Source organism: Bombiscardovia coagulans (assembly GCF_002259585.1).
Lineage (GTDB): Bacteria > Actinomycetota > Actinomycetes > Actinomycetales > Bifidobacteriaceae > Bombiscardovia > Bombiscardovia coagulans.
The window spans coordinates 1-57,671 of the sequence record NZ_MWWS01000004.1; the positions used below are offsets into that span (position 1 = coordinate 1).

59 protein-coding genes (1 of these 59 running past the window's edge) are annotated in these 57,671 nt (G+C 44.7%); 40 read left to right on the forward strand and 19 right to left on the reverse strand.

Annotated elements, in window-relative coordinates:
* A partial coding sequence (locus tag BOCO_RS01615) for a hypothetical protein (RefSeq protein ID WP_148140029.1) occupies positions 1 to 190 on the reverse strand: 190 nt, incomplete at its 3' end.
* A 362-nt stretch (positions 191 to 552) separates the two neighbouring features.
* Between BOCO_RS01615 and BOCO_RS01625 the strand changes: the two genes are divergently transcribed.
* The 4 genes from BOCO_RS01625 (at position 553) to BOCO_RS01640 (ending at position 3,570) form a co-directional block, all read left to right on the forward strand.
* The gene (locus BOCO_RS01625; protein WP_094722373.1) at positions 553 to 1,782 is read left to right on the forward strand and encodes a tyrosine-type recombinase/integrase; all 1,230 of its coding nucleotides are present in this window, start codon (positions 553 to 555) and stop codon (positions 1,780 to 1,782) included.
* Positions 1,783 to 2,024: 242 nt separating this feature from the next.
* Positions 2,025 to 2,618 (forward strand): hypothetical protein, encoded by a 594-nt coding sequence (locus BOCO_RS01630; protein ID WP_094722374.1) that lies wholly within the window; start codon positions 2,025 to 2,027, stop codon positions 2,616 to 2,618.
* Between the two features lie 78 nt (positions 2,619 to 2,696).
* A complete protein-coding gene (locus tag BOCO_RS01635; protein WP_094722375.1) occupies positions 2,697 to 3,194 on the forward strand; it encodes a helix-turn-helix domain-containing protein in 498 nt (165 codons plus the stop codon).
* Positions 3,184 to 3,570, forward strand: a complete 387-nt coding sequence (locus BOCO_RS01640; RefSeq protein WP_094722376.1) for a hypothetical protein — start codon at positions 3,184 to 3,186, stop codon at positions 3,568 to 3,570. Before BOCO_RS01635 ends, BOCO_RS01640 begins: the two co-directional genes overlap by 11 nt.
* A 222-nt stretch (positions 3,571 to 3,792) precedes the next feature.
* Here the strand turns inward: BOCO_RS01640 and BOCO_RS01645 are convergent, their stop codons facing one another.
* The gene (locus BOCO_RS01645; protein WP_094722377.1) at positions 3,793 to 4,620 is read right to left on the reverse strand and encodes a TIR domain-containing protein; all 828 of its coding nucleotides are present in this window, start codon (positions 4,618 to 4,620) and stop codon (positions 3,793 to 3,795) included.
* An 824-nt stretch (positions 4,621 to 5,444) separates the two neighbouring features.
* Between BOCO_RS01645 and BOCO_RS07445 the strand changes: the two genes are divergently transcribed.
* Complete coding sequence (locus tag BOCO_RS07445; RefSeq protein WP_158520385.1) at positions 5,445 to 5,618, forward strand: hypothetical protein; 174 nt, start codon at positions 5,445 to 5,447, stop codon at positions 5,616 to 5,618.
* Between the two features lie 269 nt (positions 5,619 to 5,887).
* On the opposite strand, the gene BOCO_RS01650 is transcribed toward BOCO_RS07445, so the two are convergent.
* The 7 genes from BOCO_RS01650 to BOCO_RS01685 all read right to left on the reverse strand — a co-directional run bounded on the left by BOCO_RS01650 (position 5,888) and on the right by BOCO_RS01685 (position 10,803).
* Complete coding sequence (locus BOCO_RS01650; protein ID WP_094722378.1) at positions 5,888 to 6,745, reverse strand: tyrosine-type recombinase/integrase; 858 nt, start codon at positions 6,743 to 6,745, stop codon at positions 5,888 to 5,890.
* Positions 6,733 to 7,587 (reverse strand): hypothetical protein, encoded by an 855-nt coding sequence (locus BOCO_RS01655; protein ID WP_094722379.1) that lies wholly within the window; start codon positions 7,585 to 7,587, stop codon positions 6,733 to 6,735. Before BOCO_RS01655 ends, BOCO_RS01650 begins: the two co-directional genes overlap by 13 nt.
* Positions 7,571 to 7,933: a helix-turn-helix domain-containing protein gene (locus tag BOCO_RS01660; RefSeq protein ID WP_094722380.1), complete on the reverse strand. Its 363-nt coding sequence runs from the start codon at positions 7,931 to 7,933 to the stop codon at positions 7,571 to 7,573. Before BOCO_RS01660 ends, BOCO_RS01655 begins: the two co-directional genes overlap by 17 nt.
* Before the next feature lie 55 nt (positions 7,934 to 7,988).
* Positions 7,989 to 8,204: a hypothetical protein gene (locus BOCO_RS01665; protein WP_094722381.1), complete on the reverse strand. Its 216-nt coding sequence runs from the start codon at positions 8,202 to 8,204 to the stop codon at positions 7,989 to 7,991.
* A gap of 662 nt (positions 8,205 to 8,866) precedes the next feature.
* Positions 8,867 to 9,853, reverse strand: a complete 987-nt coding sequence (locus tag BOCO_RS01675; RefSeq protein WP_094722383.1) for a hypothetical protein — start codon at positions 9,851 to 9,853, stop codon at positions 8,867 to 8,869.
* A gap of 12 nt (positions 9,854 to 9,865) precedes the next feature.
* Positions 9,866 to 10,105: a hypothetical protein gene (locus tag BOCO_RS01680; protein ID WP_148140031.1), complete on the reverse strand. Its 240-nt coding sequence runs from the start codon at positions 10,103 to 10,105 to the stop codon at positions 9,866 to 9,868.
* 86 nt (positions 10,106 to 10,191) lie between these two features.
* Positions 10,192 to 10,803: a hypothetical protein gene (locus tag BOCO_RS01685; RefSeq protein ID WP_094722385.1), complete on the reverse strand. Its 612-nt coding sequence runs from the start codon at positions 10,801 to 10,803 to the stop codon at positions 10,192 to 10,194.
* A 606-nt stretch (positions 10,804 to 11,409) separates the two neighbouring features.
* Here BOCO_RS01685 and BOCO_RS01690 point away from each other — a divergent pair.
* From BOCO_RS01690 to BOCO_RS01755, 15 genes are all read left to right on the forward strand, one after another.
* Positions 11,410 to 11,616, forward strand: a complete 207-nt coding sequence (locus BOCO_RS01690; RefSeq protein ID WP_094722386.1) for a hypothetical protein — start codon at positions 11,410 to 11,412, stop codon at positions 11,614 to 11,616.
* Between the two features lie 577 nt (positions 11,617 to 12,193).
* Complete coding sequence (locus tag BOCO_RS01695; RefSeq protein ID WP_094722387.1) at positions 12,194 to 12,778, forward strand: ImmA/IrrE family metallo-endopeptidase; 585 nt, start codon at positions 12,194 to 12,196, stop codon at positions 12,776 to 12,778.
* A 168-nt stretch (positions 12,779 to 12,946) separates the two neighbouring features.
* Entirely contained in the window at positions 12,947 to 13,225 is a 279-nt protein-coding gene (locus BOCO_RS01700) for a hypothetical protein (RefSeq protein ID WP_148140032.1), read from the forward strand.
* Between the two features lie 255 nt (positions 13,226 to 13,480).
* A complete protein-coding gene (locus BOCO_RS07360) occupies positions 13,481 to 13,687 on the forward strand; it encodes a hypothetical protein (RefSeq protein ID WP_148140033.1) in 207 nt (68 codons plus the stop codon).
* An 89-nt stretch (positions 13,688 to 13,776) separates the two neighbouring features.
* Positions 13,777 to 14,325: a hypothetical protein gene (locus BOCO_RS01705; protein WP_158520386.1), complete on the forward strand. Its 549-nt coding sequence runs from the start codon at positions 13,777 to 13,779 to the stop codon at positions 14,323 to 14,325.
* A gap of 790 nt (positions 14,326 to 15,115) precedes the next feature.
* Positions 15,116 to 15,667 (forward strand): ImmA/IrrE family metallo-endopeptidase, encoded by a 552-nt coding sequence (locus BOCO_RS01710; RefSeq protein WP_094722390.1) that lies wholly within the window; start codon positions 15,116 to 15,118, stop codon positions 15,665 to 15,667.
* A complete protein-coding gene (locus tag BOCO_RS01715; protein WP_094722391.1) occupies positions 15,655 to 16,119 on the forward strand; it encodes a hypothetical protein in 465 nt (154 codons plus the stop codon). Before BOCO_RS01710 ends, BOCO_RS01715 begins: the two co-directional genes overlap by 13 nt.
* A 45-nt stretch (positions 16,120 to 16,164) precedes the next feature.
* Entirely contained in the window at positions 16,165 to 16,959 is a 795-nt protein-coding gene (locus tag BOCO_RS01720; protein WP_094722392.1) for a hypothetical protein, read from the forward strand.
* Positions 16,953 to 17,807 carry a hypothetical protein gene (locus tag BOCO_RS01725; RefSeq protein ID WP_148140034.1) on the forward strand — a complete coding sequence of 285 codons (855 nt, stop codon included), beginning with the start codon at positions 16,953 to 16,955 and terminating at the stop codon, positions 17,805 to 17,807. Before BOCO_RS01720 ends, BOCO_RS01725 begins: the two co-directional genes overlap by 7 nt.
* Positions 17,791 to 18,192 carry a hypothetical protein gene (locus BOCO_RS01730; protein ID WP_094722394.1) on the forward strand — a complete coding sequence of 134 codons (402 nt, stop codon included), beginning with the start codon at positions 17,791 to 17,793 and terminating at the stop codon, positions 18,190 to 18,192. The genes BOCO_RS01725 and BOCO_RS01730 overlap by 17 nt, the downstream gene beginning before the upstream one ends.
* Before the next feature lie 417 nt (positions 18,193 to 18,609).
* On the forward strand, positions 18,610 to 19,167 hold the full coding sequence (locus BOCO_RS01735) for a Panacea domain-containing protein (protein ID WP_094722395.1): 558 nt from the start codon (positions 18,610 to 18,612) through the stop codon (positions 19,165 to 19,167).
* A gap of 536 nt (positions 19,168 to 19,703) precedes the next feature.
* Positions 19,704 to 20,735, forward strand: coding sequence for a hypothetical protein (locus tag BOCO_RS01740; RefSeq protein WP_094722396.1), 1,032 nt, complete (start codon positions 19,704 to 19,706; stop codon positions 20,733 to 20,735).
* A 96-nt stretch (positions 20,736 to 20,831) separates the two neighbouring features.
* Positions 20,832 to 26,345: a hypothetical protein gene (locus tag BOCO_RS01745; protein WP_094722397.1), complete on the forward strand. Its 5,514-nt coding sequence runs from the start codon at positions 20,832 to 20,834 to the stop codon at positions 26,343 to 26,345.
* 259 nt (positions 26,346 to 26,604) lie between these two features.
* Positions 26,605 to 26,835, forward strand: coding sequence for a helix-turn-helix domain-containing protein (locus tag BOCO_RS07365; RefSeq protein WP_148140035.1), 231 nt, complete (start codon positions 26,605 to 26,607; stop codon positions 26,833 to 26,835).
* A gap of 289 nt (positions 26,836 to 27,124) precedes the next feature.
* A complete protein-coding gene (locus BOCO_RS01755; protein ID WP_148140036.1) occupies positions 27,125 to 27,367 on the forward strand; it encodes a helix-turn-helix domain-containing protein in 243 nt (80 codons plus the stop codon).
* Between the two features lie 793 nt (positions 27,368 to 28,160).
* On the opposite strand, the gene BOCO_RS01760 is transcribed toward BOCO_RS01755, so the two are convergent.
* The gene (locus tag BOCO_RS01760) at positions 28,161 to 30,284 is read right to left on the reverse strand and encodes an ATP-binding protein (RefSeq protein WP_211278674.1); all 2,124 of its coding nucleotides are present in this window, start codon (positions 30,282 to 30,284) and stop codon (positions 28,161 to 28,163) included.
* A 184-nt stretch (positions 30,285 to 30,468) separates the two neighbouring features.
* Positions 30,469 to 30,834 (reverse strand): hypothetical protein, encoded by a 366-nt coding sequence (locus tag BOCO_RS01765; RefSeq protein WP_094722400.1) that lies wholly within the window; start codon positions 30,832 to 30,834, stop codon positions 30,469 to 30,471.
* Positions 30,835 to 31,181: 347 nt separating this feature from the next.
* Between BOCO_RS01765 and cas5e the strand changes: the two genes are divergently transcribed.
* The 4 genes from cas5e to BOCO_RS01790 are packed head-to-tail and all read left to right on the forward strand — an operon-like array spanning position 31,182 to position 33,511.
* On the forward strand, positions 31,182 to 31,898 hold the full coding sequence (gene cas5e / locus BOCO_RS01775) for a type I-E CRISPR-associated protein Cas5/CasD (protein WP_338023398.1): 717 nt from the start codon (positions 31,182 to 31,184) through the stop codon (positions 31,896 to 31,898).
* Positions 31,898 to 32,587, forward strand: a complete 690-nt coding sequence (gene cas6e, locus BOCO_RS01780) for a type I-E CRISPR-associated protein Cas6/Cse3/CasE (RefSeq protein ID WP_094722402.1) — start codon at positions 31,898 to 31,900, stop codon at positions 32,585 to 32,587. The genes cas5e and cas6e overlap by 1 nt, the downstream gene beginning before the upstream one ends.
* Positions 32,588 to 32,623: 36 nt before the next feature.
* Positions 32,624 to 32,833, forward strand: coding sequence for a hypothetical protein (locus BOCO_RS01785; protein ID WP_094722403.1), 210 nt, complete (start codon positions 32,624 to 32,626; stop codon positions 32,831 to 32,833).
* 18 nt (positions 32,834 to 32,851) lie between these two features.
* On the forward strand, positions 32,852 to 33,511 hold the full coding sequence (locus tag BOCO_RS01790; RefSeq protein WP_094722404.1) for a hypothetical protein: 660 nt from the start codon (positions 32,852 to 32,854) through the stop codon (positions 33,509 to 33,511).
* A 67-nt stretch (positions 33,512 to 33,578) separates the two neighbouring features.
* Here BOCO_RS01790 and BOCO_RS01795 read toward each other — a convergent pair whose 3' ends face one another.
* Positions 33,579 to 35,456 (reverse strand): hypothetical protein, encoded by a 1,878-nt coding sequence (locus BOCO_RS01795; RefSeq protein WP_094722405.1) that lies wholly within the window; start codon positions 35,454 to 35,456, stop codon positions 33,579 to 33,581.
* A 216-nt stretch (positions 35,457 to 35,672) separates the two neighbouring features.
* Positions 35,673 to 36,350 carry a hypothetical protein gene (locus tag BOCO_RS01800; RefSeq protein WP_094722406.1) on the reverse strand — a complete coding sequence of 226 codons (678 nt, stop codon included), beginning with the start codon at positions 36,348 to 36,350 and terminating at the stop codon, positions 35,673 to 35,675.
* A 62-nt stretch (positions 36,351 to 36,412) separates the two neighbouring features.
* Between BOCO_RS01800 and BOCO_RS01805 the strand changes: the two genes are divergently transcribed.
* From BOCO_RS01805 to BOCO_RS01815, 3 genes are all read left to right on the forward strand, one after another.
* On the forward strand, positions 36,413 to 36,715 hold the full coding sequence (locus tag BOCO_RS01805) for a hypothetical protein (RefSeq protein ID WP_094722407.1): 303 nt from the start codon (positions 36,413 to 36,415) through the stop codon (positions 36,713 to 36,715).
* Positions 36,712 to 37,638, forward strand: a complete 927-nt coding sequence (locus BOCO_RS01810) for an HNH endonuclease family protein (protein ID WP_094722408.1) — start codon at positions 36,712 to 36,714, stop codon at positions 37,636 to 37,638. Before BOCO_RS01805 ends, BOCO_RS01810 begins: the two co-directional genes overlap by 4 nt.
* Positions 37,639 to 37,749: 111 nt before the next feature.
* The gene (locus BOCO_RS01815) at positions 37,750 to 38,322 is read left to right on the forward strand and encodes a DUF805 domain-containing protein (RefSeq protein ID WP_094722409.1); all 573 of its coding nucleotides are present in this window, start codon (positions 37,750 to 37,752) and stop codon (positions 38,320 to 38,322) included.
* 57 nt (positions 38,323 to 38,379) lie between these two features.
* On the opposite strand, the gene BOCO_RS01820 is transcribed toward BOCO_RS01815, so the two are convergent.
* Together BOCO_RS01820 and BOCO_RS01825 are read right to left on the reverse strand one after the other, a co-directional pair.
* Positions 38,380 to 38,685, reverse strand: a complete 306-nt coding sequence (locus tag BOCO_RS01820) for a hypothetical protein (RefSeq protein WP_094722410.1) — start codon at positions 38,683 to 38,685, stop codon at positions 38,380 to 38,382.
* Positions 38,682 to 39,647 carry a hypothetical protein gene (locus BOCO_RS01825; protein WP_094722411.1) on the reverse strand — a complete coding sequence of 322 codons (966 nt, stop codon included), beginning with the start codon at positions 39,645 to 39,647 and terminating at the stop codon, positions 38,682 to 38,684. Before BOCO_RS01825 ends, BOCO_RS01820 begins: the two co-directional genes overlap by 4 nt.
* A gap of 68 nt (positions 39,648 to 39,715) precedes the next feature.
* Here BOCO_RS01825 and BOCO_RS01830 point away from each other — a divergent pair, with 68 nt between their 5' ends.
* From BOCO_RS01830 to BOCO_RS01860, 7 genes are all read left to right on the forward strand, one after another.
* On the forward strand, positions 39,716 to 40,078 hold the full coding sequence (locus BOCO_RS01830) for a hypothetical protein (RefSeq protein WP_094722412.1): 363 nt from the start codon (positions 39,716 to 39,718) through the stop codon (positions 40,076 to 40,078).
* Between the two features lie 2 nt (positions 40,079 to 40,080).
* Positions 40,081 to 40,482, forward strand: a complete 402-nt coding sequence (locus tag BOCO_RS01835; RefSeq protein WP_094722413.1) for a hypothetical protein — start codon at positions 40,081 to 40,083, stop codon at positions 40,480 to 40,482.
* 30 nt (positions 40,483 to 40,512) lie between these two features.
* Positions 40,513 to 43,584: an MFS transporter gene (locus BOCO_RS01840; protein ID WP_148140037.1), complete on the forward strand. Its 3,072-nt coding sequence runs from the start codon at positions 40,513 to 40,515 to the stop codon at positions 43,582 to 43,584.
* Positions 43,585 to 43,692: 108 nt separating this feature from the next.
* Complete coding sequence (locus tag BOCO_RS01845; protein ID WP_148140038.1) at positions 43,693 to 44,493, forward strand: hypothetical protein; 801 nt, start codon at positions 43,693 to 43,695, stop codon at positions 44,491 to 44,493.
* A gap of 135 nt (positions 44,494 to 44,628) precedes the next feature.
* Positions 44,629 to 45,324, forward strand: coding sequence for an HNH endonuclease (locus tag BOCO_RS01850; RefSeq protein ID WP_094722416.1), 696 nt, complete (start codon positions 44,629 to 44,631; stop codon positions 45,322 to 45,324).
* An 85-nt stretch (positions 45,325 to 45,409) separates the two neighbouring features.
* On the forward strand, positions 45,410 to 45,826 hold the full coding sequence (locus BOCO_RS01855; protein ID WP_094722417.1) for a hypothetical protein: 417 nt from the start codon (positions 45,410 to 45,412) through the stop codon (positions 45,824 to 45,826).
* Between the two features lie 60 nt (positions 45,827 to 45,886).
* Positions 45,887 to 47,254: a hypothetical protein gene (locus BOCO_RS01860; protein ID WP_094722418.1), complete on the forward strand. Its 1,368-nt coding sequence runs from the start codon at positions 45,887 to 45,889 to the stop codon at positions 47,252 to 47,254.
* 108 nt (positions 47,255 to 47,362) lie between these two features.
* Here BOCO_RS01860 and BOCO_RS01865 read toward each other — a convergent pair whose 3' ends face one another.
* Complete coding sequence (locus BOCO_RS01865) at positions 47,363 to 48,442, reverse strand: DNA polymerase III subunit beta (RefSeq protein WP_158520387.1); 1,080 nt, start codon at positions 48,440 to 48,442, stop codon at positions 47,363 to 47,365.
* A gap of 72 nt (positions 48,443 to 48,514) precedes the next feature.
* Here BOCO_RS01865 and BOCO_RS01870 point away from each other — a divergent pair, with 72 nt between their 5' ends.
* Both BOCO_RS01870 and BOCO_RS01875 read left to right on the forward strand, forming a co-directional pair.
* The gene (locus BOCO_RS01870) at positions 48,515 to 50,842 is read left to right on the forward strand and encodes a type IV secretory system conjugative DNA transfer family protein (RefSeq protein ID WP_158520388.1); all 2,328 of its coding nucleotides are present in this window, start codon (positions 48,515 to 48,517) and stop codon (positions 50,840 to 50,842) included.
* A 24-nt stretch (positions 50,843 to 50,866) separates the two neighbouring features.
* Positions 50,867 to 51,739: a hypothetical protein gene (locus BOCO_RS01875; RefSeq protein WP_094722421.1), complete on the forward strand. Its 873-nt coding sequence runs from the start codon at positions 50,867 to 50,869 to the stop codon at positions 51,737 to 51,739.
* On the opposite strand, the gene BOCO_RS01880 is transcribed toward BOCO_RS01875, so the two are convergent.
* The gene (locus BOCO_RS01880) at positions 51,736 to 52,119 is read right to left on the reverse strand and encodes a hypothetical protein (RefSeq protein WP_094722422.1); all 384 of its coding nucleotides are present in this window, start codon (positions 52,117 to 52,119) and stop codon (positions 51,736 to 51,738) included. The genes BOCO_RS01875 and BOCO_RS01880 overlap by 4 nt on opposite strands.
* Positions 52,104 to 52,886, reverse strand: a complete 783-nt coding sequence (locus BOCO_RS01885) for a nucleotide-binding protein (protein ID WP_094722423.1) — start codon at positions 52,884 to 52,886, stop codon at positions 52,104 to 52,106. Before BOCO_RS01885 ends, BOCO_RS01880 begins: the two co-directional genes overlap by 16 nt.
* 76 nt (positions 52,887 to 52,962) lie before the next feature.
* Between BOCO_RS01885 and BOCO_RS01890 the strand changes: the two genes are divergently transcribed.
* The 3 genes from BOCO_RS01890 (at position 52,963) to BOCO_RS01900 (ending at position 54,382) form a co-directional block, all read left to right on the forward strand.
* Positions 52,963 to 53,490, forward strand: a complete 528-nt coding sequence (locus tag BOCO_RS01890; protein ID WP_094722424.1) for a hypothetical protein — start codon at positions 52,963 to 52,965, stop codon at positions 53,488 to 53,490.
* A complete protein-coding gene (locus BOCO_RS01895; protein WP_094722425.1) occupies positions 53,487 to 53,813 on the forward strand; it encodes a hypothetical protein in 327 nt (108 codons plus the stop codon). Before BOCO_RS01890 ends, BOCO_RS01895 begins: the two co-directional genes overlap by 4 nt.
* A gap of 269 nt (positions 53,814 to 54,082) precedes the next feature.
* Positions 54,083 to 54,382, forward strand: a complete 300-nt coding sequence (locus BOCO_RS01900; protein ID WP_094722426.1) for a hypothetical protein — start codon at positions 54,083 to 54,085, stop codon at positions 54,380 to 54,382.
* Positions 54,383 to 54,485: 103 nt separating this feature from the next.
* Here BOCO_RS01900 and BOCO_RS01905 read toward each other — a convergent pair whose 3' ends face one another.
* Positions 54,486 to 55,748: a hypothetical protein gene (locus BOCO_RS01905; protein WP_094722427.1), complete on the reverse strand. Its 1,263-nt coding sequence runs from the start codon at positions 55,746 to 55,748 to the stop codon at positions 54,486 to 54,488.
* Between the two features lie 63 nt (positions 55,749 to 55,811).
* On the opposite strand from BOCO_RS01905, the gene BOCO_RS01910 reads away from it, so the two are divergent.
* Positions 55,812 to 57,671: the 5' portion of a type IV secretory system conjugative DNA transfer family protein gene (locus BOCO_RS01910; protein WP_094722428.1), read on the forward strand. It continues 1,452 nt past the right edge of the window; the window shows 1,860 of its 3,312 coding nt (coding positions 1-1,860); its start codon is at positions 55,812 to 55,814; the stop codon falls past the right edge of the window.

A 57,671-nucleotide genomic window follows, 5' to 3' on the forward strand; every position in this document is an offset into this window, starting at 1 on the left:
GATTGATGATTGTTTCAAAATCAGGAGCGTACTTAGTTTTAGCATTAGCGTCTCTCTGGTTTGTGTTTGTTGGTGTTTGAGTAGCTTCTGCTAGAGATGGTAAGTCTTGTCCTTTTCCACCAGGTTTAGTATCGTATTGTCCTCCTGTGGAACCAGGAGAGTTTTTTGGTTTACGCGCATCATTGCTCATGCGTTTTATCCTTTCAGCACTAGATTATATGGTACAAGCACACCTATGCGCTTATCGTCAACCGTTTTCCATACACCATCATCTGGTAAAAGACACTCGTATTCACCGTTGAATACTTGCTGCTTATTTTTGGACGCATATAGATAAGTGAGGGGTTGTACAGGAATGACTAGTAGAAAGGTGACTCGCATGAATGAACTCACCAGAAGACAAAACAAGGATTGCAGTATTACTGTCATGTCCTTAATGAGAGTGTTAAGGGATAGACAGGATATTCGTAATCGTATTATTGGCTTTCCCGCGAGAAAACGTGACCGTTACACGTTTAAAAACATTGTCAGTTCACTGTGAGGACGGACATCATGCAATATTATCGTAAGTCTAAAACTCTGGTAAATGACACTGTGATTAAACGGTTACTACTGTTTGAACAAATAAAACCATGGTCTAAACCTAATACGACGACAGAACGCTACTATTTCACGTTTGATGCTGTCGTAAAACTGTTAGATATTGATGTGGCTTACTACAAGAGCGGTAATTGTCGTAAATGTTATCTCGGTGAGGAGCGCATTGCCAATGGGAGAGCCATTTACCCGGGCATGAAATTCTTTATTGAACATCATAAGGTGTTCAGTGCATGGAATCCTTATGAATACAATACTGCCGAAATGATAGCCACAGCCTTACAAGTAAAAGAGAATACGATGAAAGAATCATTACCCCAGTCACTGATTGACGACTTCTTCGCAGCCGGTTATGCTCCTAGAACAGTGAAACGCTATACTAGTGCTATCACTCTTTGGCAAGCTTGGTGCCAGCAGGAGCAATTACAGCCGTTATCCGCGCAAAGAACCGATATTGAACATTTCAGTGTTTGGTTGAAAGACACGAATCATAGTGTTAATTCGATTCGATCTACTTTAGCTGCTATCGCTAGCTTATACCGGTTCGCTTATCAAGAGCATTATATAGATGCTAATCCTGCTGCTCATTTACGCCGACCTAAGCGTGAGACACATTCACAAGGCAGCTGGTTAAATAAAGAAGAAGCCGAGCAAGTAGGACAGCAAGCTCAACGTGAAAATGATCCGAGAATCGCTGCCTTGTATTGGTTGTTGTTAACCACGGGCATACGAATAAGCGAAGCACTTAATGCTGATACTAGTAGTATAGAAACCACGGATGCTGGTACGGTACTACGAGTAACACGTAAAACCACATCACACGGTAAACTCTCACAACAAATACTCCTACATCCTACAACCGTAGAATGTATTCACAGAATGCTTGGGACCCGAAATGAAGGCCCCTTGTTCATATCGTCTACTGGTAAAAGACTAGATGATGATGCAGCTAACAGAATGCTCATGTATGTAACATATCGAGCTGGCATACACAAGCATATAACTGCTCACAGTTTACGTCGCACATTCGCAACCCTTTGTCGTGATGCGGGTATCCCTGATCGTGACATCATGGCAAGCGGCGCTTGGAGCAGCCCCACTATGATCGACTATTACGACATGGAACGGATAAGCACCGATCGGCATGCTGGCATACGGTTAACAGACTGGTTAATTCAATCATAAGATACGTGAATTGAAACACAATACCACGATCCGTATGATGCAGTCGCGTTACATAAACATAAGATTTTTCCTGCTGGCGCGATAACTGGACAACTCTCTGCCAGCAGGAAACCAGTTCTCATACTCATTCAATCCATCCATCCGTAATCACACTCAGTTCATGAGTATGCACTATACTGGAGATCTGATAGACGAAGGGTTGAATGTAAAAAACATGGGAAATAACTATAATGAGCACTACTATGAGATCACGATGCACGCAAGGCAACACAGTGCATTATCAGTGGTTCGGACAACCAATCAATGTAAACAACAATGAACAATTTATTCACGTACTAGCACGCACGTACGCGCAAGAAGTAGCAAACGATGCACTACATGAAAGACAATTAAACTCACGCACATTCAATAAATTCGTAGCACGACTAACCGCTGACACAGAACAATTTCTCGAACGCATCAGCCTCGGTAAAATAAAACCAGGAAGTGAAGTCACACAAGTCGCCAGATGGAAAGACAAACAGTGCCCTCTGACAGAACTACGCTGGCATCATTTTGACAATCTTTTACAAGGTAACAATAAAACCATAGAAACACGCCATTATGTCGCAGAACCAGCCATTCATCAAACCTGCGTCTACGGTCTCGTACTACACCGCAAACAAGTACATATTAATAACAACACTACGAATAACGAGACTCATGACGCGATCATCAATAACCTACAAAACCAGCAAATCGACCGAGCAATAACCTTATGCAAACTCGGAATCGACTGCAAATGGAACATAGACCTATTTAAAGCAAAACTCCAAACACAGCCTAATATTCCATAGGGGAATACTCATGTGGTAATCTAATAATGCATATGCATTATTATAAAACGCATTAAAGGGCAAAATAAAGGGGAAAGAATGCGATCACCATACTCATATGAAGAACTCGCATACGACTTATATAAAGCCGAAAATGATGTCCTCAACAAACTCGTAACCATGCGCAAACAACGCAAAATGTCACAACAAGACCTGGCAGACGAAATGGGAGTCAGCCAATCATACATCTCAAAAATAGAAAACGGTCAAATCAAACTCACTTCACTGCTAACCGAATACGCATTAGAAGTAGGCGCTCGCATTGAATATGAAGTGGAAGATGCTGAACAGAAATCAGAAGGTAAACGATATTACTCACAGTACAGTATTGAACGTAATGGTACCGCTCTGCGATCGTGGTCAGATAACAGTATGAGCTGTGATCGCATATCCTGGAGATTCATGGCTTCTTTGCCTAAATCAAAACAACCAGCTACAAGCACTATTATTATTGACGCTATACCGCACCAAGATCAAGATAAAACAGAATTTCAAAGACCTGTTGTTGATAAGGAAGAGCTAATCCATGCACGTTGAACAGATAATGTTGTATAGTGATGCAGCAGAAAGTAAACTCGAATACGACGACACTGGCGTAAAAGATAATAATCTTCAGTTCTCGCTACAAATCGATCCATCTGATAATAAGCCCTGGCCATATGAGATAACTTTTTATACTCAGTATAAGAGTAAAGACACAGATACGGTTCTTTTTGACTCGACACTCGAATATGCTGTTAGTTTTTCTGAACCACTCCCAGATCCGTCTAATGCTCTTGTTTTAATACCAGTAGTGTGGCCGTTTGTTAGACCTGATTTAATCAGTCAAATGCGTAGATACGGTGTAGGAGCTAACTCAGTACTTCCACTGTATTTACCTTCAGATGTTGTGGAAAAACGGTTAGACAGTTGAACAGACGAACAATACACACAATTAATTGTACAAACTGCGAATCTAATACATGCATACTCATCTAAGAACTCATAGGGAGTATCGCATGGTAAACACTAATTATGATTCCGGTAATCCGATATTAGCCTTCTAATGATACCTGCTTCTAAAACGTTGTGAACACATAAAAATGCTTGTATTAGCGACAGTCAATAGCTTATCACAGTGGTAGAAGTAATGAAGTTACCGTGCTTGTAGTGACTGTAATGCATATACAACACTGGTGAAAAGCTTTTTCCTTCCTTGTTTGTTGTTCAAATAAGAGAAATATCTTATATGACGTATGTCAAAAGGCACTGGTGTATCGGATGTGCTCGTTACTAGAATCGTTGGTTTTTGAACACCAGCCGCATAACCAGCTTCAAATAGCACGTTAGCATTCAACTCACTAATATCAGCGATGACATAAGCAGAACTGTTTATCAGTTCAATAATTTGCTCGGGTATGCTCGTTGGATCATAAAATTCATCAACTCGTTTAGCCTCATAACCTTCCTGAGAGCAAGCTTGTTTTATAGTCTCATAGGTGTCATCATATTCTGCTTTGAACGACATCATAACAGCAACACGGTTTGAAACTATCTGTTCAATAGGAAACTGGTTGATACGATTTTTACAATCTGGTCGCGACTCGAAAATATTGCCAAGTATTTGGAATAAATCACCTTCCTTAACTGCCCAATGAGTATGAGTATTTTCCCATTCAACCATAGAGAAAGCTGATAAATTATCTTGCAAAATCTCAGCTGTGAAAGAAGGAATGAAAAGTGATTGTTTAACATCATCTGAGAAGGGCGCTGTAAAATATCCAACTCGTACTGGAACCTTTACATCATCCTTAAACTCTTCCACTAAAAGAACAGGAAGTGTTTCAAGTTTCCTTCTATCAATATCACCATCCGCAGTGACAAATTGTCGTCGAATATGATCTTTCGTATAAAGGCGTTCCAGTATCCGATCTTTTGTAACTGAAGTAACATCACCCTTTGCACTAACAATGAGGTTAAACATACCCAGGCCTCCCATTTATTCTTACATGAGCCTACTTGAAAGTGTAACCCAAATTGTATTTCAAATTGTTACCGAGTGTAATGTTTTACGTGTAGTACTACACTTTTAAAACTCAAAATGCCCTGGTGCAAACAGTAATGGAATGAGAACATCAGTTTCATCTCCACTGCTGCTGGCATTCTAGCAGCGGGTTTTGGTGTAGATCATAACCCAATCAGAATGACAAGCGAGTCAACTTGTCACGGATCTGCGGCAATACATATCGCCTTCCCACTGCTTCGGCAGGGGAGGGCGATATGTATTGATTGCATCATGGTGCTGAGAAGTGGTTTCTAAGACCTAGAGATTCAGGTAGACTGGAGAAGTGAAAAAAGTTGGACTTCGTCCAGCTCGCTTGAAGGCCATCATAAGTATTATGGTGGCCTTCGGTGCTTTTCAGACGATAGATCAGCAATTGGAGATTTTGCGTTCGAGAAAATTGGCAGTTGATGTTGACTCGAAACACTTCCTATGCCGCGAAAGGAACTACGACATCATCAACAGATATAATATTGGAATCAAACCTTGGAGGACTCTATGGCGGAGACAATGACGGAGCTTCCTACGCTCCTTGGAAAGAGGTTAGATACTTCTTGGCAGGAACAGGAAAATATGGCTTTGGAAGCAAGGAATCTTGGAGCAAACTAAGCGAGGGGAAGCCGATCAGCTCCCAGAAGACTATTGGAAGGGTCTCCTTGTAGAAACTAGGGCACTTCTTTCAGGTCGGTATGAACGCCAGAAATCTAATAGCGGTTGTAGATCAAATTACGAAGGGAAGATGACTGTTGAGCGGATCGGTAAATGCTGATTTGAAAAGTTCTTATGTTGCTGCATTGAAATCAGCAATGGGTGAAAGTGATCCTCTAGTACGGGATGGTTTGCTGGAATCATTACAAATGTCAACTCAAGGAAACCATGAACTTGATTCAATATTCCAACAGGCTACGTCACCTGCGTAATTGCCCTAGCCTCCGGGAGACTTGAGAGCGGTGGCAATTTTTGCGTTTAGTGGATAGCTTACCGAGAATTGCTTTAATAAAGTCTCCCAGAGACTACACGCATGATATAGTTCTTGCATGCAAAATATGCATAACTGCAAAAAAGATGCAGATATTGTCTTAGTAGACAGCGCGTGTGGTGATATCCCCACCAGATAAAAGATCAGTCTTGTAGTCTTATGAGGGTGAGTCCGAGGGACTCTGAGCTGTGTCGCGTCGGATGACAGCCATCAGGACAGGTAAGCAGAAAGTGTGGTCGTGGCCGTGCCATTGAGTGCTCGACTGTGCATATCGTAGTAGTCGAGCATGTCAGAGCTGGTCCATCCTCCCGCTGCCATGATGTCTTTGTCGTCGACTCCGGCATCTCGTGACAGTGTCGCGAATGTACGACGTAGACTGTGCGGTGTGATGTGATCTAATCCTATACTCATACACAGTTTGACTACTAAACGGCGAGCAGCACCGACCGGTAATTGCTCTCCATCACGCCTGAAAATGGGGGCTGTGTCTGGTGCAATCGATATTCGATCGAGAGCTTGACTAGTTTCTGCTGTGATAGCTACTTGCTGATGCCATTGACCTTTACGAGGTAGTCGCAGCCAAGGAGCATGTCCGGTGTGATGGTCACCGGTGGTAAGACTGATTGCCTCAGTGATACGGCACCCGTTGAGGAGTAGTAGTCGTATGAGTGCATCTAGGCGCAGGTCCGGGCTGTGTTGTGCAGCTTGCAGTAAGTCTCTAGCTTGCTCACGGGTGAGATAACTGCCTTCGGAATGTAAGCTGACTCGAGGTCGTCTCACATACGGGCTTGGGTCTTGTCTTACTAGTCCTGCAATGGTGAGCTGTTTGTACAAATTGCAGATCACCGAGAGACTGACACTACGGTAGCGAGTAGAGTAGTCGAGATGCTCTTGGATATATCTGCCATACACCTCTATATGACTGGCAGTGGCCATTAACGGATTTATAGCATTGTCATTACACCACACCAACCACGTATTGATAATACTTTTATATGATGAGCGAGTGGTGTGAGTGTGTGGCGCTAAATATCTTGCAATCACATCATCTAGAGTCACCTGCGCCATATACGGACTGTCTCCTTATGGATTAGTGGCAAGTTTGCAGGGCCTTTCACAAAGGGTGGTATCCATTGTTTACGCCTTAAACTGTGGTCAGGCCCGAATGCCTGATTACGCCAAAAGCCTCTGACAATCCACCTATGGGTCCATACTCTCGGCTCGTTGGTATCTGAGTGCGATAAAGGATTACGGAGATTCTCACGCAATACCAACATTTTCACGTGATGCTGCTGTGGATCGTGGGCTACGGGCACTCGGTCTAGTGGCGATGATTGAGCTTGTCGAGTTTGACAGACACGTGGCTCTTGGCTTAACGCCCATACCGCTATCAAAATATCACCCAGCACTTGTGTTACAGCCGGGTGAAGAGCTTGTGGTATCTCAGCTAAGGGTAGCCCACCATGAGCTGTTCGTATATCCGGATCAGTGGTGTATAAGTGTGGTCGTATGATCCACACGCGACCATGATTGCTAGGCTCACTACCATCAATGATCCAATAGATAGCGTTAATGCTGGGCACAGCTATCGGCATATCTGAGAAGTCAAGCGGTAAACCACCATCAAAGACCATAAAGCCTGTAAGTGACGGCGGTTCTACGTCTGGCAAACCACCAGCTTGAGCGGTATCGACTGATAATGTAGTCATATCACGACTCACCCACCACAAAGGAGCTACACGCAAAGCATCAGCCTCACTCCAAGCTTGAGCTAAGATACCCTCATACGATACTGATTGCAATACCTGTGATTGCTGAACAAGCCTGTCCTGCTGATATTGAGCGAGATGAGCGCGTATCCATGGTAGCCAAACTGGAGTCAAACGCGGTTTACTACGCTTGCGGCTCATGATCTACACGCACATCATCGCTATAATAAACAATCATCGCGTCTGTATCCTCGCGGACTCGATGAGCAATCGCTCTCCACCAAGCAGCAGGCTTACCTTCTAACGCTTCATCGTCAGTGCGCGGCACTAGAATCACATCAGCTCGTCGCTCAATCTCTCGCGCCACAATTTGATTAAACTCAACCTCTAAATCCGCTAAATCTTGTGCTAACGAGTCAGGTAATATACGGTTCCGTTCCCACCGTTGTACTGAGTAATCAGTCACTCCCCACCGGGCTGCTAGCCATTTAGCAGATAATCCCATATACTCACACAAACATCTCATCTCTGCTGGAGACACAATCATCCCCTCCTCAATAAAAGAAACTGGCCTATGCAATCACAGGCCAGTTAAAACGTACTTACCAGACCGGGTTAGCTTTATCTAACTCCCATGTTTCACCGAATGTCTCTTCATGTGCTTTAGCGTAAGCCGAGAAGAATTCTTGCTCAGAACAAGGAGCAAGCTTATCAGCTAGCTTCTCGCGAATAGCCGCATCCATAGTATTTGTAATAGCATCCCACTGCTTGACATCAAACTCAGTACCTGCGGAGTTGATTATAGTATTAGTAGTCATGTTAGAGCCTTTCTGCTCATCTCGGGCTTGCCTTGTGCTTCCCGCTGATACCTATTACTATGGCACAAACGGTTTGATATGCAACATGAGATTATCACAGCGTGTCGCACTGTATGGTAAATCATATGCTCATTTATGCTGGTATTCTATGGTCATATGTACATCGATGATCCCTCAGACGTAAGCCTGCGCCCTACACGGCGAGAAAGCTATGACCAGACCACAGATAGACATGTACAAGTCAAAACACTTTTATACAAGCGACTCGATAGAGTCCTCGATCAGCTTCAGGACCCACATCTCACTGTCTCACAGCAAAACCAACTTTTCCGAGAGAAAGAAGAGATTAAGGCTGATATAGCATCTATACGTGTCGACGGTAGCGAGCAGGACTATCAAAGACTCCGTGATAAATACAGACACAAATAGTGGTGTGTGTATACTCACACCCCGCGGCAGGCAGAAGGTATATTGGTCGAGCTTACTTGTGCGTGTAGGTATAGTAAAGGCAAGCTTTCATGGAATATGAAGAAAATGTGAAGTTTGTCTCTGTATCATAGACCGTGCGCTCTTTGTGTACTATTGTAAGAATTAAACATGGTATTGCTCCTTTAAGGAGAATAGCTTAGGTTCGCATATCATATGCGGACCTAAGCTTCTTTTTATATGCTTTCTCTTTTATCTTTTGTCTGTGTAATTGCTACCTCGGCCCGTAAAAGTGGATATAGGGACATTACTCGCTCTACTGATAGTCGCGAACTGATCGTCCATCGACGATCAAAGCAAGCTGCATCATCACCGCCACCCGCACCAGCATAACTGTGGATCAGGGTATAATATTTCGTGTGAGTGAAGGATCCTTTAGTTCTTTTGGCCATGACGCACCATGCGTGCATCCGGTCCTCATATATTCCATCAAAGATAGCGTATAAGCTGTCGCAAATCCGCCATACTTTCTCAATTGTGTATGTGACTCCGTCAGATGCTGGGAGCTCAGCTAGTATCTCTTGCTCAGACGGCATCTTCTCCGTCTGAGGCAGACTAGCGGCTCTCTCAAGCGCACGCTCGGCTTCAGAGACTAGTGATGTAGTCCTGTCGTCACTCATGTGATACCCACCTATCGTGAGCTGTAAGTACATCCTCATATCGTAGGTGTCATCCGCTCCACAGTCAGCATAGACCTTGTAGGAGTGATGCTCTTGTGGGTACGCGATGAGGTCTGGCAGTCCAAGAGCTACAAGAGAGATGCACGTAAATTCCATGTCACGCACTCCTGCATACTGATATGTGCCATCGAGTAGGGCAGTGATGATTTTTTGAATAGCTCCCTCTGGCCCGTATGCTCCTAGACTGTCTGGCGCACAGACCGTCTGAGCATCATGCTTGATTGTAAACACTGTTTTTGGTGACTCTCCTTGTATGGGTAGGAGGGTGACCGTCACATCAGCTGGGTACAGTGGCACACCGGGCACATGCTCTATCGGCTCTTTGTCATGTCCGAGCTTGTCAGCATCCTCCACCGTGATATATGGGTACTCATCGTCGCGTAGTGTCATAGGGAAAGAGACGACTCGATCCCTGATATCCTGCATATCATACAAGAGACGCAAAAATTCGTTAGTATTTACTGTGTCTTCTGTGGTAGTCATTGTGTCTTACTCCTATGTGAGATAGTGGAGCTTAGCTCCAGTGCTTGCCGCGATCTGTTTTGCGATCATGCGATGCCATGCCGCGGGCATACCGTCAGTATCCCATGCTGCATCAGTGCGAGGCACAAAAAGATCACTATCAGCTGTAGCGATACCCTCCTCGATGATGAGGTGTGCCTGCGCTTCAAGGGCTTGGAGGTCTTGGGCGATAGCGTCTGGTATGGTCCTATCGCCCTTTTCCCATCTTTGCACGCTTTGTCTATGTACTTTCCACCTGCTTGCTAGCCAGTCAAGGGAGAGGTGGAGCGATTCTCGTGTCGCTTTGAAATCTGCTGGAGTCATGCCATCCTTTCTTCTGCTGTTACATATGGCTTGCGACGATACTGCCTTCTTACGTATGGTGGTCGATCAATTTTTGTGAAGCTGATAGCAGCCTCATCTATAGCTTCTCCGCCTACGATGCGACCAGAATCATCTTTTATCTCTTGGTCGAAGATGTCGGGGTAGTCTTGCATGGGCTTAGGTCCTCCCCAGTAAAGGGTGCCTTTTACCAGTGTGTACCGGTGGCCCTTTTGCACGCAGGGATCACTGCCGGTACTCCACACATCCACCGCTGTGACACCGTCAGCGCAAGTCTTTCCGTCAGCACTCCATACCACCGTCCTTCCGACACGGGCAGACTTATCGGCGTCTTTCATATCTACCAGCGTGCGATATGAGTAAGCATCCATCGTAAAGTGATATACATCCTCGATCAGCGCGAAAACTTTATCTTGATCGCTGATATCAAAGGACCAGTACCCACTGCTTCCGGTGAAGTAATCTTTAGGTGACCATGTACCTTTTAGCTTTTTTGCTTCTTTTACAAATGTCTCGTCATAATCGGACATGACCCTGATCTTGCCATTGAATGCGATTGCTTTTACTGGACTATAATCATGTGTCATCATTTTTGAGCCTTACGCTACTCTGTGGGCTGCCATGTGCTTCCCGCTGATATCTATCACTATATACCGATCGGATATAAAGTGCATCCGGATTAAATGCGGGCGTGTCGCACTCTCTCTTCACACTATCTGATGGTTACACCCCTCTCTATGTGAAGAAATTGTGGATAGGCTACACATAGGCTACTGTAATTTTACTGAGGCCATGCATATCAATATCTATAGCAGCAGAAGCCTCAGTCTTCCAAACTGATTACGCGGGTTCGATTCCCGTCATCCGCTCCACATATATAATCTTGTTCGTCTCAGCCATACTGTTTTTATTGTTGGACGGAGTATGTAATAGCAGTTATGGGTAGTCTTCTGTGTTTTTGCGCGGTAATAAGCACCCTTGTGTTGATATGAGATTGAGAATTTCATATATTCTTCTACATCTACCTACTGTCTCAACAGGTATTATGGTTGGTTGTACTGATAGGATACATTTTAGTAAACTGATGGTTGAATATTAGGCGTGAACAACCAACGTACTGGTTCTGAGTAGCTAATGTTTTCATGATGGGTTATACCGAGTGAACGTTGATATGAGAAAAGGAGGCGACTGCCAGGATGACAATGAACACTCTTCAATCAATCTTCCGGGGGGTCTCACGAGGGGCAAAGATAGCGCAAACTCAACAGCCAACAACGCGCAGTATCCTAGCTCCTTTGACAGCCAGCCAGTTGCAGACCCAAGCTTGGAACAACGTAGGCAAAGCGATTCGACAGGCGATGGACACTCATCCTGCTGAGTACACTAACTACTCAGAAGATTGAATATTAGGTTTCACGTTCTTACCCTGGGTTAGATTTTCTTCTCTCATTGTTTGTAGGATAATGTGAGAACATGCCGGAACTGTCACATCCACGTTGATTGGAGCCGTGCCTGCGGGGCCGCACATTATCGATTCAATAATACGAAAACGCAAATAGGCACTAACGTCAGATGACTTTTTACGATACCTTACATACAACTACAAGAAAGTCGTGCCGAAGCCGGGCTATCATTTGTTACGTTAAGACAATTTGAACGCGAACACTATCGGACCACAGATAGAACGAGCGCAAGCAGGCCATGCTTAAACTCGACTCAGCACTCGGCATCGAATAAGCGGCCGGCTTGAATTGGGTAATGCGTCGCTGCTATTTTGCTTGCGAGTCAAGTTATTCATGCGGTTACCATAATGTGGATAAATCGGAATTATTGCCATTGTTTATGGGTTTTGCAACATTTACCTGTGTTTTCAAGCAAATGTGAACCGTTGTAGCGATGTTATAGTTTAATTGTCAGCAAAGAGGGCAGTGGAGGCTACATAATGCTATCTTGCTGAGAATCTAAGAGGCGGGAGGCGAGATGACAGATACGTTGAGGAATGCTACCAAAGAATCAGTGGATGCTGTCGCCGGGGGGACTGTGATTCCTGTCAGTGATTCGACACAACCGGAGGATGCGGCGATCAAGACCTTGCTCGCGACGGTCACAGATAGCCAAAGGCACGTCAAGCTCCCTATCCGTGTGGGGGATATAGCCCATTCGCTTGGATTGATTGTGCAGTCGCTCCCACTTCCGACTGAGTTGGATGGCATGCTTATCAAGGATAAGCCCCAACAGCCATTCAAGGCGGTTTCGAACTGTTATCAGGCTGAAGTGCGCCAACGCTTCACCCTTGCCCATGAGTTGGGTCACTACATCAGACAATACCAGGAGTGGCCTTCGGATGAGATTACGGTGGAGCCTGAGCATCGTGACCGAAACTCGTCCAAGGGTTTCGACCCTAATGAGATTTGGTCTAATCGTTTCGCCGCGGCGCTGCTGATGCCCGCTGCCATTGTGCGGAAGTACTGGTCTGAAGGCAAGACCGATGAGCAGATGGCCAGAATATTCGATGTGTCGGAGAGTGACATGTCCTTCCGGCGCGTCAACCTCGGTTTGCGTTAACGGGTATTGATCGGCGCTGAAGGATATAAAAATCAGCGAGGTGGATCAGACCGTCATTGAAAAGGGCAAACAGGAAGTGCAGGCGTTGCTCTTGGATATGAGTCAGCGCAAAGAGAGGCTGCTGGGACTGGTTCTGTCGCCGGTGAGTTGTGGTCTGAACAATGTGCGGTGGGGGAGAGATCGGACACTACCGATACTGCCTCTTTGGATGACAGCGGTGAAGGTGCTGAAGAGCAAGGCGAGAAGACCGATGAGCAGAGGCGGGCACAGGAGCAGCGTAAAGAGGACGAAAAGATAAAGAGGCTTGAGCTGGAGAATGAGAGCCTACGCCAGCAGAACAATCTGAGAACCATATTGGGGTATGTTCTCGAACATTACCGGACCGCTGGACTAGACGAGCGCAAGCAGGCCATGCTTAAACTCGACTCAGCACACGGCATCGAGTAAGGGTTCTCAGATACGAATATTTTCATGTGAAAGAGATACTGGGGAATAGATTGTGGTTTGCGTGTCTAAAAATTTATGCCACTGTGCACAGAAAGAATCAGAAATGCAATATGGCTACGACTGAGTGGTGACCGTTTCTGCTGTTAAAAAATCACGTTACGATTGTCGCTGGTTCCTGTAGTATAAGAGATACCAGTTTATTATCAGATAAACGGCGTTAGGGAATATTAAAGAAAAGGGTGGCGCCGCGTGGATATGAATTGGTATCGAAAGGAAGAAAACAAAATGGCGTTGCGTTCATTGACCCAACACTATGTTATCGATCCGGCCAAGGTGTCAGAGATTGATTTGGACGAGTCAAGAAGGAAGACCCAGGAGTTCATGTCAGGTTTTGTCTCCCATTACATTGGAGATGACGAGGAGCTGCGTCGTGAGGCCGGGTTTACTGCAAACAAGAAATAGTTAACACGCCTGTTGAATATTATGTGGTCGGGGTGAGCGAGTTGGATACTCACCCCGACCAAAACTTTGTTAAGTCCATCAAAGAGCAGATGGCGAATTTCACCCCCCATAAGGCAAGCAAGACAATCGTGGACTTTATGGCCACTGGTGAGGTGTACTGGAATGAGGATTGTGGCGAGTCCCGTACCTATCTCGTACTCGAGAAGGGCAGCAATGATCTCCTTGGATTCTTCACTCTTGGTATCACAAGCCTCGAATGGACATCGGTCAAAAACAGTGAATTCTGGCAGGGGCTGTCTGGAAAGAAGCAAAAACATCTGTCTCGACATATGCATAATAAAGATGGCTTCATTGGTGTATACACGATCGGAGAACTTGCCCGCAGGAATGATGTGGGGCGTGAAAGACTTCCCGGGGAGACGCTGCTGCAGGAGGCCTTGGCGAGAATCTTGGAGGCTAGGCAGATAGCAGGCGGACGGTTCGTGCTGGTGGACTCCAGGAAAAAACTGTATGAAAGGCTGTACAGTAAAGCCGGCTTCCAGAAGGTGGCCGAAAAAGAGTCGCCGAATGGTCCTGATGATGGGATCTTTTTCATCAGCATGCTGCCTATAGAGAATCTTTTGAAGTCGTCCGACTGACATCGGCAAGCGGGATGGATCATCTGTGTCTGTCCGAACCAGGTGGGGGGGGTGGCCCCCACCATCCCGTTTTGAACTATTGCGTTTTTGAAACAGTTGTCCGCTTATGCGAAGACCCCGCCGAAGCGGGGCCAAGTGAGTGGTTCTTACTGCTTCTTCAGTCGGATGTTGGTCGTCGTGCCCATGGCGCTGGACTGATACGTTATCTCGCCGTTAGAATACTTGAAGTTCTTTGCTGGGTCTTGGGATCCCAGGAGGCTTGCCTTCATCTTCTCAGTGTCTCCGGTGCTGGTCCACGAAAAAGCACAGGCTTTTGTTGGAGCGGTGTAGCTGCCTGACCAATATAGGCTTTTAGTGTCCGGTGCTATCCTATTGATTTCGATGCTATCAGCAGTAATGGTGGCTTCCTGATAGTGGTCTTTTTCGCCATTGACTTGTTTCCACGTTCCTGTAAGGTCTGCTGGTTGTTCTCATTTTTGTTCCTTTAGGATTCACAGAACATCAATAAAAACTAGATGTACACCACGCAAAAGAAACAGTCAGTAAAAATAAAGAAAATAAGGGACGCGCAGTGAATATGTTCCATACGGACAACATTATTCCCTAACGTTTTCGCCTTAAGAATTGACTAATCCAAGAATTACGACACGTAGCTAAGTTTTTACAAGGCTATGTAAAAAATTGTGGTATAGGCGCCGTTATTGTATTATTAATATTGCTATTAATAATTTAACAATTATGAGTAGCAATCAGTAGTCAAAATTGAAAAGATAGGAGGTGCTGCGAGAATATGAATGAAAATAAAGTAATGACATACGGTGATGCCAGAAAAATAGCTAGGGAGCTCGCAGAGGACACGCTCCGTAATTATTGGACACCCGGCAAATTTCCCGTCGACCCTATCAAGATTGCAACAGCGGCAGGTGTCGAAGTGTATGATTCGCAGCTTGGTACAGATCTCTGGGGAATGCTCGTCGGTGGAGACAACTCAGCGACCATGTATTTGGATATAGACCAGCCATCGAGCAGAAAGCGGTTCTCCGCAGCACATGAGCTTGGGCATTACATGACGCACGCGTCCGCAGACAGCTTCGATGGGTTCACGGTCAAACCTATCGGATCTGGTGAGGGGTACATCGACGCGAGGTCTGACGAGAACCGTGGGAACGTATTCGAGGTTATAGCTAACGAATTCGCGGGAAGCCTCCTCATGCCAGAGAAGAAGTTCCGTGAGTTGAAAGAGAGTGGTAACTCGGATATCGACATAGCTAATTTTTTCAAGGTTTCCGTGGATGCGGTCTCCTATAGGTCGAAACTCCTAGGATTGACATGTACGCCATAACCGACAGCAACGGAAATGAAATCCTCGACAGCGACGGAAATGTGCTATTCGGAGATGATCAGCCCGTCACGGGTGCTGAGCTTAAGGATTCCGTGAAGGAAGTAGGATTTCGACAACCAGTAGATGGTAGTCAGCGGCTTGAAATGGTTGAGGATATGAGTCCAGAAAAAGGACCTTTTGGAGGATCTTCTGAGGCTGCACCATTACTGGCGGCATCAGGATGGCATCCATTCTTGCATTTTTTTGTAAAAGTGGCAAACATGGTGCATGGGGAAGCTAATCCATGTGACAGGGTGAGAATGCTCAGTGCTGAACATCCCAAGTTCTTTTTGTTTTCATGGATCGCTGATGAGTTCTTAGAAACAATTGTAGTAGCTGGATCGGTTATGTTCATATGTATGGTAGTGGAAAAGACCATAGGTGTGAGCTTCCCGATTCCCTTTTCATGGTAGTTCACATGCTCACATGTTGAGTGATGTACGGATGAGAGAAGATCAATGGTTGCATATTGGATTCAAGGGCTAAGAAGTGATGTCGATAAGTATTCCGATTCATGGATTCCATTGACATATGGCAGAATTCTAGGAACTACGAACAGTTTGCCATCTGGTACAAAAACGTCGCAAAGCGAGTCATTGCTAAACATAGGAGCTAATTCCTATTATTATGTCGGGTTCGAACATCCTTCCTTTGGTAGACAAGTATTTGCTTTCGAACCCGATTTTTCAGATATGGGGAGGACGCTTTTCAAGGTATCTCCCTTTGATACAGGTGCTGTAGCCACTGGACGGATATCCACAGTCTCAGATGAATTTGCATTAAATACTCCAGAGCAAAAAAAGGCTTTAGTTTCTAAGTACTCTTTCGGTCGTTGCTATCAGGATCAGTTTTCAGAATGGACCAAAAGCGCGTATGATACTACATATGTTAGTGAATATGTTGGCGGCAAAGTTCCGAGTAAACATTATTGTGCAGAAATAGCTATACCCTCATCAGGAAGCGTGTCGGACGCGCGTTGCTGGGTATGGGAGGCGAGAACGTCCAAAGAAACTCTACCCGACACAACTTCCGAAAAAGAGGAAACGGTTAATCTAAAACTGTGTCACATCTGGATCACTGCTGATGATATGGATTTTCTTAAAGGGGAAACAATCAGGAACTTGGAATACGCCATAGGAGATAGAAAACGAATTATCAACTTTCTCAACAATAATACGAAAGTCACACGTGTTGAAGGACTAGATGCATCAAGGGAAGCACGCCGATGGTTGGAGGTGAATCAGCAATGGTAAGAACAGAATCGAATTTGAAGTTGTGGGGGTTTGTTGGTAGCTGCGATACAGAAGCGGGAGGCTTCTTAGCGTATCATCCTGCCTTCAAATTGGGGTCCGACTTGTATGTTGCGATGAAAGATGAATGGGGCTTGGCTGATAAAGAAAGCTATAATTCTGTTCCTGAAGGAGAAGCACACTATCTTACTCCGGTACCAGAGGGTATGATTATCCAATCTGGCGACCTGGTATGGCTTTCGTCGGCTAAGTTCTTCAGGAATGTCCTAACTGTAGGTGGTAGACTTCATCAGGTCTTGACGGATATGGTTTCATGGAAATCGTTGCAGGGTGCTAGATTCAGATTAGGAAATTTGAACGATTTTATTAAGTATAGAAATGAAATCTATAATAATGCTGTCATATGCTTAGATAACCAGCTGTTCGATGATATGGCAAAACGTTCTAATTTGATTGAAAAAACCTTTAACATTGTTGACAGTATAGCGTATCGCGAGATAAATGCACCATATGCTCCTGTCTTGCACCAGCACATAGAGCGTGCCCTTTATTATTATGAGATGAAACAGATTGACAGCTATGAGTTGTTGAAGCTGGATGCCATACAAACATTCGAAGAGTTGCATGGAGATGGAGCAGTATTCGATGAAATGGTTCATAATCGCGAGGAGAATTTAAGAGGTCAACGACTATCCGATAGAGAGTCACCACAGTCGGATTACTCATCCGCAGCCTTAGAACAAGACTTAGACGACCTAAGCGATATTTATAAAGATTACAAACAATCTTTGCAAAATCTTTTGCTAAAGTTTGGATCCCTGAAAGGTGTGAATGATGGAATCAGACGATAAAGAAAAAACCGATAACGTCAGAATGGACAACGATGTTAGATTAGTACAGTTGGAAAAGTACCAAGAGATAGTTGCTCAGCCGGATTACGTAGATAAACTAAAAGCAGCTCAGCATAATTATGTGACTCCCATACCATTTAAGGTTGGTGACATTGTAGAGTGGAAACCAAACATGAAGATGCTGCCATACCCAACATATAGTGCACCGGTAATCGTTGTTCGTATGCTAGGTGAACAGAAGTATGAGTCATCGAGCATCTTCCCGACACCCGTACTGCGAAGGTATGACATGCTTATAGGCTTCATAGATGGTGATGGTGATTTCACAGTGCTAAAGGCTGATAGTTCCTGCTTCCAGCCTTGGCGTATGGATTCATCGGAATGATTCTTAGACTTGCACTGTGAGTGTCAACAACGAGTGCTTATGGAACAGGCGGGGGGGTACTCCCGCCTGTTTTTTACTACTAACGTGCAGGAAAAGAGCCTATTATGTTAAGACTACACTTCATGTGAGCCCATGTTTTAGGAACATTTTCCGCTCTCCTTGGCGAGGCCATCTAATTCGTATAAGTGGGTACTGGAAATTTGCTGGGACTGGCCGCCTGAAATCGTTCGTTTCCGGTGGTCTGGTGTCCAATTGACAAAGTAAGAGTTTGCATAGTATGACACTTATGTTCACGAAGTAGGCGTATTACCGTTGATATAGCACAACAATCGATGGGGTGTTAGCTTACTGGTATGGTCTGTCTTGAAGAAAGTTCCATGTTCCAATGATTCTGAGATATGAGAAGGTGGTGAAAACATGGCGAAGGCAAGAGATGTTGCTCGGTATATTCTGAGTCAAAGGCATGCACAAGGTCACATGACCACGACATTAACACTACAGAATTTACTTTATTACTGCCAGGCATGGATGCTTGTGGCAAAGGACAGAGAACTGTTCAGCGAGCTGATAGAGGCAGGGGAGCATGGCCCAGTAGTACAGGATAGTTTTACCTCATATTGCGGGAGTCATAAGTACATTTTCCCACGAGAGATTCTTGATAGTGATGCCAATCAGTTGACTATCGAGGAACGGTCTCTCATCGAACATGTCATGGAATCATACAACGAAGTGGAGGACGGTGACCTCGACGACAAGCTCGAGGAGATAAGTCATGCTGAGAATCCATGGTCTGATGCCAGGGAAACCGACGATAAGATCATAACACGAGAGAGCATGCTGGATTATTATTCCGCATTGCAGGCCGACCCCTCCAAGAGCCATGCGGCACCGATACCGAACTTGACTGACGTGTCTGACCGAACGTTCATTTCCCAAGAAGATGGCGACTGGATGAGTTCCCTGCTGGCCGAGTGACACATGATGCGAATGCATAGAAGCCACACTATAGGACAAAATAGTCAAACGTGACGAAACCCATAGTCTTGGACGAGTTTCTTTACAGAGAGCCTGAACCACGGAATGCGTGTGCGAGGCAAGACTACCCCTGCCAATCTCCTCCAAGTCCAAGGTTTAACGAAGCAATAGCACCTTAAAAGCAAGTAAGGGTTGCACTAGCATGAACCAAAACTGATAAACAGCTTCGGGCAGTAATGTAGCATCGTTGGCGTTTACAAGGCTTGTGTAACTAGATTAGCTGGTGACAGTGTCTGGTATCAGGTATGAGTTATTCGATATTTCATGTTGTTAAACTAGTGCTTGTTGGTTCATATTAGAGATTGTCGTTTATGATGATGTATAACGATAGTGACAGTGGTAGGGAATTGTTAGAGGGGGGATTTCCTGTCTTATGGGTCTGTTTTCTTTTTTGGACGCATATTCATAGTGTCACTAGTTTACGTGTTTGTTACCAGTACACTGGTAATAGAAACAACTGTTATGAAGGGGCGACTATGAACGTTGCAAACCAGTCGAACGATGAGGTTAATGAAACCAGTAAGCCATTACCATCTAAGACACCAGGAAAGAAAACTATCAATATTCAACGCTTGTGGGTGTTGGTGGTTGCTGTCAGTGTTGTTGTGGTGATGGTGGTTGTGGGTGTTTTCTGGTATCAGCATGCTCAGCAGCAAGCTCACCAGAAAGCGTTTAGCGCTTGCACGAACGCGGGTACTCGTGCTGAGCAAACCAGTAAGCGGCTTACTCAGAGTGTGCAGGATGCTCGTACTCTGGTCTCAGGTGGTGAACAACAGGTAGCAGATCCTACTACAGTGAAAACACTTGCTGATACGTTGCACACGGTGAAAGAAGATGAGCTGAGTGTTTCATGTGACCCGGGTATGAGTACTCGTGAGTTGGAACATAGTGAGCAAGCGGCTAACACGTGGAATACACGGCATGCGCAACTGCTCACAACTCTGGACCATCAACGTACTGTTGTGAATGCTTCTCGAGTGAAGAAAACTCTCGTTGATGCTCAAACCCAGTTGCATGCTAAGAAGGAAGAAGCTCGTAAACTGTTAGCTGATTCTGAGCATAAGGTAGCGGATAATACGTGTCGTGAAGCGTTACAGCAGGCTATAGGTGAAGCTGATCAACTTTCTTCAACTCAAGCAGATGATTATGTGAAAGCTGGAGCTAATCTTGATCGTACGATGAGTTCCGTCACCCAGAACATGAACGCTACTATGCTTGTTGCTCAACAACCAGTAGCTACTACTCCTAATAATCCTGCTGCTGTGAATGCTCCCATGGGTACTCCGGGTCAAGGTTCTTCCCAGCCGCAAACCGGTAGTAAACCAATAACACCCGCACCGGTAACACCGCGAGCGCCAGCCCAACCACAACCAGCACCCGCACCAGCGCCTCGAGTTCCAGTTCCCGCACCACAGCAACCAGCACCAAGCGGTAATGATGATTGGGCATTATTCCCGGGAGGAGATCATCACTTAATTTGCAACAATGGCAATTGTGTTGGTAATTGAACCCATAAATAACTAACTAAATCCCCGGTTGTAACTGTCTATGACTGGGGATTTTTTATGCGCATAGGTATGGGTAACTCTATGAAAGGAGTACCTATGCGACAAACGTTGCGTAAATTTGGTATGGCGTTGATAGCGTTTATTGTTGGCGCTGCCACGCTTATAGGCGGTACTGTAACCGCTCAAGCTGCCACTAACTCGGGACCAGGCTACTGGTTTAACCCGTTTAGAGAAGGACCAGTATTCGCTGGTAAACACGGTGTAGGACTAGGTGTATTAGGTATGAAAGACGGTTTACCTGTCTACTGCATCGAATCCGGTATACCTGCTGGTAGTTTAGATGGCAACTGGCAGCTAGCCGATGACATGAATTCAAGAATAGGCGCAACTCTAGTAGACCGAAATAAAGGCGATATGAGTGATATGACTCAAGCCGCCGTCCAATACGCTATCCATGATCATTTAGACCAAGGATCATCAGCTTGGAGTGTCTACAAACGACAAAGCCTTGAGGGTGCCAACATGGCAGACGTAGCCAACAGAGCAACACAACTATGGAATGATGCAGCACAAAATGTCCCAGACAGTGGTGCGATAGACTATCGATACACACAAGCTCAACGCGAAGGAGATATACGAGTTTTTATAAAAAACTCTGCTGGGAACTACGTGCAAGGGATACCTTGGCGTATTGAAGTTTCTGGTCCAGTGAATGTAACAGGACCGACTTCTGGGGTGACTGGTCAAACAGAGACTGTTATCCATTGGAAGGCAACCGGTAACGGAGATGTCAGAATTCGTCCTTTCTATAAAGTTTCGACTGCCAAAAAGTTAGCGTCATCCTCTCAAGATGTATTCATGGCGGGCGACCCTCTAACGAAAAGTGGCAATGAGGTTCAGTTTAGGGTGCAGTTGAGTTTCCAGCCTACTGTTAGTACTCAGGTGAGTTCGAAACAATTAGCGCGTGGTGAGCCTGTAAAAGATAAAGTTACTTCTGGTCTTAGTGGAGATGCGCCATGGGTGCCAGGCACCAGTGTTCCAGCGCATGGTTATTATTTCCAAAGTAAAGCTCCTATTGATTCGATACCGCAAACTGGTGGTATTGAAAATCCTGAAAACGTGGACTCGTATTTAGCAAGAGTGAAACAACGTTATGGTGAGCCAGTAGCTACAGCAGATACTGTGTTTACTGGGCCGAATCAAACTAATGAGGTAACAGGACAAGCACGTGGTAGGCAGTATGTGAATCCTGAAGACGGTTTGTTTGGTAACTGGGTTTGGATTATACGTAAGAGTGATGCAGGAGCTGCTCAAGGTAATATTAAAGCCGATTATATTCACACAGCAGGTCAAGTACCTGAGTCTAGTGTTCATCATATTCAAACATCCGTTTGGTCTGAAGTTGCTGAACCTCATGCTATGACGGGTGCTGATATTCGAGATGTGATACATGTGACTGGGTTGCCTAAAGATTTGGGTGATTTCAAGGGTGGTAATGGTTTTGGTGCTGATGAGCGTAATGCGACAGTACAAGTATGGTGGTCAGGTGCTACCGGAGCGGATGAAGGTGTTAAAGAAGCAGACATGCGTTTCATGCCTTCCACACCACAAGCCCCGACACCTGATGCGAATCATAAGCTCTTACAAACACTGACGTATGATTTACGTAAGCTTATTGATTTAGAAGGTAACACGTATCATCAGCGTTTAGATATTCGGGTTGCTGGTGGTAATGCTGGTAGTCCTTTAGCTGATGGTTCTCACGTGTCGATACCGGGGACGAAAACCGGGTATTACACGTTTGTTTTCTCGTATCCTGGTTGTGATCGTGTAGCGAAATATACAAGCGCTTATAATGATCAGTTCGAATCAACGTTCGTGACGAAAGAAAAGGCAACGATTGATTTGACTTCGAACACTAACCCGGATTCGGTGCTTGTGGGGGAAAGTTTCTTTGATGTTGCGCATATTGTTGGTGATTTGAATATTACTCAAGGCGCGTATGTTACGTTTGATGCGTATCAGCCGGTTGTTGGTAAACCTGATCCTAGTGTGGGTAAGATTCTTGACCAGGATAAGCATGTGTTGTCTGCTGACCAGTTAACTACGCTTCATCAAGGTCATTCCGTGGATGTTCAATCATCATCGATTCAAGCTCAGTCAAGTGGTACGGTGTACTGGCAGGCTGCTTTACATGATGCTAATGGCACTATTGTAGCTACTCATGAGCTTGGTATTAAAAGCGAAAGCACGGTGATTAAGGGTGGTGGAACGATTAGCTCCATCGCTCAAACTCAGGGTGCTGTGGGTGGTCCTGCCTGGGATATTATCACTGTTGCTGATAAAACGAATGGTGTAGGTCGAGGTAATATTCCTGCTGGTTCGATAGTGCGTGTATCCTACTATAAGCATGAAGGGCAAGCCCAACCTGTTAAGGGACAGCTGGTAGGTACGAAAGAGTTTCCTGTAGATATAGCTAAGCTTGGTGCTCGCCCTGGATCATATAGTTTCCAAGCGAATGTTGGTACGTATCCAGCTGCTGGCCAATATTATTGGGTGCATCAACTCATCGGACCTGATGGCGCTGTGATTGATGAAGGCCATTATGGTGATGATAGTGAGCGTACACCAGTACAAGAGTATGCTACGGATACTGCTAAGAAATGGTTGTCCACTAATGATGAGCAGTATAGTACGAAAACTATTGAAACCTATGATGCATTAACCCAGAAATATTATGCTCAATGGGGTTCAGACATGGAATCAAAGACTCGTGAGGGTCAAACCATGCCTGGTACGCAAGCACAATTTAGTATCTGGTCTCACACTGGTGATGTGACTCAAGACGCGAAGATTGTAGATGGTAAGCCTATTGATCTGCCGAAAGTTCCTACGAATAAGCAGGAGCATTTCGAACAGAAAATCAGGTCTGAAACCTTCTCGCTACCTTCTTCCATTACTCCTGGAACCTATTATTATCGGGCGCGTGTCACGAATAGTGTTGATGCGCAGCATTTACGTGATATAGGTGTCGCTTCAGATGGTCTTGTCTGGGAAGCTCCGCAACGAGTAGAGCGTGAAAGCTTTGATGTGATTCGCGTTACCTCTCGTGCTAGCGAAACCGCGTGGACCACAGACCAGCAGCATGTGGAAGAACAATTGATCGTGGATGGTAATCTACCTGCTGATAGTAAGTATGAAGTGGAATTATGGTCTCGTGATGCTAATGGTATAGCCGTGAAGAAAATCAGTTCCACTGGTGTTCAACCTATTCCTGCTGCTATTACAGGTCATGGTGTGATACCAGTGAGTATGAACGCGCCTACAGAACCGGGAGGCTACCAGTTCCGTCATAAGATTTGGACTCCAGACCAGCAAGGCGGGCCAGTAGAAGCTAGTACTGCTGGCATCATATTGCCTCCTGATTGGGCTCCCGCACCAGATAAGCATGCTGGATATCAGCACAGTGAACTCATCGCTAACACGGATCACGATGCTAGTGAACAATTCGAAATGATTCGTATCACTACTGATGTCACTGGTATGACAGGTATTCATACCACAGCGAACGGTGAGCATTATTTGAATGTCACTAAAGGTGCTCAAACCAATGATCACGCTAAGATTGAAGGTCATGTGCCAGCCGGGTATAAGCTTGGATTCCGCTTGTATAAGCAGGCTCCTGGTGATGATCCCACACAAGACAAGCAGATAGCTTCTATCGCGGCCACTGATGTAGCTGAAGCAACGACCGTATTACAATCCGCGCTCACTGATATCACTGATCCTGGTGACTATTACTGGCAGTATGTGTTCACTAAAGCTGACGGTAAGCCTTGGAGTCCAGACGGTGAACGTGAAGTGGTTAGTGATAAACGAATTAAAGCTGAAAGCTTCCATGCGGTGAGAGTCACTACCGCCACCTACCAGTGGAGCAGTAAACATGGTAAAGCCACAGACACTGCTATTATCGACGGCTGTCTACCAGTAGACGCGACGATCGGGTTTGAATTACATGAGTATGAGTCTAAAACTCAAGCAGGGTCTCTATCTCCCGTGAAACTATCCGACCTGGGTTATAAGCCATGCACGAATGGTGATAGCACACAACAGGTTGTTTCCCGCGAGGTAAGCGTGCCGCAAGCTATCGACTATTATTGGGTGGAACATGTGCGCCTGCCTGGTGATGATACTGATTTCCATCGAGGTGATGAGCGAGTACCTCACGAGTCAACTCGTGCTATCGATGCCACTACACAAGTGACACCACAAATCATGCTAGGTATGGCCATTCACGATGACACTGACCTACAGCATATTCAATATGCTCAAGATGAGGATATTCGAGATGATCTCAAACCAAGTTTGAAAGCCTCATGGGAATTATGGAAGCAGGACACCACTAGTGATGATAGTGCTAAGGATAAGCTGGTAACCACGATCGATAAGGAGGGTGTGCCTCTCAGTGACGGGCAAGCAAACGCTTCCTCGAGTGACATTATCCCTACCGATGTGGGCATGTATTATTGGCGTATCCGTATCAGCGGGCCTGACGGTAAGCTCATCAAGTATGGATCTGCTCGTGATCTAGCGGAAACCTTCCGTGTGATTACAGCAGTCAGTCATACGCAACGGCTCATCCAGTCTGGTACACCCGCTACCGACCAGGTCACGATTACCGGTCCTGTAGCACCTGGCACGATGGTGTCCTGGAAAGCATGGCGTCAACAGCCTGGTGACGGGTCAGCAGATGAGCAAGTCTTAGACTATTATGATCCCGCTCATGGTGCTGCCATTGTTGAGGGTGCTCAAGCTCGTGGTGCTCTCACCACAGGTAAAACAGTGATTACAACACCTCACGCTTATAAGGAAACAAAACCTGGGGATAGTATTTACTGGCAGTTCAGTATCACCAGCCCACGGCGAGATGATAAGAATATGCTAATGACTCCAACCCTAGGTAAAGATGGTGCATACACTACGCATCATTTAACCCAGGCATGCCCGACCACATTACAAGCTCCTCTTCCAGGACAACAGGAAGAAGCTAGTACACCTGATAGTAAGTCGTGTGTTTTACAGCCTCTATTCACGGATAAAGCCCGGGTTGAGGATGAAACCTTTAACGTTATCAAGGTTACGACTAAAACTAAAGGCGAAGCCATGGTAGGTGACATGATCCATGACACAGCATTGATTGAAGGTACTGTACCGTCAAGCACGAAGTATTGCATCGCGTTTGAATACTGGAAGCAAGACAAGGGTTCTGATGTGAGCTTGGATAAGCTGGAAACCACTACTGATTGTGTGCCTGTACCTGCTGGCGCACATGAAGTACAAGGACCTGAGCATAAAGCGGTACATGCTGGTCTTCACTATTATAGGGAACGCTTGCTGCCATCAGAGCATCGGGACGGACCTCCGATAGTGTACGGTCAACCACGTGTCCCAGGTGAAAGCGTGAATGTGAAACAACCGCCATTACCAGTAACGGGTACACGGTTAGCGGGTATTCTAGTGGTTGCCGTGCTTATGGTTCTTGTTCTCATTGGTATACATGCCAATGCTAAGCGCAGTAACCGTATAGCACACCATAGGAAGCAAGCATAACTGCTGAATGCTAACTATAGGGGAGGGTGAATACTGTTATAGTGTTCACTCTCCTTTCTTACTGAATCTGACAAACAATGCTCTGGTAATTAATTTCAGTACGAATAGACGCAAGATACAATGGGATAATTATGTGCTTACCAATATCGTTGCAATTTGAGGGCAAACAAAGTTGGACTTGGTTCATCATTATTGAAGATTTATCTAAATAAACGTATAAGCGTGATAATCCGCGCATAAATGCGTATTCTTAGTAAGTATGGGACAAAAGACAATCAAAGTTAGTGACTTCAATCGGAAAATAAGTAAATCAATCAGATCAGGAATGGGCGTACGTCGACTTTCAGGCAGAGCACTAAGTAGGCAAATTGGTCGAAGTGAGACCTATATAAGGGCACGCATAAAAGATGAAGCAGAATGGGCACTTTCAGACATTGAGCTTATCTGCCAAGCGTGGGACATCAGCCCAGAAAAGCTGTTTACTGAGTAGTTTTTCTGGAATCCTCATATCTTTTGCAAAACTCAAGATTTGCCCCATCGTAAATCGACTAGGGTTTCGCTTAAGCATCCTTTGTTGTAGTTCTCGCCACAGTGAGAATACGTGCCATAACAGCAGTCTTATCACACCGTCTCATTACGATGTGAGCTTCTTTTACAGTGTACTGGTTACTCCCAATTGCGTGAAATCTATCTATCTGTCTGCTTGTCTTGAGCGCACTTGCATAATGCGATAGTGTCTTGAACTTATTCGTCTTTTTTCAAGAACTAATATGGTGAACATGAGAGATAAAAAATATAGATCTAACGATGCCGTTTCTTCTTATATGAGAGATGTCATGAAACGTAAAGGCATCACACAAGACGACATGGCAAGAGCAAGCGGTCGCGCTCAGTCATATATAGCCAAGCACCTTATGGAACACTCCACATGGAAGATAGACGACATCGAGGCAATAGCACCACTCTTCGGGTACCCCAATGCGTTATCTCTTATGTCAGCTGCTTTTGACTATAAAAATTAATCTTACCTATAGTGAACACTTTGCCACGAACATCATAATTGCGCGATTCGCACGTATACGAAGTACAACATAGCGAACAAACTCAGTCCTCCCGCCCCAATAATTCCTAACTTACGAACTCGTTTCCTTGTCATTGATAACAAGGTGGTAGCTTAAGCGGTAGGGTACACCTCATTTCGAGTACAGCGAGGTTGTAATTGATATATTTTGAACCATACTATTTTTACGTTTGTATAGGATGCGAGAAAACAAGCATGCAGCTTGTATAGTGCTGTTTCAAGGATACAACTTGCAGTGTGCTTCGAATGACTGAGATTGCTCAAACAAAGTATGAGAATACAATCCTGTAGTGTTTTCGAGTGAGTGTGACCCAGAGCTTAGTGTTTTTTAATGATGATGATGATAAGTACATTCTTAATCGCATTGTTAAAGAGTATGGTAATGCGACTGGGAGGGATCTTGAGTGCAAGAGTCACAATGAGGTCCCGTGGTTGGGTGTTGTCGATAATTGAGCGCATCCCTTATGAATTGGCTTTTTACCATGGGACTTTTACTTAAATACGTGACTTGAACTACTGCAAAGTTTCTGGAAGCTGCTACGTAAAAACTATTCTGGTTGAGAAGAAGCTATGCCACGAATACGGCACTTGAAGCATCCAAACGTTCTTACGGTATATTCACTCTGTTGCGGACAATTGGTGCGTACTACGATGGAAGTACGCACCAATTGTCCGCAACTATTGAAGGGTAAAACTGTGTGCTAACCATGCTCTTCGTTGGTATTACCTTTATTTCAGCTATTGACTGTTGTTGGCAGACCGAGCTTTTCAAAGAACGCTTTGTTCCGTTCTTCTGCTGATTTGAGCAGTCCATCAAAAGAAATAACCTGGATTGTTGTCCCATAATTCTCGTTATAACCAAAATAACTTAAATGGTCCTGAGCTAGTTTAAGTCCGCTCATTTCGCATTGGTCTTTCAACGTTGGTGTGAGATCAGCGATAACATAACATTGCGCAGGTGCGTCTTTCACGGCCGTTATTGGTCTTCCTTTCGCAGTACGTGCACTGCCATCGCGGATTTTCTTAAGGTAACCCAGCACCTGAGCAATAGGGTTCTTGTCTTCCGTCGTCGCGTCATTCCTCATAGGACGCTTGAACTCTATCACCGTGACTGACGCGAGGGACGGGGTTGCCCTGTCCGCTGTCAAAGTCGGGTTACTGAGAGTCTGTGTTGCCAGAATATCTGGACGATCTACGGATTGAGAATCGGTAATTGGCATCTTGTCCAGAGGAATGTCGGAGGCTAGATAGTCATGGAAAGCTAAACGTTCATCGATGACCCATAAGTTCGATTGGTCTGACTCCAAGTCATCTGAATTAATTTGCATCGGCATAAGCAGTTGATGAACAACCGACTCCTTACAGTATTTTCCGTCATCATTACGCTCAATTGCTTTGGATAACAGATCGAGAATAACCTTTCTTCTCGAAACATAAGCTGCGAGGTCGGACTTGTTAAGATCGCTAACATCTTCCAGATAATTTTTGAGCCTTGATTCAAATGCTTCATCTAGTTCCTGGTTATGAACATCCGCGAAAATTTGTTGCCCTTTTTCGTATACCTTAAGCTGTTCAGCGAGGAGCAGTTTATGCATTTCAAGGTCAAGTTCCCGGTCGGACACTGTCGGGTCTACAGTAATACCATCCTGTTTCATTCTCTTTATTAATGGCCTGTATCTCGGTTCCTTGTGAGCAGTGAAATTTTCAAGGCGTTCTTCCCCAGATTTTTTTATTTTCTCAAGCGATTTCCTTAAAAACCGTTCACTACATGTAAGTGCTTGTTCTCTAATCGTAGTCATAGTAAGAGGGTCGTTTTCAAATAGGCCATCGTCTTGTATATCGAATGCTGTTCTATCCGATCTGACATTTCGATTAAGGTAATCAGACGATAAAAAGCAAATATAAGAGAATTTGGATTCTTCATCTTCTAGTTCACCGAACAAACCAGGGAGTTTACCGGTCAGATTCTCTTCGAAGACGGTTCTGTCACCCGCACACCAATAGAGTGTTGGTTTACGCTTAGCATGAGTTGAACGCAATTTATACTGCACAAAGTCAAATGTCTCCGATTCGATCTTAAAACTATCACAAGCGTAATCCGATGCATCAGAATCATTGAACAAGTCATCCAGAGAACTGTTACCGTCAATATCACGTACCGTAATTTTGGGAGCACCACCAGGTCTGAGGAAAAACCAGAGACAATGCTCCAAAAGTGCTTGAGCAATGGAACTTCTTGTTTTTAATGCAGCTTCACGATACTCTTTTTTGAAATCATTGAGCATAACCTTAGTGCCTGGAGAGTGAAACGTATGGTTTAGACTGTCGGTTTTTTCTACTTCATTAGTGATGGAAAAATCTATCGAAACTTCCTGAAGTTTCTGAATATCATCAACATAGGCACTTTCAATATGAACTTCTTCGAACGCCTTAAGCCATAGTAACCTGCCCATGCCTCTACAACCCTTTGAAACTTTATAATCACTATCCAAAGTCTCGAATGATAGCTGATTCTCGGGCGTGAAACCGATACCATTATCCCTGATCACGAAACCAGTAATAGGTAATCCAGAAACATCCGATGCGTCGTTTTTAAACAGCGCACCCTGTTCTGGTCGATTGATATAGATATCAATTTCCCCATGGTCTTGATCCGTTGGGAACCGTTCATCAATCGCCTGAATACTGTTGACAACAGCCTCAAATAATGGAAGAAGTGCATGGGTTTTAGGAAGACTCGTATTGGTTAGCCTTCCTTTCAATGAAGTAGTCATCGGCATATCAGGCATCTCCTCTTCGATACGGTCACGTTCAACGTTATCATAAGACACAAGGAAACTTGTCTCATTATTTGTCATAACATATGTCCTTTAACAGCCTGAATGCTTAACATAGTTTCACTACTTTGTTTACGTAGTTGAAGCATCATCCAAGTAAAATAGCAATATCAGCATTGTGCATACTGTAGTTTTACTGCTTACATGGTATTACTCTACTCATTGAAACGGCTGACCTGTATACAAGCAAGTCAGCCGAATGGTTTTACCAGACTGGTTGTTCGCTGTCTAACTCCCATGTTTCACCGAATGTCTCTTCATGTGCTTTAGCGTAAGCCGAGAAGAATTCTTGCTCAGAACAAGGAGCAAGCTTATTATGCAGCTTTTCACGAAGATCAGTATCCATGAGATTTACAATCGCATCCCACTGATTGGCATCAAATTCGGTGCCATTACTGTTAATAATAGTGTTATTGGTTGTTTGAGAATCGTCTCTCTGGTTTGTGTTTGTTGGTGTTTGAGTAGCTTCTGCTAGAGATGGTAAGTCTTGTCCTTTTCCACCAGGTTTAGTATCGTATTGTCCTCCTGTGGAACCAGGAGAGTTTTTTGGTTTACGCGCATCATTGCTCATGCGTTTTATCCTTTCAGCACTAGATTATATGGTACAAGCACACCTATGCGCTTATCGTCAACCGTTTTCCATACACCATCATCTGGTAAAAGACACTCGTATTCACCGTTGAATACTTGCTGCTTATTTTTGGACGCATATAGATAAGTGAGGGGTTGTACAGGAATGACTAGTAGAAAGGTGACTCGCATGAATGAACTCACCAGAAGACAAAACAAGGATTGCAGTATTACTGTCATGTCCTTAATGAGAGTGTTAAGGGATAGACAGGATATTCGTAATCGTATTATTGGCTTTCCCGCGAGAAAACGTGACCGTTACACGTTTAAAAACATTGTCAGTTCACTGTGAGGACGGACATCATGCAATATTATCGTAAGTCTAAAACTCTGGTAAATGACACACGACGTGAACCCACAAAAAGTGGTGTTATTGGTTTGTTGGCGTCTGCTCAAGGGCGTAGCCGTGAAGATGAGATCGAAGATCTTGTTGAATTGGAATTTGGTGTTCGAGTTGAGCAACGAGGTCGCATCATCAGGGATTTTCAAACTGAGAAGACTGAAAAGGGCAAGTCTATGCCGCTTACAAACCGGTATTATTTAGCTGACGCGGCCTTCCTTGTTGCTCTATCGGGGAATGATGAATTACTGATTAGTCTAGATAGTGCTTTGCGATCTCCCAAGTGGCCCTTGTTCTTGGGTAGAAGGTCTTGTCCAGCTACGCTACCGATTACTCTTGGCATTCATGATGAGTATGAGGATGTACGAGATGCTTTGTGTCGTGAGTCCTGGCATGCTGCCTCTTGGTATAAGAGACGGTATCATTTACCTGACCTAGATGTTGCATGCGACGCACATGAAGGCGAAATATCCCAGAATCAAGCTGACACGCCCTTGAGCTTCAGCATGAAGCAGAGACGGTATGCCAACCGTGCTGTCCATCATTTCCGGGTACCTAATCCTGACTCTGTTCATTCAGAGGAAGTGAAATCCAGTGATTCCATGGGTTTTCCTGATGTGACAGAAGAAAGTAGTGTCGATTTCATGTTCTTCGAGGAGATGTAATGTATCTTTCACGTATTCCTTTGAATATGGCCAGGGCTGGAGCCAAGCAGTTGGTCCAGTCTCCATACAAGATGCACTCTGCTGTTGAGCATGCTTTTCCTCCAGGGGCACCTCGAGTGAGTGACGAAGGTAGGCTATTGTGGCGGCTTGATTTTTCTGAACGCAATCACAGTGTTTTCCTCTATGTGGTAAGTGTAGAAAAGCCTGACTTTACACACATAGTGGAGCAAGCTGGATGGCCCGCCTATGCAGAATGGGAAACAAAAGATTACCATACTCTTTTGAATAAAATAGCGGTAGGTCAGCAGTGGCATTTTCGGTTACGAGCAAACCCTGTTCGACGAGCAGCAGACAAGAGCAGGTATGGAATAGAAGACCCGCTCATAGGAAAAATTGAAGGTCATGTCACTGTTGGTCAGCAGGAGCAGTGGCTTCTTAAGCGTTCCCTCAAAAATGGTTTTCGGATTTTAGGCTCTGACGAAGGACTTCACCTCACTGTTCGAGAACAGCAGAAGCAACAATTTCGCAGACAAGGGGCAACAGTTACTCTTTATACAGCTCTCTTTGATGGTGGTTTGGAAGTAACAGATGCCGATGCTTTTCGAAAGATGCTCTCTTTTGGATTAGGTAAAGCTAAGGGATTTGGTTGTGGTCTCCTTACTATTGAGCCTTTCATGCAGCAGAAGTGACTGTTTTCAGCTAGTTTACAGTGGAGTTTCCATACTATGGGTGTACCTAAGCATGCTGATCCAACTCATCAAGACCAGTCGTCACAATCAGTTGCTGGGGTTAAATGTGAAGAATACGATGCACAAAAACAGCATCATCGTGCTTCCACAAGCAATTTGATGGGAACTCCTCCGCCAGAATTAGCGGTTCATTTCCACTTCTGGCCAGCGCATAGGAAAAGACCGCATGAAGCAAGCAACCCTTGAAAGAGGAAGTCATTACTGATGAGCAAGAACGAACGAAGCACCACTCACGAAGCACAGTTTACCGAGTTGGAACAAGAGCAAATTGCTAATATTCAACTATTTTGTCTTCTAGAACCAGGTACCCAGTTACAATGTTTTGATAAGTTGAGACCTTCGCAACAGCGATACACTATTGCTCGCAGTACACTGTTTTTACGAATACCAGCAAACACTGATTTACGGGTATTTACAGGTTATTTTAATTCGCAGAACCAGCAAGTATTCATCAATGTTGGACAGCAAATACCTGATGACGTAGCATATGCTCGATGTGGTGTAACGAATGCACAGGGAGCAAGAATCATATGGCATTTCGACTTTGTACCTGAGCTAACAGAAAATGATACTGACAGTAATAAGCTTCCCTCTATATATAATCTTTCTGATTTACAATACGTGCGAGCTTACATACAAACACCTATTACAGAATTTAACCCATTGCAAGATGGTCAATGGGATACACCCGTCGGATGCTCTGTCCGTATTGAACATCTACCTCAAGGATGGACGGTAAACAAACGCGTTCAACCAGGCAGCTCAATATACCAGATCATGAGTGCTGATAACACTATTACCAGAGAATGGAAGTTTAGTGCTCAACATGCTCAACCACCACACCCGTTAGGTTATACTTCATGATCGTTAGTGTGAATAAGGTTATACTGTTATCAAGGAACACTTAAGCAAATGAGATTAACGAATCTTATTATCCTTGGCTTAACAGTTTAGCTAATTGTTCTGCATCCATGAGTTGGGCACCACTGCCTGCATCCTGTACAGGCACTGAATCATTTTCATGGTTACTAGTATCATTTTCGCTCGTTGATGAGTTAGCAGAAAAAGTGGTTTGTGATTCGTATAATGCTTCACGTAATAATGCTAGTATCCCATCTGAAGCCAATGCTTGTTCATAAGGAAGGCTGATTCGTTCGGTTAAATATCGCATGTATTCGCCGTCTGGAGGGTTATCAGGACCGTGATGACGTAACGTGTCTAGGTAGCGGGTTTCATTAATATCTTCAGGTAAACCGATAAGATTAGTGAGAGTGCGTCCGTAGATTTCTGTATCTGATTGTGTATTGGTTCCAGCCCAATAGGTTTTGAAGACTTGTCCACGTTCTCCTGCGAGTTCTGCTCTACCAACGCCTTTCGAGACACCTTCATCGAGAATGTTCGCCGGAACATTAGGCATGTGTTTAGGATCATGGAAGACACCGTTGACGAGACTATCACTAGGGTTTGGTCCCATGACGATTCGATGTCCAAATAAGTCGCGTGTGGTGGGACCGAGTCCTGATCGATCGTTTACGGTTTGTGAGGCGAGTATGAGTCGATATCCTTGTGCTCGAGCTGTGCGAAGTAATCGTAAGGTTTTAGTTTTAATATCATATTCAGCTTGCCCAGTAAAAGTTTGTTCTATGACTGCTGGCGGTGTTTTTTCTGAGTTTGGGATGCTTTTACAAACGCTGGCTGTGTCTACCAGACTACTAAACTCGTCTATTACTACTACATGTATCGGGTATTGTTGTTTAGCCCAGTCTGGAATCATGTACCAGCTTTGCCAACCATTTTCTTTCCATACTTTAGCTCGTTCACCATGCTCAATTTCTTCTACGAGTAGGTTAAGTACGCCTGCTGCCTGGACTATGGATTCACAGCCCCAATGATGTGGAGTCACCCAAGGACGCAGCCAGTAAAAGTCAGTACTTTTGTTGTCCAAGTCAATGACACTTAAATCAACATGTTGTGCAATTAAACCTGCTAGTATCGCATTCAACGCTACTGTTTTACCTGTTCCTCCTTCGCCACCAAGAAGGAGAAAACTGCTTTCTTGCCAGTCAATGACAGCTGGCTTATATTCTAGCCCTCCAGCCTGGGGGAGGAGCACTCCGAATGGGGTGAGTGCTTGTTGTTGAGCAGTACCTAATTGAGATAGCGGATATTCGTGTGCAGGTTGGAATGAGGCAGGTTCGCCAGGATGGATGATAATAACACCTGTTTTAGCGTTAGCTTCGAACCACCAGCCTAAATGACCTATCTGCTGGCAGGCTTCCTGTACTTTCTCATCATACTTACTGGGAGTGTATATGATAGTGTGATCCAGCACGCATTCCCATCCGCCTTCTAAGGTTTCTTTTACGCTTACCTGCCAAGGATCAATGTTTAATGCGTTGGCAAGTAGTCCTCTTGCAGTTGATTGTGCTGGTGATAGTTTCTCAATAACTGCACGTCCTTCATAGGGGTGAAATTGTGTGAGTTTAAATCCAGGGTATTTCTGCTCATACATTGCTTGTACTTTTGCTCCAGCACTAGGTGTGCTTTGTGAGGCGGAAAGTCGAATCTCACGACGATTTCCTGACCCTTCTACCGAGCTGACACTGCGATCAACTAACACAGCTACATGCCTATCCTGGTCAATAAAATCAAGTACAGCGTCAGCAGCATCTGGATTACCGGTTTTAAATTCTTTAATTTTATGATCTAGTAAACGTCTATGACTGGCATTATTAGCTGGATCGAAAATAATATTATTTCCCTGACGGTCTTTTACTTGCGCCGGGAATACACATTCAAACTGTTTCATGGTATTTTCTATGCGACTTTGCACAATACTTCTAGTGATCTGTCTTCTTATTCGCTTATTCAAGCTCCTTTTGAGAGTACTTTAACGTTGAATAACAAGCTGACTCGCTCGTAAAACAACATATATGGGTTTTGCGCGAGTGCTCTCAACACAGACTATGTCCTTCCAAGATCAACTACACTGACTATGGAAGGACATGTTAAGGGGAATCAAAGCTCAACGATTAGCGAAATAGGGTGCAAGATGAATCTTATCGGAATGAGACTTCCAGTATAATTCAAGTCGTTGTTGGTATTTCTCTTTTAATTGGTCACTAGCCGCTAGCACCTGATTCATCTCTTCGTCAGTTAAATAAATTCGCTTCTCGCCTTTAGACTGGAATGGATCCTTTTGTCCGATCTTATGATATTTATCAAAACTAATATCATCGCTCAAATTCTGGTCTTCATTTGGTGCTGTAATATATGGGTCTCCTTTAGTTCGACCATATTTCTTCCAATAAGCTGCACTCATATCTTCGAAATGACTTAGATTATATTCAACAAATACATCATGTAAGGATTGTTGTTTGTCAGGTCGTTCTTCCATGTCATCATATGGGATGGCTGTTTGAATAGTTGGTTTAAAGAAAGCTATAACTGGTCCACGCATTCCTAGTGTCACATAATCATAGTTACGCTCATAATAAGACCTCCATTGTTTAGCATCGTTTTTCACGTCTGGTAATGCGTTTATGAATGCGGTTTTTTCCTTAGCATTGAATATACGAGCTTCAAGTGGGTGTTGTATGGCAGTTAAATTGGGAAGATCATCACCTTTTCCACCTGGTTTAGTATCGTATTGTCCTCCTGTGGAACCAGGAGAGTTTTTTGGTTTACGCGCATCATTGCTCATTAAATACTCCTTTAATCTTTGTCTGTGTTGGCACTAACACCTATGCCGCATAGCTCAGGAGTATGAGTATTACCGATATTATGGCTACTGCATGGAAAGCTTTCTGGTCGAATGTAACCTCACCAGGATTTCTTAGTGTTTTCGTAGCTCTAGTTGTATGTTGTTTATTGTTAGGGTTTGCTTTACGTCGAACTTTACGTGCTATTGATTTCGCACTACGTGCAGGCGCGTTCCTGTTAGCAGTCACTTTTATCGTCGGAATCTTAGGTGTTCTAGGTATTCAATTTACCTGGCTTAACCCATTAATTAATTGGTTTCTTGAAATAGTTCATGCTCCCATCTATGTAGGAGTTCAGATTATATGAGTAAACGTAAAAGTCTTTTATCAACCGTTCTTGACAAGATTGTAGCGATTTTCTTAGTCTGCGTGCTTGTTGTTATTCTTATCGCTTCCGGGGGATGGAAGGCTATCAGTAATGCGTTTGGTATTGGTGATGCTGATGCTAACATACACCAGTTAACACAATCACATGAGCAACCTTCTCGCGAAAGTGATGTGCAAAGTCTTAATCAATGGTTAGGTAAAATCACTAACCCAGATCGAAAACAACCATCACATGCAAGTCAACCATCTTCATCAAACAAACGTCCTCATAGTAGCCAGTGGGGAACCAATCCTGCACTCTGGCAGGAGGCGTTAACCACTGTAGCTAGTATTCCGATAGCTCAACCACATATCGCTGGATATAATCGCCAACAACAGTTCGGGGGATGGGCTCCAGCCGCTAGCATGTGCGGTTCAGCTACAACACGAGATGTCATTCTACAACGCGATCTTACGAATACTCATCAAAATAAACGCTGTCAGATAGAAACAGGTGTTTTACAAGATCCTTATACGAATAAAACAATAATGTTTACGAGAGGGAAAACCACCAGCAGTAGTGTACAAATTGACCATGTAGTCGCTTTACTGGATGCGTACGCTTCAGGGGCTCGAACCTGGGATCAGCAAAAACGTGTTCAATATGCTAACAGTCCTGATGTGTTGCTTGCAGTCGATGGGTCTGCAAATACGGCAAAAGGAGCTGGATTAGATTTTAACAATACATCGCAGTGGAGAGCCCAAAATAGTGGTGCTCCAAATATTTGGATGCCAGATAATCCTCAATATCGTTGTGATTATATTTCTAAAAGAGTCTCTATTAAACACACATGGGGGTTGACTATGAGCGCGAAAGAGAAACAAGAAACTATTCATGTGCTCAGTGGGTGCATAGCTAAATAAAGCTGATAACAATACTGGTTACGGCTTGTATGACGGTACGAACAATGGTCGTATACGTGTAAACAATTTGAATAATCTGTGGATTTTACAGTTCATTGAAGGAGGAGTGTTATGTCTATTGCCTTGTTTGCAAAACAACATCGACGAGTTGAATTGATGAAGGGATATGATGCTATGCCAGATGCTACTTTGCAGGAATGCTGGCAGAGGCCTTTTTATCTGTTTGCTCGAGGTAAAGGGCGTGCCTGTCGTAAAGAGCTATGGATGTTTGGTGTATTCGTAGCTATTATGTCTCAAGGCTTGTCAAGATTGTTTGATTCTGGTGCTCTGATTATTATTCCTACACTGTTTTCCATAGTATGTTGTATTCCTCATTATGCTCTCATGGTTCGCCGTTCGCATGATCTGATGCTGTCAGGCTGGCTGGCATTGCTACCGGTAGGTTTAACGTTTTTAGCATCTGTTATTGTCACATGCGAAAACATGCATGTTGGAGATGAAAGTCTGTTCGGTGGGTTAGCAATAGTGGCCATAGTGTTGGCTGTTCTTTCGCAGGTTCCGCTTTTGTGTTTTCCTTCCCGTTATCCTAAAACAGTAGAGGATACAGTAAATGATGAAGAACGAGATAATAGTTGGAATGCTGTTAACAGTATTCAAGTAGGTGATACTACTAGAACGTATTAACGTATAAGCTGTTGAGCGAATATAGTGTCCCTCATCAATATTACAAGGTGGGGGACACTATTTTTCTGGTAATTCCACTTGGTAAATGTTGCTACTGATTCGCCATACTGATGATAATAATGGGCGATGAAATAAGATAATCGTACGTTTAACGAGTTGACGGCGCATAAATCCACCTAAAGTGGAGTACTGGGCTATTATTTTACGTTGTCCTATCTTACTTATTGTTGCATCTACTGGTCTGACAACATTCTTGTCTGTCGTGTTTTCTCCTTGAGGTAAGTAAACGAAAGATACTCTACTTCCTACTTGCATGTTAAAGGTTATTGGATGTCCATCAGCATACACTTGTATTACACTCATGATTTATCCTTTCCGTCTTCGTTAATATTGAGCGCATTAGCATCCATAAGAGCATCATGCCAGCGGTTTGCGTACTCGGGTAGTGTAGGTCCTTGCCCTGGTGCCCCCCATGCAAGTACATGAGGTGTTCCATCAGGATTAGATACTAGTAAATCGTAAACGAATTTAGTGGGCGCTTGAGTTTCGGCTTTTTCGTGTAGAGTGACGCTTACTCGTAATACTGCGGTGTCTGATGTGTTGCCTTCGCGATTAATTTTTCCGCGCTTCAAATATGCACCATGATCAATCGTGGTGGATTGTGCTGAACCTAGCATGAGTGGCTGATATGTTGCATTCGCATCAGGGTCGGATACCACGACTTTTAAACGGTCGGGGTCGGTACTCATCCATGCTTGCCCCCATTGGGTTACTAACGTTTGTAGCGCAGCTGATGGTTGTAAATCATTTAATGTGTCAGCCCAGCTTAATGTGGTGTCTGGTTGGCTTTGTGATATAGGAGGTAACGGGTTTGCACTCACTCCTGCTACGGGTATACCGTTATCTGTGACGGTAACATGTACTTTCCACCATCTGTTTTTCTTGTTTTCAACAGTTAAATTATGGGTTCGTACGTTTGCTTGCGTATGACCATCACTCAGCGTATAAGGTTGTGAACCATCCCAGCTGACAATATGCGCGCCTTCTCCTAATGGATCACCATGTGTCAGCCAGGTTTCTACGCTTGCGTAAGCTGCTTGTTTACCTGTTGGATTGAAATCTGGGACGATTGGTTTCGGCGCTGTTGGCTGGTTGACGATTGCGCCAACAAGATAGATAACCAGTATGAATTCGATAATTCGGATAACACGCCACCATTTAGTGCGTGCAGCCACTAGTTTTACGAATTGTTTATCCGGGTTTTCTTCTGGTTTCTGATGGGCTCGTTGCCAACCATAGTCTGTTTGCGTTCGTTTTTTCCACATGTTCTCTAACTATGCGAACGATAAAGCTGCATAGAAAGTAAAGACAATTCTTAGAGAAAGGTATCATAATGCGTAATTATGGTGGGTTTATAGCTGCCCCGCAAATTGTTGGTCCGTTGCGTGATGGTGTCCAAAAGTTTGTTTCCACTATCTCCAGTAATAGTGGACTCATGACATTACTTATGGTAATTGGCGGTATTGTTATCGCAGTTTGTATTGCATTGTTACTGCTGAGAAAGTTTTGGCCACAAACCCCTATAGGAAGACAAATGAATGAAGGTAACAGCAGTGTCGTATGGTGTATCGTAGCTATTTTACTGGGTACTGTACTTATTTTACCTGGTCAAATTCTACCCTTCCTCACAGCAATTATCGCTAGTTTAGTACAGTGGGTTATTCTAAACCCTTTGAGTATGATTTTCGGTATTTAATCATGCTGTTTGATTTAACGCGAATTTCAGGCGAGCGCGTCAGCCAGGTTGATGAGTTGAAAGTGGCAGGACGTATTTGGTTGCGTTCTACTGATTTATTGCTCATCGGTGGTGGTGCTGTGGTGGGTGTGATGATAGCTCAGAGTATTCGTATGCTTACGGTGAGTTGGATTCCCTATTTATTGATACCTGTGTGTGCTTGTGTGTCGTATGTGTTGTTTTCGCGTAAGCGTTCTGTTGCTGGTGAAGTGCATGCTCGCCGTTTTGATCGGTGGCGTGATAAACGGCGTGCACTTGATGGAGAGTTTATTTTACCTGGTTCTAGTCGAGCGTTTAGTCCGAATGGGTATCGGTTGATTATGCAGCATGCTCATCCTGTGTATGCGCCTCGTTCGTATTCGTAAGTGTTGGCTGTTAGGAAGCTGTGGTGTTTTGTGAGTAGTGTGACAGTGGCTATTGATTCGTTGCCTGTTTTGCGCTGGTCTGATGTGACGGGAGCGTTGACTAATCGTACTGATGGCATGATTGAGATGATTACCAGTTCGTTTACGTCGATTCCTTCTAATCTTGAGGGCGTGTTTTTGTCTGTTGGCAATAACTTGTGGGGGTCGGCAGCTCAACTGGTTAAATTGTCGAGTGGTGTTGATTTGACAGCTACGTTTGGTCCTGTTGCTAACCGTTTTGCTGGCACTATTTATACGAGTTTGACGGGCGACTGGATGATTTTGTCGCTTATGATTGTGTTTGTTTTGGTTGCAAGTTTGATAGCCGTATATCGTGGTCAGGGTGTTCGAGTGTTGGGTAAACGGTTGTCGGCTCTCATCTTGGGATTAGGTTTATTTGTGTTTATGGGAGCCTCTTCAGCTGCTCATCCTACAACTGCTGCTGCTGGTACACCATGGTGGATTACCAGCACTGTTACTTCTGTGGTTGGGCAGGCTGGAGGTGGTGTTGGCTCAGCTTTATCGCATGGTATGGATGCTTCCAATTCTTTCCTTGCGACTGATAATTCTGGTAAGAATGCGCCTGATCAACTGTCATGTCGTAGATATTTAGCTCAATTACGTAAAGATGCGGCACAGGAAATGAAAGATCCGGTGATTGATTCGTTGAGTCGCATGTGGGAAGAAACCGGATTACGCATGTGGACGCGCGCCCAATATGGTTCTGGTGATAATGGGACGCAAGTGTTTTGTCGTGTTTTAGAAACGCGAGCTGGTGTTCCTTCAGAACAGCAAGCGCAGATATCTAATAAAGCTCTTGGGGTGGCGAAAGATAAAATCACTTTAGATCAAAATGCTGTGGCCTGGTATCCGCGGCTTATGATTATTACGAGTGAAAAACCTGATTCTGATAAAAGTGGTGAGCAAGTTGCTGACGCGAAAATGATTGATCGTATGGTCACTATGTTTGACACGTGTGGAGTTACCAGTAAAGGTGAAGTGTATGTTCGTCCTGGATTCCAGTTTATTAATGCGATCCAGGGTAAAGACCGTGGGATAGGTAAAACTGAGGATTCTGCGCGTGATTTGAGGGCGAATTGTTCAGCTGTTTTAACTGGTGTTACTGGTCGTTCTGATGCTCCAGAAAATTATCGGATGATTCTTCCTGGTACGCATACTCCGAAAGTAGGTTTTATTAATAAGGATGGTGATTTCGAAGATATTAAAGACGGGCACGGTCCTGACGAGGATACGAGTAGACAGTATGCGAATGATGCTGGTGGCGCTCAAATCCGACAGTTAGTTGGCAAGTTTGATGTGACCGGTAAATCCAGTTGGACTACGCTTGCTGACAGTGATAAAACGAATCCGGGTACATCTGCTCAACGACAAAATGCGATCAGTACGTTCAGTCAACAACGTAGTCCTGGTAATTTAAGTGATGTTGGTGGCTCGCTAGTGTTTGTAGTCTCAGGTTTAGTGAACCTACTGATTTGGGGGATTCTTTTCGGTGTAATGCGTATGGTTGCTACGATTATGAGTTTTCTGATGAGCGCTGGTGGCTTGTATTTCGGTTTGCTAGTATACGCGATTATTCCTGATAAAGGTGGTAAAGCGTTAACCAATGCTGCTAAACAGTTGACAGGCATGTGTGCTGGAGTTTCCATTCTTGGTATTATTGCATCACTGGTCAGTATTATCGCTAATGCTCTCATGATGGGCTTAGGGTTTTTCACATCTAATGGTAATACGTCCTCTACGGTAATGCTCATGAGTATATCTTCATTAGTGGCTGCTCCTATATCATTGTGGACGTTGAAATACTTGTGCGAACATGTGTTTAACATTGGTAACCCGTTTAGTTTGCAAGCATTAGCTAAAATCATGGGTGGAGCCACTATTTTTAATGGTATGAAAGCTGCTGTTGGAGGACTTGCTAGTGGTGCGGCAACACTGGTAGCTGGGGGAGGAGCTATGTCCGCGGTTGCTGCTGCTACTCGAGCTTCTCAAGCTGGAATGCGTGGCGGTTCAATACTACCAACATTAGCTAATGCAACCAGTAGTGGATGGGGTTCAAATAAACGCAACCAGGGTAAGAATAGTAACCATCAGCATCTCAACACGCATGGTAGTCTTGCTGATCAGTCCACGATTCCTATGAAAAGCAATCAGAAGATAGGAAAACCACAAGTCAAGCAAGTGCCGCAAGACACACACTCTGTGCAGCATACTCGACAAGAGCTTCAACAAGCGAATCAAATCATGAAAAACAGCTTGTATGAGCAGGCTTCTCGTGAAGGTCTTTCTGGTAGCGAAGCAGATGAGCGTGTCAACCAGCTTATGCGAACACGACGCTCCGCTGATACTATCGGACAGATTGCCGATGATATTCATCAGGCTCATGCTCAACAATCAGTATCACATCACAGGCAACGAAACCGGTTGACCCGTCCTACACCTATGGTTCCACCACAACGAATAAGTAAACCAACTCATACACCATTACGGCAGGCAGCGAAAATTGCTACGCAACCGTATCAAGCTTTCGCCTGGGCTGCGAAACAGCATCCAATAACCAGTTCACTGATGGTGGCAGGATTAGCACCCAACCTGCTACCTATCATGGCTGGAAGCATGCTCCTAGGTCATTCAGCTCTACACGAGCGTGGTCTCATCCATCGCGCAACTGTTACCATGGGAACACGATTAAAGCAGCCACTCAGTCAAGCGGAACAAAGTTTACGCCACACTGCTACTAATCTTCCACCGGTGCGACCACCATTTAGGCCAGCCCATGACTGGACCATTCCCTTGGAACGTTCACGTGCTTACCAGCAAGTGGAACAAGCACACCAAACATACAAGCAACAACAGCCCCCTGAACCAAAGGCTCACCAACCATCATCACACAGGATGCTGCAAGCACAACAACCCTTACAAACAGCAAGGAAACCATTAAAAGAACATCAACAGCAAACAATACGAACAGTAGACGTTAAACAAGCAAACACAGGACAACCTAAACGTGACGCGCCAACACAATCCGAACACACACCACAGTAAGAACAAATGAGCACATGCCATTAACCAGTGGGAGAAGACGACTCTCGAACACTCCCATCCTCTCCCACTGGCGTACCTAGTTCACAAGCTGAGCGCATAGAAACAGGCATGGATATTCTCACAGATAACATTTCACCCTATTGGCTAGCAGACCCTCTCATAGCACAAGCCAATAGGAAGACCGTAACACGTATGGTTTACGGAAACCAACAAGTACCCCTATCATACATAACTGGATTACCTTCTTGCCCACTACCGGTACTAACCGTGGAAGGCGCTACTCCAGAACACAACATGTTCAACGGCTTATACGCTTTACCCTTCATATATTTACCTGAAGAAATATGGTTACGCCGCCCAGGAGAACTCCTCGCTGTCTATCACATGCGAATCATAATCGCTCTGGATATGCTCAACCTACTTACCGTAGAAGACGGCTTATGGTTTACGCCCATCCCAGAAGCCCCTAACACACCAGAGCAAGTAAATCGCTTTACCCGATGCTACACACGACAGCACACGAGCAATGAGTTCAATACGATACGCAATCGCATCGCAGAACAAATGACACAAACCTGGCCTGAAGGTTACTCATTCGAACAAGAATGGCAGTTTGCTGACAGTCTGGCTGACTTATCAATGCGAGGTTCAGCTGTACTCATGGCACAACGAGCGCTCGCATTAAGTATGGAAGGAGGACAAACTGCTGAATATGCTGTCTCCTTGCTGCGTGAAGCACAAGCGTGTTACGGAGCATATTTCAATCCCACAAGCATGGATCCGCATAGTGTGCGTGAGTGGATGACAGCACACCGTGACGATGCTTATAACCTGTTTGATCAACTAGTAACCGTTGGTTTAGAACGACAGGAAGTTGCTAATACAGTCCGGGAGGTGCTTGATGACTAATGAAATACGAAATAAGCAGAATGAGCGTGAAAAAAATAAGTTTGTTTCTGAGAGCTCACAACACAAGTGGGGTTTATGGATTGGTATACTCGCCCTGTTCATACTGCCAATTGAACTGTTACTCAGGATATTAGGATGAGAGTAAAACGGTTTATCTTTCGATTATGGTCAAACTATAAGGCTATCAGATATACCACTATCATGCTGTCGACAGTAGGTTCCACTGGGGGATTCGCATGGCTGGTGAACCGGTTGTCCGCATGGCGCAACCGATTAGAAACAAGCATCGATAGTCCGGAGTTTATAACCAATGAAATCATTGATGAACAACATTCGCGTTGGCCAACCATATCATTTGATTGGCGTTTAGCGAGCGCATACTGGTGGGTGGTAGCACTGATAATAATTTTTATTATCGTGTGGATAGTTGCTCATATTCGTGTTGCATCTCCTCATAATGGGTTTACTCGTGATCCTCGTCGTGAGTTTACTGTTGCCGACCGTCAATGGATTGACCAGTGTACGGCGCGTCAGTGTGAGTATCGGATTGGTTTAGGATTGTTGAGATGTAATCGTCGGGCTGAACAGTTAGATCATTGGTATCCGTGGTCTAAAGGTGGAGCGACAGACCGTCATAATCTGGTGAACTTGTGTGCGCATCATAATCGTAGGAAAAGCGATAAAATTCCTACTGTATGGTCAACGAAACTGTTATATCATGCTCGACTGCATTATTTCCCACCACAATATCGTGGTTTTACTAAGCCTGATGGTATTGATTATCGTATGCTAGATACCGATACTAGTATCATTGATGAAGATTACGTGTAATGCAACGAACTTTGGACGCATATTAAGAAGTAGTTACCGCAAGGTAATCAACCTATATATTCATGAGAATGAAGGGACAACATAAATGACAGCATATACACTAGTGGTGGATTCTAACGAGAGTCTACCGCTACCTATAAGTGTTCAAGAATATCAGAAGAGGACGGAACATGTTGTTAGTGAGTTAGCCGATATTAATCCAGATTGGAGCGCTCAAGCAGCAGAACGTCTCGCTGATTTTGATGATTATGGTGGTACGGTCCACGATTTTGATGGAGCTATGCTCCACGTATATGAATTATGGTCTCTTGAACATACCGGCTTTCCTGCTTCATTCGGGTCAGGATGGTATTCTCCTGACGGCATGCTCAACGTGTGCATGGAGGACATAGACCTTGAATCAGCTATTGACTATGCTCATATGCTCAACCGTACCATAATTCGCATATGGTATTGCACTGAAGGACAAATACCGGGTCGATTCCAGTTGTTTACTTTGTAAGTATTATTGCTTCTGCTGTTTTAAAGCATACTGTAAACTACTGCTCGCATAGGTTCGAGCATGCCTTTTAATCCGTTTGCAGATACGAGCACTGCTTCCTCGAACGATTCTCCTGTAAGAGACTCATGTTCTGAGGCTACACCACAACTTTCAACCGCACCATCGTTACCAATGCAGGAGCGTGAACTGTCTGATGTGCCTGAGGCTTTTAATGATGGTCTCATAGTTGAGCAAGATGGTGATCCTGTTGAGCCTATGAGCGACGAGGAAGCTTGGGAAGCTGCTTGGGCTCCTGTTGAGCCTATTCGTTCTGACACGAATATGAGTGCTGATGATACACCTACATTCTGTGACGAACTGAATACTCTTAGTGATGATGACCTTATGAACCGGCATCACAATGATGATAGTGATAGTACGAGTGTTCACGGATCATGGGTAGAACAGCTTGATACACAAGGAGAAGAACCGCTTGATTTAGACTGGCGGCAAGCCGACGATGATGAGCCTACAGGACCTATTGATCTTGAAAGCGATATTGATGCTATCAGCAATGAGGAAGACGACTGTAGTAGTGAGGAACAATCTGCTGTCGACTGGAATGAGTTCATAGATGATTCTCACGAATGGTCAGATGAAACTGAAGAAGAGAATACTCCTAAGCACCATTGGTTAGAACAGGTCAAAGCATGGTTCTCACGATCATGGAAACCAGTTGTTCTCATCGTTATACTGCTTGCTCTCATTATCGGCTCTGGTGTTGGCGTTCGATCATGGACTGCTCATCGCTCACATCAAGCTGCTCTGAGAAAACAAGATTCGATTTGTCAACAATTATTGGATTTACGAAAAACGTGGACGCGCTTAGAACATGATGCTCAGTCTCTCACTATTCAAACGGGATCTACTCCTAGTTTTTCCTGTTCGGCTGATTATGAGACTATGAGCCGACAGGTGCAACAAGCAAACCAACAGATTACACGCACCCAAACACTCATACAACAAACTATTGCTCAACGATGGCAAACATGGAAACCTCGATTGCAACAAGTTTCCAACCAGTTTCCTCAATCCAGCGATACAACCAAACATGATGCGCAACATTTAGCAGTTCAACAGCCTCATACGATCGGTGAGCTGACTAGCATGGAACATCAAGCTCAAGCACTCATAGTCAAGGCTGAACACGAGCATAAGAGTGCAGAACAAGCAGCTCAAGCTCAACGCCAACAGGAAGAAGCACAACGCTTACAAGCCCAACAACAGTCTTCTCAACCCGCACCTTCACCAGTCAAGCCAGCACCTCAACCACGATACATGCCATCACATGCTCAACCTAAAAACCCAATCCAACCAGCTCCCGCACCACAACCAGCACCACCAGTTATGCCTGTTCCTCCACAAGGCAATAGTGATGTTGACATGTAAATAATAGCGGTACTCGTTTGGTCCACAGCTCTACTATCACATATGATGCCGTTCGTGTTTTCCTGGCACGAACAGCATCATACGTGTATCTTTTGCGACTATATGGTTTTACAATCGCATTGGCATTATAATTTGTACTGGATCGTCTTCAGAACCTTTTATTTGAATCGGCTGTTTCGGGTTTTGTACTCGTATACAGACTGTATCGTTTTCGAGTGCGCTGAGCGCATCAATAAGATAAGAAGCGTTTAATCGCAAGGGTTGTGAACCACCCTCTACGCTAGCAGCCAACTGCTCATCGCCTTGCAAATCAGCGCCATTCAACGCTATCGTAAGACCATCACGTGTTGAAGACAACTTCACAGGCGTATCCTTTTGGAACATATCAATCGTTTTTAATCGTTTAACAGCCCCTAACAATGAACTACGATCTGTTTGTATAATCCATGAAGCATCGGTCGTGGGATGAAGCTTCGACTCAAGATTCGGATATGTGCCTGCTATCAATGGGAACACATCAACAGTACGTTCGCCAACAATTTCGATAACTCGATCGGTAACACCGAATTGTACAGCTTGAACACTGACCCTTTTCAACCATTCGGCACTGACCAGAACATCTCCCTGCCACTCACAGTTGTTAATACTATTTTGTGCCATCCTATATCGGTCTGTGGTTTGAACAGTCAATTTTGATCCATCACCCAACAAATGAATTGCTGTTAACACGGGGGGCGTATCTTTTCCGGGATGACCAGCTGCGTGCACAACACCTGAGACCAGTCGAGATAAACTCCCAGCTGTTAACGGATACAGTCGCTCAGGCAGTACAGGCCATGGCATTATATCTGCTTCTCTCATTACAGCCATACTGAGTTTAGTGTTGCCGGCACTTAACAACAGTTGATGTTCTTTTGCGTTAAAATCCACATCTACTTCACCAGCAGAAAGCACACTAGTAAGAGCCGATAACCATAATCCATTAACCACGATTTGACCAGCTGAGAGAACATCACCATTTACCATGGTCTTACTCCACCCCGAAACACCACCAGTGGTCAACACCAATTGATCAGGAGGATTAAAGTCCATGCGCAGCATTTTGTTTGCTGATTGTTTTCTATCAATTACCCCTGTTACATGTTGTGTAGCGTTCGCTAACTCTTCAGCATCAACTAATGCTCTCATATTTGTTCCTTTCATATTTTGATGAAAAAATTTCTTACTATATATATGCGTCATATGGCATAGATGCGTAGCATGTGGTTTCAACTTGTACCTATTCCTAAAAGTCAGCCCGATGATCAGCAAGCTTTCCTCAAACGAGCAAGACGTGCTGCTGAAGCACTTGGATTGACCACTAGACCAACCTTCGATACTTTTATGGACGCGGCTCACCATAGTGATGGGATGATAGTGGTTGCTTCCGGCTCCTACCGGTGGATACATGTTTGTGACAGTATGGATGAACAAGCGGTTCAAGCAGTGGCAAAAGCATGCGATAGTACAGCTATCGCGTGTGATAAACCCGTCATTCTTAATGAACATCTCGTGTGGGCTCATGCGGTTGTGCCGGCTTCTGCTACCTTGTCTCGAACCGCGCGCGATGAACTCGATACTGGAGAAGAAGTACGCGTAGATCCACCTGCTAACGGGCTTGTATACTTACAAGTTCGACGGCAAGGGTTCATAGAAACTCGCCGCGCTAAAAACTGGTTGGCAGACGAGTTTAATATGAGTCCTGACACGTCTAAACTCCAAGAAGCAGGAGTAGGAGTCAGCCGTATTGGTGCCGCGATGCCAAACCGTAAAGATGCGTTAACCCTAGCGGCATCTACGGCTAGCGCACTAGATTTAGGCTTAACTGGTTCTGGTGCTCATGTAAGCCGACCAGGGGTAGGACTGTTAGTTTCGAGCGCACTTATCTTGGCTTGCTCCCTGCTTTGTATCATGGTTTGCGGCATCATTTGGCCAGCTTTTTTCAGTATCACCTGTTTTGGTATAGCTCTCATACGGCGTATGCGCATGCATGCTGATGCGGATTTGTATCAACGACCCCGTCACCGTTGGCTACCATGGCCACGCATGCGCCGATCGCAAGCAGCTGATCTTAAAACACGTTCTGCTGGCGATGACCAGAACTGGCAAAGTAAAAAACGTGTTCATGCTTATGCGTATCAGCGCAGCACGTTGCCTATTCCAAGTGGAACCTTATTAGCGTTATGTCGTCCAGCTGACCGAGAGGGCAGTCAAACACGACTCAGTTTTTGCCCCCAGAATCTCATCCATGCCGACGGACCACGAGTTGGTGTCGATGCAGTTCAGCGGGATGTGCGTATACCATCTACCGCAGTATGGGCAGGTATCAGCTTGTTTGGTGGTCCCGGTGGCGGAAAATCGAATACGATGCACGGTCTTGAACGATGGGCAGTGGAACATTGTACCAGCTCAGATGCAACCATCATATTCGAATCCAAAGGCTCAGATTCTGTACCTATTTTAAACCAATTACTTCAATCTCCACGATTAGTGGACTTAAATAATCCAGCAACTCCCATGATCTCATTACTAGGAGAAGGAACAACTGCACGCCAAGCAGACAGGTTTGCCTCACACATGAAAACCGCTTTAGGCGAACAACAAATAGGCCCAGCATCACGCCTTTACCTCCGCGACGCCGTATGGCTAGCATTAGAAACACTTAACAAACCATCATTACAACAAGCCTGCACAGCAGCAGGACTCATCCAAGCCCCCAACACATGGATAGACTATGCGATGATCATCCTCGCAGGACAAGGAGCACAACAAGCAAGGGCACTCGCACATGCCACTACTATGGCAATTCCCCATACCCCTGCCATTCTCCAAGCACTAGAACGCTTACACGGTGCAGTCAATCCACAAACAGGACGGCCTTCAATATCAGACAGTGAGCTTATTAAACGATTAAATGCCCCTATGAACAAAATGAGTTTACTCGCTCAAACACCAGCCATTAACAGTACACACAGAAAACTAGTCACATGGCGTCAAATCATACAACAACATACAACGCTCATTATCAACATGGGCGGCAGCGTACAACCCATAAACGATAGTCATGAATCACTACCTGATGACGTAAAAACATTGATAGGAGCCCTCCTCTTATCTGGCCTAAGAGAGGAAACAGAACGCACATGCGCCGGCTGGCAAGATGATAACAAACACGTACGAATCTTCATAGACGAACTCACCGAAGTACTTGGCCCACATTCCAATAGAACCTCAAACACTGAAGTATTAGAATGGCTACGCAGTAAAGGACGCGCCTTTGGCGTTGAACTTACCACCGGAACACAATACCCAGAACAAGTAGACCAACAAACTCTCAACCTACTCCTCGGATTCGATACGGTTATCTGTTTCACTCTTAGAGACATGCAATCAGCAACTACTTTGGCTCAAACTCTGAGCATAGAACCTGAACAAATCCTACAGCTAGCAAAACATAATGCTCTTATCAAAACTGTCTCTAATCAAGCAGTCACCCTCCCAACAATGGCATTAGCCATACCACATTTTGATGCAGGAGCACCAGCATGAAGTAACGTGACGCATATAGTATGTATGAAAACATTATCATTTGAAGACAGAAACAAGTTAGACAAAAAAGTCAGCTCTTTATCATGGACACAAGAAGCGCTCGCATTCGGTTCAGATCAGCGCAGACTCGTTGCTTCATGGGTTGTTGACACGGATTTAGTGGATTCAATTATTAGAGATTTGTTCCCGCAACCTAACCAGTGTGAGCAGATGATTGAGTTTACTAAGCCCCGCATCATTGAGAAAATCATTGGTGTTGAGCTTATTTCAAAAAGTGACATGTGGAATTGGAATAATCTGTGGGATCCTACGCGAACGACTAGTTTTTGTGCTTGGGTTCGTCGTACTAGTCGTGTTATTGCTCTTCGCAATGCTCGCCGAGAGCTACATAAGCGTACGATTGATGACACGACATTTGAGAACGAGGAGGGTTATAACAGAGTTTGGGATGATGCTAAGAGTACTAATATATTTGAATCTCATGTGGAAAGTATTTTCGATACCGTACCGTCTTTAAAGGTTCCGCGTCCAGTAGGTGAACAACGCAAGCAATTGTTGAGTCTGCTTTCTCAAACGTCTGCATACCATACTGTTCGTTATGCGCAGCGTTTAGGATGGTGGGATTGTTCATTGGACGAGGTAGACGATGAAGTAAGTGCAGCACTATTACTTACTCCAATCAACTATAAGCAGATGGAGATACTACCCAAGATGCTACCTTCACATTGGCAGTCTTTAGGCCATTTATATGCGCCAACCCAAGCTAAAGGTCGAGTAAGTGTAGATGAAGCCGGATTACGGCGAATGGTTTCAGAGATAGCTCAACAAGACCATTTATTAGAATGGAATGTTTGGTTACGATTAGGTACTGCTGCCGCTCAATTAGCTGTGGGTTAACAGTAAGGGTTCGGACCTTCAAGCTGGAAACCTAAGTCTAATGCCATGGCAATCAGCCATGCGCTCCATCGAGCGCCTTTCGTACGTGCATCTAATATCCATCCTAGGTCGACTCGAGCGTATGATGATACTGTGCTTCCCGTCCATTGCACTGCTTGTTTAACGTGACGAATGGCTTTACTTCGCGTGGTATCGAAAATAGCTTGGTCTACCAACCATGCATGTATACTCAGCATGCGGCTATCAGTTTCACAGGCTTGAATTAACCAGGGCAAACACTGTGTACCATCAGTTTGAGCTAACTGTCGTAAGTGTACAAGTAGTGCTGCTCGTTGACGACTTGCTTGCTGATTTGCTTTACATCCTACTGACGCGTCCACGGCCAATGATTTCTCCTTTGTGTTGAAAAACTATCAGGTTTAGCACCTGCCCATATGGCTGCATGCTGCAACCATGGTGGTTCATTACCATGCTTCCAACCTGGTTGACGTTGATCAATCATGCGAGCGCTTTGTTCGGTCCATTCGTCTGTGCCTCCCCATTGTGCGAGTCCTTGCAAGAGTTGGCGCCATTCTTTGTTTTTTCGGGCTTTCAGGTGAGTGGATACTGGTGAGACAGCTAGTATTTGTTCGGGTTTATTGATTTCGTGTAGCGCATCTAGTCCGTCGTCGAGTTGTGAGCCTGTTTGTCCGATTCTGAAGAGTATGCGTGCTGCTCCGTGTTCGATGAATGGTCGTATTACACCTCCTGCGAATTGAGATGTGTCTTGCCACATGGTTCGGTCTATTCGGTCCGCGTCCACGATGATACTGTCGCATGATTGGCGTAATGCGACTAGTGCTGAACCGTATAAATCGGTAATGGTGTCTGCTTGTGCTTGAACTGGTCCTGGTAAGAAAGCGAATGCTGTTCCTGTTTGTCGGGGCATGAGTAGTGCGTGTGATAGTCCGAGGAGTTCGGCGCGCTCTAATCCTATCCCTCTGTCAATTTGTAGGAAGGCTCTTTGTGATTGCTGTCCTGGATTACCGTCTACTAGTACAGTACGGCAGCCCGATAGTCCTAATGCTTGTGCTAGTGCTCTGGCAGCTGAGCTTTTGCCCAAACCTCCTGATCCGCCGGTGACAAAAGTTACAGGTGCGTTAGTCATATTGTCTTCTATGCGAGAGCGTGACGCATATATATAGTGTAAACATTTTCGGAATATAGACAGGAGGAAATAGCTTATGGAAACGAATGTAGTGTTGGGGCAGTCGATTCCTCAAGGGAAGGTAAACCAACCGGTATTCGATTCTAAGGAGGAGAAGGTACCAGTTCAGACTCATTCTGTTCGTAATGGTAGGCATGTGCGCGCCAGTACTGTTCGGATTGCTAAGAAAGATATTGAACGGGTGTTGCAAGCTCAAGCTATGTTGAGCAAGTCGTTAGTGAAAACCACTGCTCGCGTTTTACAGCCAACAGGTGACCAAGCTGATCTAGTGGCTGTTGTTTTATCTGATAGGTATGTTAATGCGGTTCGTGTCGTAATAGCAGCACATGATCAGAAGAATGATATTCAGCGGGTGATTGATTTGGTTACCGTTTTAGGTAAGCATGCTGAGCAAGTGAAAGATGCTGCAAAATTGTGTATTGCGATCAACCCAAGTCTTAAGGAACGGCTTACTGTCAAGGGTAAAGACATGGAGTTAGCTCAACATATAGCGCAGGCTGCTCCTTCATTATCTGTTGATGAGCTTCGGGGAGTCATCAGATGAAAGCGCAAACGTTAAGCCTTACTCAAGTGTCGAATTTGCTGCACTGTCCGCCTCGGATTATATCGATTTTGGAGGCATGTAAGTGGTTTCCTGTGCGCCAAGAGGATGGTTCGTATTCTGTAGCCGATGTGAAAACAAGCATGAGACAGCATCCGTGGTTACGGCAGTTGAATATCCCCATGTGTGAGCGTGAGCTTGCCCAGTTGAATCCAACACTGAGGATACCTAGAAAACGTGGTGTGATCGCTGCTGGGCGAACTTACTGTCGGTTATGGGAAATACTGGATGCTTCTTTCCATGATTTGAATACCCGCGAAGAGTGAGGATAGGTTTATGTTCAGGCTACGGATTGAAGTATTCAAGTCAATAGGGTTTTTACACTGGAACCGTTACTGGTGCCCGTTTGTGTTGGAAGGAGGAGCAACTGTAGGTGAGTTTACCTGCGGATGGATTCGACTGTCAGCTGGTACATGGGTTCAAACCTGTAATACTCGTTTAATTTCGTGGCTTGAACGAATATGCCAGTAACCAACGTACAATAACGGTGAAAATATCATAATGATCATAAAGAACAACTAATGAAGGAGAAACAATGATGAAAACAAGTGAGCAAGGTGGAATAGATTACGGTATTCAACGAATCGAAGACGGTGCTTATCTAGCAGATGATAACGCTGACGGTAGCGCTCCCGAATGGGTGTATGAGCCAGCTGATGCAACAATGTTCAGCACAAAAGAAGAAGCGTTAAGCTTTGCGGCTTTGTGTGGGGTAGCAGATGATCCTGATGAAGGGCTACCAACATTAGAGCAAGCGTATACGGTAACACAGATTGCTTGGCAGAGTGAGGAAGATTTACAGCCAGACGATATCGATCAACAATTATCAGATTAAACGGTATACCGAAATTACGTTGAGGCCATATGCTGACACTATATGCCTGCATATGGCCTCAACTGATGCAACAGCGTATGAGAACGCGTAGCAAAGAACATTACTACAGGTCAGTATATACAGCTTTAATCCAGGAACGCATTTCTGTCAGTCTTTTAGGTGTAACCGTTTCCATTTTCCCAGTTTGCTTATTATATGTTCGCCGCGTCCAAATAGTGTGTGCTAAACGTTTGTCTCCTGGTTCTAGTTCAAGAAAACATTTAGCTGCTTCAGGAGTTAATGCCCTATGGTAGGCCACCATCCGTGCCACATTGCCTTGTCCGGAACCTGAAGAGTATGCTTCCAGCTTGGTTATACCACGGTCTTTACTAGTGAACGCACGTGAGTTTACCAGGCTCTTAGCATACTTAGTATTACCAGTACGATTTCGGACTGTACCGTTACCATAACATAATTCCCAGAATGCTTGCGCTTGTATGTGCGGCTCATTATCTAACTCATGTAATGCTTCCGTGATTTGCCGTGTAGTTTTCCTGTCGGGAACACCATTTGTTGGCTGGTATAGCATACGAAGATACGAGCGTGCAGCCGCACCCTTGGATTCACGTTTCGCTAAGGTTTTAACAACAGGTATTTTCTGTCCTGTTGAATCTCGTAGGAACCGTCCCTTTTGATCACGCTTGTATACTTTCCTGCGTTCTGTGATTACATGTCCGGCAGCATCACGAGCATCTTTCGTATAGTTGATAAACGCCCACGCACTATCAGCAGTATTCGGATAGCCTGCTCGAATAACATTTTGTGCAGCTTCAGCATCCTCATAAAATAAATCTTTGAGAATTGTAACCGCCTGATCCTGGTTTTTACGGTGTCGTAAACTATTAACTATATGAGAAGCAGGAATATAACGTCGATTAGGACTTGATTCAATTGCGTTGCGCCGCTGATATGGTGAAGCTAACCTGAAGGCTTGTTTCACTATTCTTTGCCGATACGCTTCCGATGGTATGCCAGTCAAATCAGCATTCAACGTGTCACGTACTGCCATTCTCACGTTTTTGTCAGCACGTAAAACCTGAGCATTTAATCTAGGATAACCCTGTGCTTCAACATACAAGATTTGCCCATTTTCATCTACCAATTCGAGCCCAGTGCCTCGAATAATCACAGACTGAGTGCCTTTAAGAAGCTCCAAAGTCTCTTGTGCAGAAAGTTGAACCTCTGGTTCCTGAATTCGTGCACGCGTATTTACTTCATCCAATACTGGTAAATCAGCACAATGCTTTCCTACCATCACATCGAATTGGCCACCAACACCACCGGGACTGCCAGCTGGCTTACGAGCAGGTTCACGCATCTTACTCATCCTCATATACTCCTTTAGACAAGAACATATTTACAGGAGTATCTATGTGCATAGCAGCAAAGCATGGGTAGAACGTACAAACGTCAAGCAAACCGTCGGACAAAACAACAAACACCAGTAGTCGTGTCATACCACACGCCTATTAGAATAATTACCATCATAGTGTCCATATTGCTCATCATGTTCGGACTACCAGGCATGCTACTAAACAGCATTGGTTTCTGGTTCGCATCTGTCATGGCACGAAAACCAGAATTAACCGGATTTGATGCATGGCGTCAACCTGAACCATCAAGTCCACGCGAACAACGTGCTCTACACAGTTACCGAAAAGCTAAAGCATGGTTCGCTCGATGGCAAGATTTTGACCCACGTTCACCAATATTCATGTGGACAGTAGGCGTGGGTGCCACATTCGCTAGCCTCCAATACCTGTTTGCATGGTATACCAACACAACTAACACACTATGGATGACCTGGTGGTCATTAACTGGAACAATGATTGGCACAAGCTTATTTCTCGCAGCATGGATAGGTGCCAAACATACGTCTATGACACGAACACACTGTACTTTCAGACCAGTAAAGTGGACCAAAAGCCGATCAACTCAATGCTTAGGTTTTGCACTCGCTGGCATACTAGCCAGTTTACTGGTATGGGCATTAACCGGCTGCTGGCCTTTCCTCGTCGGATTACCATGCTTGTTAACTCCTATACCAATAACACATAGTTGGAAAGCTGCTCGCAGTCAATTTACTGCTGATATAGAGTCAGCAACCATGTTAGATCGTTGGATACAACAAGTGAAGAAACCATCGTTCCGCTCGCGTCCCATGATGGTAACACAAACACAAACAAGCCCCTCAGGTGAGCGAATGTTTCTCATATCAGTCTCCCATCCCAATGAGTGGGTTAACCAGGCAACAAGAGATGATTTACGCCCATATGCCAACAGTGAAAACCTGGATTTAGCTTTCGTTTTCCATGGTGACGATAAGCTTCATGCGCTTGCGAACATTGCTCCCTTACAAACCCCAGATCCGATAGCACTAACAAGCAATAAGGTGAGTTTAATGGTACGCTGCAACATGGAAACAGCGCGCCTTGGATTCAATTACGCCACTTGGCCAGGCTCTTCAATATTACTACCCGTTGGTTATAGTGACAGCAAGGCAGCTGCTTTCGTATGGAAAATAAAAGGCCCACAACCTGATTGGATGCAAGTACAAAGCAGTTGGTTACGCGGCTCAACGGACGGCGAACTAGGGGATTGGGGTTCACTCATTGGATTACACATGATAGTGGATCCTAGTTACACTCATGGTTGGGTATATCGGGGAGAAATAGAAAACATCAGTTTTGATGATGATAAAGCTGCTCGCTACAGGTTCCAGCAGTTCAGCACCACTACTGATACAAAACATTATCTATCACTCATAAGCAACCATGAACGCGATCTTGACACCTGGGATAATGCGTTAAAAACAGTGAAACTACCACCGCCTGTAGCTATCCTTTATGACAATGCTGAACGCTTTGAAACACAAGATTGGGCTCTACAAGTTACTCCTATGGGTATCAGTCAACAAGGTGGTTTCCAGGCGACGGATTATATGAGTATTGATTTACGTCCTGCCATGGGAGACAGTACAATAGCAGACGTACTTGGAATGCCAAACGCGACTGTTCGAGACTCATGGTATACACGTTACTTTCGTTTTGTGCAATCAGTGCCAGCAGTTAATCCACGTATACCAACAGTATTGCGATCCGTAAGGGGATCTTCAGCCGCTCATGCTCTGTTAGCACAAGTAATAGCTTCTCGCGCGTTTGCATCTATTCTTAAACGACCTGCGCTCGTAGGTAAACCTGAACAAATGTCCAACACTGACGAATGGACATTATGGAGAATACCTGTTGAA

What these genes read in the sequence shown, in the direction of transcription:
- BOCO_RS01745 (WP_094722397.1), top strand. Translation starts at nt 20,832, where the DNA reads ATGCGACAAACGTTGCGTAAATTTGGTATGGCGTTGATAGCGTTTATT.
- BOCO_RS01905 (WP_094722427.1), bottom strand. Translation starts at nt 55,748, where the DNA reads ATGAGTAAGATGCGTGAACCTGCTCGTAAGCCAGCTGGCAGTCCCGGT.
- BOCO_RS01800 (WP_094722406.1), bottom strand. Translation starts at nt 36,350, where the DNA reads ATGAGCAATGATGCGCGTAAACCAAAAAACTCTCCTGGTTCCACAGGA.
- BOCO_RS01660 (WP_094722380.1), bottom strand. Translation starts at nt 7,933, where the DNA reads ATGATTGTGTCTCCAGCAGAGATGAGATGTTTGTGTGAGTATATGGGA.
- BOCO_RS01635 (WP_094722375.1), top strand. Translation starts at nt 2,697, where the DNA reads ATGCGATCACCATACTCATATGAAGAACTCGCATACGACTTATATAAA.
- BOCO_RS01715 (WP_094722391.1), top strand. Translation starts at nt 15,655, where the DNA reads ATGTACGCCATAACCGACAGCAACGGAAATGAAATCCTCGACAGCGAC.
- BOCO_RS07360 (WP_148140033.1), top strand. Translation starts at nt 13,481, where the DNA reads ATGAATTGGTATCGAAAGGAAGAAAACAAAATGGCGTTGCGTTCATTG.
- BOCO_RS01710 (WP_094722390.1), top strand. Translation starts at nt 15,116, where the DNA reads ATGAATGAAAATAAAGTAATGACATACGGTGATGCCAGAAAAATAGCT.
- BOCO_RS01795 (WP_094722405.1), bottom strand. Translation starts at nt 35,456, where the DNA reads ATGAAACAGTTTGAATGTGTATTCCCGGCGCAAGTAAAAGACCGTCAG.
- BOCO_RS01895 (WP_094722425.1), top strand. Translation starts at nt 53,487, where the DNA reads ATGAAAGCGCAAACGTTAAGCCTTACTCAAGTGTCGAATTTGCTGCAC.
- BOCO_RS01725 (WP_148140034.1), top strand. Translation starts at nt 16,953, where the DNA reads ATGGTAAGAACAGAATCGAATTTGAAGTTGTGGGGGTTTGTTGGTAGC.
- BOCO_RS01825 (WP_094722411.1), bottom strand. Translation starts at nt 39,647, where the DNA reads ATGTGGAAAAAACGAACGCAAACAGACTATGGTTGGCAACGAGCCCAT.
- BOCO_RS01665 (WP_094722381.1), bottom strand. Translation starts at nt 8,204, where the DNA reads ATGACTACTAATACTATAATCAACTCCGCAGGTACTGAGTTTGATGTC.
- BOCO_RS01625 (WP_094722373.1), top strand. Translation starts at nt 553, where the DNA reads ATGCAATATTATCGTAAGTCTAAAACTCTGGTAAATGACACTGTGATT.
- BOCO_RS01690 (WP_094722386.1), top strand. Translation starts at nt 11,410, where the DNA reads ATGACAATGAACACTCTTCAATCAATCTTCCGGGGGGTCTCACGAGGG.
- BOCO_RS01820 (WP_094722410.1), bottom strand. Translation starts at nt 38,685, where the DNA reads ATGAGTGTAATACAAGTGTATGCTGATGGACATCCAATAACCTTTAAC.
- BOCO_RS01790 (WP_094722404.1), top strand. Translation starts at nt 32,852, where the DNA reads ATGAGCAAGAACGAACGAAGCACCACTCACGAAGCACAGTTTACCGAG.
- BOCO_RS01855 (WP_094722417.1), top strand. Translation starts at nt 45,410, where the DNA reads ATGACAGCATATACACTAGTGGTGGATTCTAACGAGAGTCTACCGCTA.
- BOCO_RS01730 (WP_094722394.1), top strand. Translation starts at nt 17,791, where the DNA reads ATGGAATCAGACGATAAAGAAAAAACCGATAACGTCAGAATGGACAAC.
- BOCO_RS01765 (WP_094722400.1), bottom strand. Translation starts at nt 30,834, where the DNA reads ATGAGCAATGATGCGCGTAAACCAAAAAACTCTCCTGGTTCCACAGGA.
- BOCO_RS01655 (WP_094722379.1), bottom strand. Translation starts at nt 7,587, where the DNA reads ATGAGCCGCAAGCGTAGTAAACCGCGTTTGACTCCAGTTTGGCTACCA.
- BOCO_RS01685 (WP_094722385.1), bottom strand. Translation starts at nt 10,803, where the DNA reads ATGATGACACATGATTATAGTCCAGTAAAAGCAATCGCATTCAATGGC.
- BOCO_RS01760 (WP_211278674.1), bottom strand. Translation starts at nt 30,284, where the DNA reads ATGACAAATAATGAGACAAGTTTCCTTGTGTCTTATGATAACGTTGAA.
- BOCO_RS01720 (WP_094722392.1), top strand. Translation starts at nt 16,165, where the DNA reads ATGGTTGCATATTGGATTCAAGGGCTAAGAAGTGATGTCGATAAGTAT.
- BOCO_RS01740 (WP_094722396.1), top strand. Translation starts at nt 19,704, where the DNA reads ATGAACGTTGCAAACCAGTCGAACGATGAGGTTAATGAAACCAGTAAG.
- BOCO_RS01890 (WP_094722424.1), top strand. Translation starts at nt 52,963, where the DNA reads ATGGAAACGAATGTAGTGTTGGGGCAGTCGATTCCTCAAGGGAAGGTA.
- BOCO_RS01705 (WP_158520386.1), top strand. Translation starts at nt 13,777, where the DNA reads ATGGCGAATTTCACCCCCCATAAGGCAAGCAAGACAATCGTGGACTTT.
- BOCO_RS01850 (WP_094722416.1), top strand. Translation starts at nt 44,629, where the DNA reads ATGAGAGTAAAACGGTTTATCTTTCGATTATGGTCAAACTATAAGGCT.
- BOCO_RS01870 (WP_158520388.1), top strand. Translation starts at nt 48,515, where the DNA reads ATGTGGTTTCAACTTGTACCTATTCCTAAAAGTCAGCCCGATGATCAG.
- BOCO_RS01900 (WP_094722426.1), top strand. Translation starts at nt 54,083, where the DNA reads ATGATGAAAACAAGTGAGCAAGGTGGAATAGATTACGGTATTCAACGA.
- BOCO_RS01845 (WP_148140038.1), top strand. Translation starts at nt 43,693, where the DNA reads ATGGATATTCTCACAGATAACATTTCACCCTATTGGCTAGCAGACCCT.
- BOCO_RS01645 (WP_094722377.1), bottom strand. Translation starts at nt 4,620, where the DNA reads ATGTTTAACCTCATTGTTAGTGCAAAGGGTGATGTTACTTCAGTTACA.
- BOCO_RS07365 (WP_148140035.1), top strand. Translation starts at nt 26,605, where the DNA reads ATGGGACAAAAGACAATCAAAGTTAGTGACTTCAATCGGAAAATAAGT.
- BOCO_RS01640 (WP_094722376.1), top strand. Translation starts at nt 3,184, where the DNA reads ATGCACGTTGAACAGATAATGTTGTATAGTGATGCAGCAGAAAGTAAA.
- BOCO_RS01835 (WP_094722413.1), top strand. Translation starts at nt 40,081, where the DNA reads ATGCTGTTTGATTTAACGCGAATTTCAGGCGAGCGCGTCAGCCAGGTT.
- BOCO_RS01695 (WP_094722387.1), top strand. Translation starts at nt 12,194, where the DNA reads ATGACAGATACGTTGAGGAATGCTACCAAAGAATCAGTGGATGCTGTC.
- BOCO_RS01735 (WP_094722395.1), top strand. Translation starts at nt 18,610, where the DNA reads ATGGCGAAGGCAAGAGATGTTGCTCGGTATATTCTGAGTCAAAGGCAT.
- BOCO_RS01785 (WP_094722403.1), top strand. Translation starts at nt 32,624, where the DNA reads ATGGGTGTACCTAAGCATGCTGATCCAACTCATCAAGACCAGTCGTCA.
- BOCO_RS01865 (WP_158520387.1), bottom strand. Translation starts at nt 48,442, where the DNA reads ATGAGAGCATTAGTTGATGCTGAAGAGTTAGCGAACGCTACACAACAT.
- BOCO_RS01810 (WP_094722408.1), top strand. Translation starts at nt 36,712, where the DNA reads ATGAGTAAACGTAAAAGTCTTTTATCAACCGTTCTTGACAAGATTGTA.
- cas6e (WP_094722402.1), top strand. Translation starts at nt 31,898, where the DNA reads ATGTATCTTTCACGTATTCCTTTGAATATGGCCAGGGCTGGAGCCAAG.
- BOCO_RS01860 (WP_094722418.1), top strand. Translation starts at nt 45,887, where the DNA reads ATGCCTTTTAATCCGTTTGCAGATACGAGCACTGCTTCCTCGAACGAT.
- BOCO_RS01815 (WP_094722409.1), top strand. Translation starts at nt 37,750, where the DNA reads ATGTCTATTGCCTTGTTTGCAAAACAACATCGACGAGTTGAATTGATG.
- BOCO_RS01830 (WP_094722412.1), top strand. Translation starts at nt 39,716, where the DNA reads ATGCGTAATTATGGTGGGTTTATAGCTGCCCCGCAAATTGTTGGTCCG.
- BOCO_RS01755 (WP_148140036.1), top strand. Translation starts at nt 27,125, where the DNA reads ATGAGAGATAAAAAATATAGATCTAACGATGCCGTTTCTTCTTATATG.
- BOCO_RS01630 (WP_094722374.1), top strand. Translation starts at nt 2,025, where the DNA reads ATGAGATCACGATGCACGCAAGGCAACACAGTGCATTATCAGTGGTTC.
- BOCO_RS01885 (WP_094722423.1), bottom strand. Translation starts at nt 52,886, where the DNA reads ATGACTAACGCACCTGTAACTTTTGTCACCGGCGGATCAGGAGGTTTG.
- BOCO_RS01805 (WP_094722407.1), top strand. Translation starts at nt 36,413, where the DNA reads ATGAGTATTACCGATATTATGGCTACTGCATGGAAAGCTTTCTGGTCG.
- BOCO_RS01675 (WP_094722383.1), bottom strand. Translation starts at nt 9,853, where the DNA reads ATGACTACCACAGAAGACACAGTAAATACTAACGAATTTTTGCGTCTC.
- BOCO_RS01650 (WP_094722378.1), bottom strand. Translation starts at nt 6,745, where the DNA reads ATGGCGCAGGTGACTCTAGATGATGTGATTGCAAGATATTTAGCGCCA.
- BOCO_RS01875 (WP_094722421.1), top strand. Translation starts at nt 50,867, where the DNA reads ATGAAAACATTATCATTTGAAGACAGAAACAAGTTAGACAAAAAAGTC.